We start from the raw sequence: 53,781 nt of genomic DNA, 5'->3' as shown, positions 1-53,781 counted from the left end.
ACGATCCTCCGGGAGCGGTTGCTCCTCATCAAAGAGGAGTCGGACAAGCTCACGAATTATTGTCGCCATTTGAAGATGGAACTTGCCAAGTGCAAAGAAGAGAACAAACAGCTTCGAAAGCAGCTTGAAGCCCAGGCGGTTACCGAGCAATTTGTTGAGTACCGAGGGGCATTTTTTAAACGCCGGTCTTCGGGTGCATATGATCCAACGGTTTATTGTCCGATGTGTCATGTGCCTCTGGGGTCCATGGAAGGCTTTTTTCCGTATGCGTGTGATCGATGCAATATCGAGCTTGATTTTAATGGCAATCAACTGCCGCAAATTTTGAAAGAATTGTCTGAAATAGAGTGACGGTTTCTTTCGCCCCTCCACCCGTTTCTCATTGATTCGCATCACCCTGTCCTTCCTCAATCTCTCACGCACATGGGGTCCCGGAGCAGTTCCTCCAGGGCCTCGTTCATCGCTTTCTTTGTTTTATGCTTGCTCACCAGCTTCCAGCCGCCGGTGTGGCTGAGTTCCTTAATCGCCTTGTCGTAGTCCAGCGTCCGGAAGATCCGAAAGCCAGCATTGAGGAGCTTGACCCGGCAGGAGCCGGTGAGGTTCAGGGGCTCTTCGGATCCGGCCTCCTGGTTCATCATGGACAGCGCCATGTTCGGGATCCTTCAAGCTCCGTTTTCAGGTCCCGAAGGGCCAGGACCAGGGCCGCGGATTCATCCGGCTTGCATTCGGTCAGGTTCACCTTTCGGATTTCGTCCGTCAGCTTCTCCACCCGGGTTGTGGCCCTGGTTGCTTTGGAGATTTTCGCCTTGGGTTGCTTCGGCTCATCCGTTTCGTTGGTTTTGATACCTGTGGCCTGGTTGAATGCCGCCTCCATGGCCTCGGGAGTCTCCATCCGGGAGATGGCGATGAGGGCCCGTTTCGAGATGTCTACGCGTAGACATTTTTCCCGGATCGTCTCCGGCAGCTTGTTCAGGCCCAGGGTTTCGGTGATGTTGTTGCGGGACTTGCCCACAACCCGGGCCAGGTCCTGGTGGGTGTACTTAAACTCCTTCTGCATCCGGGCGTAGGCTTCGGCCTCTTCCATGGGCGTGAGGTCCTGCCGGAACATGTTTTCAATGAGGCCGATCTCCGCCGGGCTGCCCGTGGTGACGTAGCAGGGCACCGTGGCCTTGCCTGCCAGCTTGGACGCCCTCCATCGCCTCTCACCGCCTCCGATAAAGTATTGGTCCTTTTCCACGAAGATGCATAAGGGGGTGATGACGCCCTGGTGCCGGATCGACTCGGCCAGGGCCTCCAGCTCCTCCTGGTTGAACACCTGCCGGGGCTGGTACGGGTTCGGTTTCAGGGCATCCACCGGCACGTTGAGGAAGCTGCCCTGGGGCAGAAGCTCATGGGATGAGGTGCCGGTTTCCCCGCCGAACCCGGCGGCGATCTTCACCTTTTTGTTGGCTCCGAGCTTTTTCATAAGGCCAGGTACTCCTCGGTGAGAGCGGCATAGTCTTCGGCCCCGATCCCCTTGGGCGCGAATTGAAAAATGCTCTGCTCCTCGATGGCCGCCTGGAGCAGGGGCTCTGTTTTACGGATCTTTGTCCGGAGCAAGATCTCCCGGTATTGGGACAATTCGCCTTCCGCCCATTCATTGGTGCGGGTGGTGGTGGTGCGGTACATGGTGACAAACAGGCGCACGGTCTTTCCGGCAAGGCCGATTTCCGCGATCTTGTTATGGATGTTGGCGATCCCGCCGATGGAAAAACTCCCGTAGTCGCAGGGGATCAACACATGGGTGGCCGCCACCAGGGCGTTGATGGTCAGCAGGCCCAGGGAAGGGGAGCAGTCCAGGAGCACGTGGTCATAGTCCAGCCCCTGGAGGCCCTTGGCCAGGCGGGACTCGGAGAACAGCTCCGGGATCAACAGATCTTCAGCACGCTTCAACGTCTCGTCCGCCGGGAGCAGATCCACATGGCCGCCCAGGACATCCTTCACCACCGCCTCGGGGATCCCCGCCTCCTGGTGGAGCACATGGCTTGTTGGTAGGCACAGCCCGAGCAACACCGCGCCGGTGAGGTTCGCCTGGGGATCCAGGTCCACAAGGAGAACCCGTTTTCCCGTCTGTGCGAGCCCGGCGGCCAGGTTGATGGCAGTGGTGGTTTTGCCCACGCCTCCTTTTTGGTTTGCGATGCAGGTGATGTTCATCTTTTCAGCTTTCCTTTCTCCACAAGGCTTAACGCCTCCACGGGCACATATCCGACCTTTCCAATCAGCCACGCCACATGTCGATTGCCGGGCAGGCATCCGATCCCTCGGATGGTGTAGGTCTTGCCATCGTCGGGGCCGCCGATGACGGGGTGGTATCGGACAGGGTCGTTTTTCTTAAAGATGGGGTGAGGCTTACCGAGTAGGGTTGCCGATGTTTTCCGTTTTTTAGAGGCTGTAAGGCCCGATTTTTCGAGCTTCATGGCTCTCCTGATTTTGAGCGCACTTCACCCGTGGCGGGAAACGCCCTTAAATTTACCAGTTCATTGTTTGAATGCTTTTTTGTGTTTCTTAGTTAGTAAAAATGTGATAACTGCATTTTTGTTATGTAAAATTATGAAAGGAGGTGAATACAAATGGTTGTGAAACTTGAAAAGACTCGAAAGCTTAAGATACTTGCTCAAGCTGTTGAAATTACGAAGGCCTTTTCTGGTGGGGGGCATCAAATTAATGCCACTCCAGACTTCGTTCTTAAAGAAACCTATGCCCGGCTCATAGAAATAGTGGAATCAATAGAAAGCGAAGAATAGACTATTGTGGCCCTGTGCAGTAATTTCATGGGGCCATACACCTAAAGTTTTAATAATCCGCGGAGTGTTTCTTTTATGCATCCTTCCTTGGCTTTAGTTAAAAGCTATTCAAGCCTGTGAAATGCCAAACTAATATGAATTAGTTTTATTTTTGAGCCAAATCGAGAACTGCCTTACATTGGGTTCATCTTGCATTTGTTTCTCCTGTACTGGCAGCTTTGTATTCATCACCGTAAAGTAACTTGTAGATCACTGTGATTCGAAAATTTGGTTGCTGGTTGCTGGTTGTGTTTAATAATAGAGCTCATTGCTCTATATGTCAAATATATTAAGCTTATTGTTCGATATCGATTTAAGTTTGGAATTTATTTGTTGCTGTTTTGTTAATGATAACGGGGTGATATGGTTGAGCGTTATTTAAGCGTATATTTATAGAGAAGCGTTGGTTTATTTGATGGGTTCTATTTTAAGGGTGGATGTTCTTTCCGGTGATGAAACGATTTGTTATGCAAACTCCGATTGAGAAGGAGGGAATGTATGACTGGCTTTAAAGTCGGTACCATTCAAAAGCAATATTGTAATAGATGCAAGGGTGAAACCAACCATATTTTGAAATACATCCATCCGCAAATATTCGATGAAGTCAACTACGATAACCCATCGGGACCGATACTAATGTTCCGAGAGGAAACCCAATACCGTCTTTGGGTTTGCTTGGGATGCGATACAGGCGTTTTGGAGAGCGCTTATACAAATAGTAGTATGAATTATTTAAACGATGAAAATATATGGGATTCTACATTTTATCCAAAAAGAAAACATTCTGATTTGTTCGTGAAACATTTTCAGAAATTAAATTCTAAATTATCAGTTATATATAAAGAGATAATTGAATGTTACAATTTAAATTTAAATATTTTATGTGCTGTAGGCCTTAGAGGATTGTTGGAAGGTATCTGTGCTGATAAGGGAATAAATAGAGGGAGTCTAAAAACTAAAATTAACCAGTTAGTTGAGTGTTTGCCATCTAACATTGTTGAAAGCCTGCATAGCTTTAGATTTATAGGCAATGAAGCCGCTCATGAATTGCAGGCACCGGATCGCAATGAGTTGCTATTGGCGATTAACATACTGGAAGACTTATTGAATTTTATGTATGAACTTGATTATAAAACGAAGAAATTGTGTGGTAAACGAAAAGATAACAATACACAAGAATAACGTTGAAATGTATTTGTGGTGTGAGGGCCTATTCTTATGAATTTGCAGGGTTTTTTAGTGTCGGAAGTTGTGGGGTTACCTAAGGAAAGAACGGATGATCAATTTCTTAGATATATCAATACGATTAATAATAGATATCTTGAGCAAATAGACAGGTTAGAATCAAATGGTGTTATAGCTATTCAACTTAAGAAAAATAAAACCAAAGTTAAAATCATTGGGAAAAATATAGAGAGGGCAGTATATCAGTATTTAAACGGGTATCCAGAGAAAGCATATTCCATAGTTAGTAAAACCTTGACGGCTAACTGGAATTATTTAAAGAAGCTTGTCTCTATTGATATTGAACAAGAGTATCTGAAAGATATGTATAGGTTAAGGTCCTCTTCTGAAAATATTGATTATAATGCAGATATGTTTCATGTCCCATTTGAGCTAAGGCATAAAATTGGAACACAACGTTATAGCATACCGGGGTTCCCGTGTTTATATTTAGGCTCTTCAGTCTATATAGCTTGGAAGGAACTAAAGGAACCATCGAAAAACTCTCTGTATGTTGCAAGGGTAGAGGCCGCAAAGAGCATTAAGTTGTTGGATTTTGGTTATAGACCGGACACGGAAGCTGAGTTTATGAATTCGTTGAATCGTGATTCTTTTTTAGTTCAACGAAAAATTCAAGACATACTAATTGCAAGGTTGGTGCTTTGGCCATTAATTGCTTCATGTTCAATACGAGTGTTTAAGCACGAAGGCGTTTTTAAGGAAGAATATATTGTTCCTCAACTACTACTTCAGTATATAAGAAAAAATAATAAAATTGATGGATTGAGATATTTTTCGACAGTTCCTGGTATTCAAAATTCTTCATTGTGGATGTCTTCAAACTTTGTATTTCCAGTTAATACTGTTAAAAATGAAGGACATTGCGAAGAATTATCCAATAAGTTCAAAGTAACAGAACCTATAACTTGGTGCCCGGAATCATATGGAGGGGAAGAACTGGAAAGGGTCAGTACTTATAAAATAAGTATCTCGGACAAAGAAAGCTGTGCCTATGGAGATACTGATTTTGGTAAAGTTCAAGCAATTATCAATTCAAAAGATGCGCGTCCACTTTTTTAATCGTATTTATGAAGGTATTTTATAGAAGGCCCTGTTGGATTTAAGCAATGCATTATAAATTCTCAATCTGGCAGAACAAATTGTTTCAAGATTAACCCCCGCACTATCACCGTAACAATTATTCCGGCAATTGCTGTACACCTCTTCGAGGTTGAGGCACCCATTGGCCTTCATTCGATACAGATCCGGTGTCGGCGCCCAAAATAGAAAGCCAATAATCCCGGCATCTTTTTCTTTTGAGGCATTGTTTAGATAGTCTGCATGGAGGGGGGCTTCATCGGCTTTGACATGGCCAAGGCTAAAATGTCCAAGCTCATGGCCAATGCCTAAGATCAAATCGATGTCAGGTTGGTGGGGGTTGTATAGGATGATGTTATCGGTTTTGTAACGGAGTGCACAGGCATTGAGGACCGAGTGGTCTTCCAATGCCATGATGTTGTGACTGTTGGCCAATTGAATAAGGTCTTTTTTTGAAAACGGTTTCCGGTTGAATCCTTGCCACTTTTTTTCTAAATCAAAAATTGCATTGTAGACCAAGCTCACTAAAAACCCCGTTTTGCTAATTGCGCCTTGATATTCTTTTCCATCTCTTCGAAAAAACCACAAGCTTCGTTATAAAATCCTTCCTCTGTAAGTTCTCCCTTTAAAAATTTTGCTATCAGTTCGGGTTTTTCATTGCTGTCTCGACCTCCGTGGAAAGACATGAAACCCGTGATATTGTGTTTTTCAGCGGCGATTCGTGCAATGGCCCAGGCTCGCTCTTCAAGAGGCAGCATCATCACTTCATTGTACTTGGGAAAAGGCTCATTGGGTTCCTGAGGGGCTCCAAGGTTGAGCATTTTTTCATAGGTGAGTCCGAATATCTTGGCGATCTCTTCCTGGAGATCCAGAGAGGCTTTTCTTCGGCCCTTAACAATATCGTTAATATGCTTGGTCGATTTTCCCGTCACCCGAGCGATCCTGGCTTGGGATCCTCTGCCTTCCTTATTTAGCAGCTCGATAAAGATCTGGAGCCATTTGTCGTAGATTGAAGTTTTCATAAAAAGCAATGTAGCAACATGCTCCATTTTTTCAATCTCCCGAATTGTTCTATGTATGAGTTGACAATATAGAACATATTGCTCTATAAGATTTGTCTATGAAACAATATATCCTCGCACAAAAGATAGGGGTAGTTCCCAAGCATTTGAGCGATATTAAGAATAGTCGCAGAAGGGTAACGCCCTCTCTTGCATTGAAAATCGAGCAAGTAACCGGGATTGATCGGCGCAAATGGTTGTGGCCGGATGAGTTTGGTTGCCCCTGGGAAGAGCTTAAAAAAATATGACGTGTCGTTATGATGCTTCATTTTTTGAGCCCAGCCTGGGGCCGCAGCATGGCCACTTTATAGAACCGAGTGCGCCATGTGGATACAGAAAAGCTAATGGGAGGTTTTGGGAATGGTTTTAGGTGACACGGAGCGTGATGAGATCACCAACGAAGCCAATGCAGCGGTGAAGCACCGGTGTTTGAAGTCGGAGGTGGTCAAGCGGATCGCAGAGCGGATGTCTCTTTCTGAGGCGACCATTTACGACTACCTGGCAGGGCGCATCAAAATGAACCTGCGCCTTTTAAAGGCGGTGGTGGCGGTGACGGAAGATCCCTTTTTGATGAGGTATCTGGAGCCGGAAGGCATGAGCCTGGTCACGAAGGAGGATGTCTTCTGTCCCACGGACAACTGGGACAAGGAGTCCTTTGACGTGGTGTCGGCTATTTCGACGCTTCGGGAGAAGGCCCAGGAGTTGATGACCAACGGAAAGCCCACCAAAAATGCCCAGCTTGAACTGCTGGCAAGCTTTAAGCAGTGCCGCAGGGAGCTGGATGAGCTGGAGGCGTTGATTTTGGGGAGGGTAAGCAAGGAGAAGGCCGCTTGACTGAGAAGCGGTGGATTTCATTTGAACAAGAGGCAAAAGAAAAGGCCCCGACAGCTGGCACTGTCGAGGCCCTAAAAGTGTACTAAAAACGTAAGGAATATTTAACACACGATTCTGCTCTGAACAAGAGAAAAGTTGTGTTGTTGGAAAGGCTTAATTGAAATGGGAATTGCGCTGGAGAAGTTGACCGAAGCCCAAAGGGCCGACATTGCAAAATCGCTGTTCTGTGTGGACGCAAAAGCATCAACTGAGGCGGAACTTCGGGGTCTGTGCCCCATTCATGAGGAGACGAACCCCTCCTTCAGTTACAATGTGAAAAAAGACGTTTACCACTGCCTTGGGTGTCAGGCAAGCGGTGACCTGGTAAAGCTGTACAGCCTGTGCCGTGGCCTGGATGCCAAGGATGGGTTTAAGTCCTTTTTGAATGAGTACGGCATTGAGACCGATCGCAACGCGCCTGCCGGATCCCCGACGCCCCATCAATCCAAACCCCAGCCAAAAGTTGAAATTAGGGCAGAGTCCAAAGCGGACGCCCTTGATTACACCACCATGCGGGAAGCATGGGCCAAGTTTCCGCCCCTGCCCGATTCCTGGGTGGAGCGCCTGGCCCAGACCCGCATGTGGACCCGGGAGGCCATCGAGGCCCTGGGCCTTCGTATGCAGACCCACCGTCAGGACAGCAAGACGGGGGAGCTGGTTTATATCAGGAACCCGGAGTGGCGGAAGATCGCCTTCCCCATCCATGAAGACGGGGAGCTGGTGAATATCATCCTCTACAAGCCCGGGGCATCCGAATACAAGATGGTCTCCTGGGCCAAGGGCTTCGGCCAGACCCGGCTGTTTCCCCCGGCCCCCCTTAAGGAGGGGCCCGTCCTCTACGTGGAGGGCATCACCGACGTGGTGTGCGCGCTCTCCATGGGGTTCAACCCCATTGCCAACACCACCAAGCCGAAGAAGTGGGCGCAAGCTCACCTGAACCAGCTCTTGGACCGGGACATCATCGTGGCCCGGGATTGCGACCAACCGGGCATGACCTACGGGGATGTCTCCTGTCAGAACCTCTACACCGTGAGCCGGACCCTGAAGCTCATCAACTGGCCCGGCTTCATGGGGCGGCGCGATGACGGCCAGTGGCCGGAGAAGCACGGGGAGGATCTCACCGACTTTTTTGCCAAGCACGGCCAGAGCCCGACGACCTCAAAACCTCATCGACCATGCCGAGCCCTACGTCATGAAGGACTCCGGGGAGATCTCCTGCGCCCGGGATTTTTTTTCATATGGGGTAGGGGACCGACTCTCCTTCAAGCCCCGGCTCCTGGCTGAGCGGATCCTCCAGGACTTTTCGCTTATGAGCGACCCGGAGACGGGCCTTCTCTACAGGTGGGAGAAGACCCACTGGGTGGTCTTCAAGGAGGACCACGTGAAGAAGCGCTGCATCAAGTTGCTTGGGGAGGAGTCCAAGACCAACCGGGTCAGTGATGCAACACTTCAGGCGCAGGTGCTCAGCACAATTCCCCACGGCAGGGCGGTGAACGACCAGGACGACTGGGTGTGTCTTGAGAGCAGCATGCTAAATTTAGAAACCCTTCAAACCCGGCCTCATCACATGAGCTATTACAGTACCTGCTGCCTCCCCATCGACTATGACGGCCACAACAAGGCCCAGCCGGAGCGGTGGTTTCAGTTTCTGGAGGAGACGATCCAGAACCCGGCGGTCATCGATCAGCTCCAGGAGTTCTTCGGGTATTGCCTGACGCGGGATTCCCGATACGGCAAAGCGCTTTTTCTTTTCGGGCCGGGGGCGGACGGCAAGTCCACGGTGATCAAGATCCTGCGGCACATGGTGGGGGTGCAGAACTGCTCCTCTGTCGGCTTTGTGGATCTTGAGGACCAGTTCCATCGTTCCAGCCTCTATGGCAAGCTTTTGAACACCAGCACGGAGGTGGGGGCCAAGGCCCTGGACAGCCCCTATTTTAAAGCCATTTCCTCTGGGGATCCCATCCATCCAGTTCACCAGGATACGTTCGAATTTACCCCGTATTGCAAGTTTGTCTTTGCGGCCAACAAGAAGCCCCGCGTCCTGGACAACTCTGACGGCTTCTTCAGGCGGGTGTTGCCCATCCAGTTCAAGCGGCAATTCCTGGGCAAAGATGCCGACACAGAGCTTGAAGAGAAGCTCCTGGGGGAGCTGTCCCAGATTTTCGCATGGTCTCTTGAAGGCCTCCATTGCCTGCGCAAGCAGGGCGGCTTTACCCGATGCCAGGAAACCGACGACCTGCTCATGGAGTACAAGTTCAGCAACAACCCGATCCTGAGCTACGTGGAGGACCGGTGCGATGTGGGCGAGTCGGCGGGATACACGTCAAAAGACAAGCTCTTCGGCAGCTATACCGAGTGGTCACGGGCGCGTAATTTTGCCCCCATGAACTACGACAACTTCTTCCGGGAGCTGTACCAGGCCATTGACTGTCTGGCCCAGTATCGAGCCCGTGACGGCAAAAAGAGGGTGCAATGCGTCAAGAACATCTCCCTGAAGATTATCTCATGATGCGGCCCTCGATCCCCGCACCCCTTGAGTGCAGACAGGGCGCCTTTGAGGCCTCGAAGTGGTCAGCCCCTGGTCAGGGGTTGGTCAACCCTGACGCCCGGACCCCTGACCGGATATCCGATGTAAAGTCGGGCTGATAGGTGGGGTGGTCAACCCGGTCAACCCTCTACGCCACATATTGCGTGTGCAGGCGTTAAGAGGCCCCCTGAAAAGTTTTCTGTTTTCTGAAAAAAAGGGCTGACCACCCTGACCAAATAAAAGAATTCAGGGGCTTAACCCCTGACCGCATCGTTTGACCGGGGTTGACCGGGTTGACCGGTGAGGGAAGGGGGGCCGAAGAGGCCCAAGCGGCTTGGGTCCTTCTCAGGCTTTGCCCCATGCGGGTACAGTTGATCGCGATAGTTCTTCGCACTTAAATTTTAAAACGAGCTGGAAAAATGGAAACCACTGAAAACACAGCAACGGCAATCAACCCCGGCACACCGGCAACCTTCACGGCAGCAGACGCCCTGGCGGCCTTCGGGCCTGAGTTCCTGGATGCCGGGTTTTGCCAGGACTGGGTTCTGCGGCGGCTTCATCCCGCCGGTGTCTTTTGTCCCGGATGCGGGGCGGCAATCGAAGGTGACAATCGGCTGCAACGTTTCTGGAGCGGCCTTCGTCTGACCTGCCCGGCCTGCGGGAAATTCTTTACAGCGCTTACGGGTACGTTTCTGGCCCGGAGTCAACAGAGCTTCACGGAGCTGGTGCTTTTGGCCTTCCTCCTTGAGGCCGGGTTCTCGAACACAGAAACAGCACGGCTCGTCCGGAACCATCCCAACACGGTTCGTATGTGGCGACTGAAGTTTGAAACACTCAAAGAAGTTGAAAGTCTGATTCATGCACATTGAATTTTTAGAAGTCGAGACGCTCGTTCCTTACGTCCGGAACCTAAAGAACCACCCCAAGGGCCAGGTTGAAAAGATCTGCTCTTCCATCGAGGCCTTCGGGTTTCGCATCCCGCTCCTGGTGGATGATGACCTGGTTATCATTTCTGGTCAGGGAAGGCTTTTGGCTGCTCAGCAGCTTGGAATGGCCACCGTCCCCTGCATCCGCGTGGCGGACCTGACCCCGGAGCAGATCCGGGCCTTTCGCATTGCGGACAACAAAGTGGCGGAGTCCGATTTCAATCTGGACGAGATCGCCCTGGAGCTGAAGGAACTGGCGGATCTCGACTTTGACCTTGAAGCCACCGGGTTCGACTGCTCGGAGATTGATCACCTCATCGGGGATCTTCTCCTGGAGTCCGGACAAACAGATCCCGATGCCGTGCCCGAGGTGGACGAGGCCGCAGAATCCCGTTGCCAGGCCGGGGACCTCTGGATTCTGGGGGAGCACCGGCTTCTCTCTGGGGGATGCCGTGGAGCATGAAGATTTCTTAAAGCTCATGGACGGCGAGTCGGCCCACATGGTGTTCACCGATCCACCGTACAACGTGGATTACACAGGCGGCACCGAGAAGAAGTTGAAAATCGAAAACGACAACCTGAACAACCAAAAATTTTATGACCTTCTCTTCGGTGCGTTTACCAACACGTGTGAGCACCCGTCCCTGGTGGCGGCATCTACGTTTGCCACTCGGACGCGGAATGGAAAAATTTCAGGGAGGCCCTGGCCAACACCGGCTGGCTCCAGAAGCAGTGCCTCATCTGGGTTAAGAACGGCTTTGTGCTCGGCAGGCAGGATTATCACAGCAGGCATGAGCCCATTCTTTACGGATGGAAGCCGGGCGCGGCCCATCGGTGGTTCGGGGGAAGAAAACAACAGAGCGTCACTGAGAGTGACTCCCTGATGACAATCGAAAAAGAGGAAGACGGCCAGTCCATTTTAACGTTCACGGATGGAATCCAGCACATCGTGGTTCGGGTTCCTGATTATGAGCTTCTTTTCCAGGGGGATGATGCGCTCACCTCCATATGGAACGTTGCCAAGCCGCTGAAAAGCAGCGACCACCCCACCATGAAGCCGGTTGCCCTCATCGAGCGAGCCATTCGGAACTCATCAAAGCGGGGTGAAATTGTCCTGGATTGCTTCGGCGGCTCCGGTTCAACCCTCATAGCATGTGAACGTACCGGCAGACGATGCCGCACCATGGAACTGGGAACCCATTACTGCCAGGTCATTGTAAATCGTTGGGAAGAATTCACCGGAAAAAAAGCTGAGGTTGTACGGATTTGACGGAACAAAAAGACACGCGAGATATCAACGACATTGCAGGGGAGCTGAGCGACCGGGATTTCAAGGTGCTGCTTAAAGCAAAGCAGCAGGCCCAGCTCCGGGTGGCGCAGGAAGCCACCGCCGAAAATGTCCGTACCTTAAACCAGATCAACAAAGCTTTGCATGACCTCGGCCAACAGAAAAAAGGGCCGGAAGAGATGTCGACTCCAACACTATCAAACCCGTTAGCCGTAACAGAGTATCTAAACGATAAGGGGTGGAAGGTTTCAAAGTCAAGTGTCTACGGGCATTTGAAAGAGGGGAAATTAAAAGCGGTGGACGGGGTGTTCCACATCAAGGACGTGGAAAAATACGCAGCCCTTCACCTGAAGAGACAAGACGGCACCAGCCCGGCGGAAGAGGCGGGCCAGCTCCAGAAAGAAAAGCTGGAAGCTGAAACCAGAAAGGCGAAAGCCCAGGCCAAGCATTGGGAGATGAAGACCCTGGTGGAGTCTGGCCAGTACATCGACCGGGATCTGTTCAACGGGGAGCTGGCCGCCAGGGCGTCCATCTTCCGAAACGACCTGGAAACTTTTTTCAGATCTAAGGCAGGAGAGATGGTCAAGCGGGTGGATGGCTGTACGGACAAAACCTCAGATCTGGTGGATTATTGCCTTGATCAGGCGGAGGCTTTCTTCGGACGGTATTCAGAACCGAAGAAATGGCAGGTCCCACGGGTTGAAATGAAGGAGGATATTCAAGAGATCGAGGAGGGCGAGGCATGACAACGATGAACACAATTACATTTACCGAAGGGGAGCGCCAGATCTTCAAGGCGAAAGAGAAGCTCACCGTTTCTCAGTGGGCAGAAAAATACCGGCGGGTGACCAAGGGGTCGGCACCTGGGCAGTGGACCAATGAGCTTACCCCTTACCTGGTGGAGCCCATGGACGCCTGGAACAGGCCCTGGGTGCAGAAAATCTTTTTGTGCTTCGCCCCTCAGACGGGCAAGACACAGGTGGCCATCAACTGCATGGAGTACGCCGTGGACCAGGATCCCGGCCCGGCCATGTACGTGATGCCCGATGAAAAGTCCGTCAAGAAGATCAACCGGCGGCAAATCATCCCGGCGCTCAAGTCCACACCCAGGACTGCTGACTTGTTGAGCAAACGGGCTGATGATGTATCGACCTACTCCATCAGCTTCACCAACGGCATGGATATTCTTATGGCCTGGGCCACCTCTCCCGCTGTATTGGCTTCGGAATCCATCCGGTATCTCTTCTTTGATGAGCCGGGAAAGTACCCGGAGTTCTCCGGTAAAGAAGCAGATCCGTTCAGCCTGGGCGAGGTGAGGACCAACGTCTACCCCTTTACCAAGAAGATCCTCTACTTTTCCACCCCTGCTGACCATGACGATGGGTTCGACAGGCTCATGAAAGAGGAGGTGGAGCTCTGGTATTTTTACGAGGCCCTTTGCCCTATTTGCGGGACCTTCCAAAAGATGGAATTCGGAAGCATTCACTGGCCCAAGGGCTCCCAAGCGGATCCGCGAACCGTCGTCAGGAAGAAGTCGGCCCGGTACACCTGCACAAAGTGTGGGATGGATTGGGACGACACCGATCGGAACCGGGCTGTCAAAAACGGGCGATGGGTGCCGGAAAAAGAGATATCCCGGGCTGTCTCCGTGGGCTACCACCTCCCCTCCTGGTACTCACCCTTTGTGAGTTTTTCCGAAGTGGCTGCTGCCTTCCTCAAAGGGCTTAAGGAACCGCGTAAAATGATGGCCTTCGACACTCAGCACAAGGCTGTTTCCCATAAGCCGCTTATGTCCACTGCCGATGAAGATGAATTGCTTTCCCACAAGACAGACATCCCACCTGGCCTCGTGCCCAAAGAAGCCATAGCACTCACCTGCGGCATCGATATGCAGAAGAGCAACTTTTATTTTGTGGTCAGGGCCTGGGACAAGGACCTCACCAGCTGGCTCATCCAGTATGGGACCCTCTCTGATTGGGATGCCGTTGAAGATCTTGTCTTTAACACACGGTATCCGGTCCAGGACTCGCAGAACACCATGGGGATCTTTCGGGCTGCCCTCGATACCGGTGGCGGCATAAACAGCGATGATACTTGGTCCCGAACGGAAGAGGCCTACGAATGGCTGAGGGACAACAGTCGGGGCGTGATCTTCGGAATCAAGGGCTCATCAAAAGAGCAACTTCAAAATGTGCATATGAAGGTTATGGACAAGCTGCCTCGAAGCAGCAAGCCCATCCCAGGAGGCTTGGAGCTCAGATTCTTAGATACACAGAACCTAAAGGAGCTGCTACACGTCCGCCTTGGCAATAAAGAAGCCGACCCTAAAACAGGACGAAAAGCCGACAAGCAAAGATTCTACCTGCATTCCGAGACAGACGTAAATTACGCTAAGCAGTTTCTTGCTGAAGAGAAGCGCCGGGACAAGAAGACCAGAAAGGTGAGCTGGCAACAGATCGGCGGACGAGCGAACCATTTACTGGACTGCGAGGTGTATGCGGCAGCTTGCGCCGATTCGTCCTGGATGCCGAGCATCCGGTTCCTATCAAAGGTCGAAGAAAAGAAAAAAGCCGCCCCCAAACCAAAACCGGTCCCCAAGCAAGAGGCCCAGGACGTCCGACAAAGAATCACAGGAAATCGAAACCGGCCCAGCTGGTACAATAAGAGGTAACGAGCGATGATTGAACGAACGGTGAATGTAATGGAAGCGGCAGATATGATCTCTTGTTCACGGGCACATGCGTACAGGCTTCTGGAAGCCGGGGAAATCAAGGGGTATTACACCGGGAATCGGCGGGGGTTGCGGGTGATTGAACGGAGTGTGGAGGAGTTTGTGGAGAGGCGGAAGGAGGAGGCGGGCTAATTGAAGTTTTTAACATTTAATATCATTACCATATGACTGGAGATTTTAGGGTGTAAGTTCTTTATATCAAGTATGTTATGGTACGATGTCTTAGTTAGTGCGGTTGTCGCGTTAATGTGGGAATTCGACAAATCTGTCGCGTATTACATATTAGGCTTGGATTTATTCGAGGCTTAATTTATATATAGATAGATTAATTATTTTTTGAGAGGGGATTATGCTTTTAAAATATGGTGGAAAAAATTGTTTTTCCTTTAAGGAAGGGGTAGAGGTTTCTTTTGAGTTACCGGTCAAGTGCCCGGTAGAAATATCAAAGAATAAACCTGTATCTAATCTGATCTGTATTAAAGGTGCGAATGGTTCAGGGAAAACAAATATGTTGAAAATTATATCATTTTTCAAGCATTTTTGTTCCGATTCATTTAATTTTAAGCCTGATGATAATATACCCATAAGATCTTTTTTTAACAATGATGAACCTGTTGAATTGTTCTGTAATTTTTTGATTGACGGGGTAGAGTATAATTATGAAGTTGTACTCAATGAAAATGAGGTACTATCCGAGATTATTTACCGAAAAGTTAAACGATTAAATCCATTGTTTAAAAGGCTCAATGATAAGTTAGAGTACTGCATAAAAGAATTTTCTGATTTGCGAACAATTAAACTGAGATCTAATGCTTCAATTATTAGCACTGCTAATCAGTATGATTTCGAGTGTATTGATCCAATATATTCTTTTTTCCATAGTATGGTGAGCAATGTAGATTCATATGGTCGGAAGGAAATACCGACGAACCATCGTAAAATATCAGAGTTCTATAAAAAATTTCCGGACTCATTTGATTTTACGTTAAATATAATCAAAGAAGCTGATGTTGGTATAGAAAAGATAACAATACACAAAGGGAAAACTGAAGAAGACGAAGACTTTTATTTTCCATTGTTAGAACGTAGATACGGATGAGCAAAATTCGACATTAGCATATATGAGTCAATCGAGTGGTACTCAAGAACTGTTCATGATTTTGCCCTATTATCAAGTGGTTTTGCAGTATGGTGGTGTGTTGATTCTTGATGAGTTTGACATAAACCTTCATCCTCATATCCTACCTACATTAATAAAATTATTTGATAGCGAAGAGACAAATCCTCATAACGGTCAAATGATTTTTTCTACACATAATACTAGTATTATTGAAGATATGAAAAAATACCGTGTGATGTTGGTTAATAAACGAAATAGTGAAAGTTATGCCTACCGCTTAGATGAAATTCCGGGGGATATTGTCAGAAATGATAGACCACTAACGCCGATATACAATGCTGGTAAAATTGGCGGAGTTCCAAGAGTATGAGCAAAAAATCAAGGTTTCAAAACAGTCGGAAAAACGATGCTCTCAAAAAAATGGATCGAGCAAGTCTTGACTATAAGACTGATAATTTGACAATTAGATCCAAGTATAATTTTTCATATTTTGATCCTGGACAAAAAGTAGGCCAGAACTTCCAAGATTTGACGGAAAAGCAATTGCACGATTTGTTAAATTCTTTAAAAGAATTTAGTAAGCAGCCTTTGTCTTATTGGGAGTCGAAACAAAAACTTGTCATGTATGGTAAGTTTCCATTAAAATCAGATTTCGTCCACCCAAAGCATGTGCCCCACCAAGTTTGCTGGGGTAGATTTAGCCTTGGTAACAAGCCTCGTCTTGTTGGATTTACTGTCCCCGCAAATCTTCACGGAACCCCACACCAAGAAACGAAAGAACTATATGATAAAAATACATTTTATATTACTTTTATAGATATGAATCATTTGTTTTGGAAAACTGAAAAAAAGAATACTTAATTAATCTAAGTAAAATTATTAGGGGAAGGTGAAACACCTTTTCTTGAATATCTTAGGGCGGTGCTGCGGTATAAGAGATCTTCAAGAAATTGATTCCACGCCGCTAAACGGGATCGGAACAGAACCCCATACATAGGTAGCGTGGGAGAATGGAGTGTTTGAGTCTGCTCGGTGCATGTATATGGAAAATTACGCATTGTGATTGTAAAAGATGGCTCGAAATAAAGGACTCATTAGCTGATGACAATGCAAAAAACAATGAAACGGGGTTGTGTAAAGTGTCAAGCCACAACCCCATTCAATTTACCTTAAGGCTTCGATAAAAGCTTCTTTTCAATTGTTTGAATCAATTGGCTTTTGTCGGCATGTGGGTTTAGAGTTAGTTGTAAATCAACAACAGTTCTTTTTAACTTTTCCTCTATTTTTGTATCTCCGTTGGACTTAAATAATGCTAAGTAGATTAATTTTATTATGCTGATATTTTTTAATGATAACATGGAGATATTGTCTTTAATTTTATCGATGATAGTGAGATTGTTTTTTAAATCGATATCCAGAATCATAAAATAAAGAATCATTAACTTGTATTGATTCTCTTCTATATTTTTCTCAGTTTCAATTGTTTGTTTTTCTATAAATCGAGTTAATGTTTTGTGTAATAATGCTTCAGAAATCATCATTTGTGTCGCTATAGGGATGAATGATGTTAATAAATTGACCATTCTTTTCTCAATAGCTTTTTCGCTTTTTTCTGCAAAAAAATCTATTTCATTAAAAAATTCGAAGCCAATATTTATATAGGATGTGATAATGAGTTCAAATGTCTCATTCATTTGTTTAGAATCATCAATTAATGATAGGCCTCGAAATGCACGTGCTAGAATGAATACATGTTTATCTAATTGGGATAAGCTGTATCCTTTCTCAAATGGAACAGGTTCTTTTACTTTTACATCTTCATTAAAATCTTGAACTGGACTTATGTCATCCAAGAGAGCATCTTGTTCGTCTAAAGGGATGGCAACCTGTTGGTTCATATTTATTTCTGAGATTTTCTTCGCTAAATAATTAGAATCTTTTATTTTATCTTTTAGAAAATCGTCTGGGTTTTGTTTGTAATGTCTGTTTAGTTCACTTAAAGCCTCATCAACCTTTCTGTGTATTTTTTTTAGAAGGTCAATATTTTTTCTGTTCAATCCTGCGAGGATTTCAATTTCATTAGCAAAAACCAAGAAATACTCTTCACTTTCAATAATGTCATCTGTGAACTTAGGGTGCTCAGCCATGTAAGTGGCTGTGAAAAACTCCATAACTCCATTAAGTCGAAATTTATATCTGTTAATAGATCTAACTTTTTTAAGGACACCCTTATCAAGTAAATAATCAATAATTTCTTTTTCGTCGGTAATAAATCGAATGTTTCCTTCTTTGAATAGTGTTATGAACTCTAAGAGCTCAATATATGACATTGAGTAGTTTTCGTCTTTATGTCAGTAACTTGTGCGATAGTTCGGCTAAAAGTTTTTTGAATAATTCATAGTCAATGTTTTTATCAAATCTTGCTATCTGTTCGCGTTCAAGTAGTTTATCTATGTACAAAGTGAGCATTTCAACATTGTCACTAATACTAATATTGTTTTCTTTTTTGTGTATCCATATAAAAAGTGATAAGTGCCAATAATTGAAAGGTATATTCATTTGACCAAATAGTGATATAGCTTTTTGAATAATTTCTTGTGTTTTTTCAGAATCGCAACTGTTTCAAAGGCATGACGCATGAGATCTGATTCTTTTTCTTGTCAACTAGGATATTGATAAAACTTCGAAATGTTGACTGGAAAACGCAACATCACCAATATAACTTTCTTGGTTTTCTTCAGATGTTAATGTTAAATGGTAACTTTGAATTGTTGTATGAATGTTGTTCAATACATCAAGATGCAGCTCATTGGTTTCATTGAAGTTGTCTATCAATATGTGAAAGTTGAAGTCTTCAATCAGTTTTAATGCATTGGTTTTACTTAAATGGAATATTTTGATAATTTCTTTGTGTAAATTATAATTGCTAAGTGATTTTAAGTTATTTAAATCAATATAAATTGGGATGGTTTTATTTTTAATGAAACTATCGATCAAGTATAGTTGCATTCTTCTTAATAACGATGTTTTTCCAAATTTATCTTTTCCATAGATAATATAATTTGAATTATTTAGCTCATGCATCTCAATTTTCGAAAGATTACTTTGAGATTCGATTGATTCATAATATGACTCTTTTTTTAGTACAGGCTTGTTGAAAAAATCTAAAAAATTCGTTTCTCCAATTTCATCATAGTTTATGAGTAAGGAATTTGCTTCATGAAGTACCTCATGCCGAAATTCCTTTAGAGTTTTGAGCGTCTTAATCTGCTTAGCCTTATTTTTGTTCATTGGAAGATTGTGATTTATATTTGATTTTTCAGCAAAGATATTGTCATCGCTCATGTATCCATAATTGAATATAGAAATGTCGAATGTGTCGACGTCAATATCAACTATTGAAAATCCTATCGTACTGCCATCATGCCCTGACATTGATGCCATAGAAGAAACGGATAGCATGCCAATATCATGCGTGAATACTATTCCTTGCGTTTTTTTGTGGTAATGACCTGAGAAGTTTATATGAAATTTTTCGTAAATTAAATCTTCTACTTCATACTTATTGAAGAGCTTCAAGTCGCTTAACGAATGGTGCATAAGAGATATATATAAATTACTTTTATTTATCGAAGATGACGCCTCATATACCGTCTTACGAGGGATCAATAAATGTCCAGAATCATCACCAATGAAAGACCTCCAAGCTGTATGAAATGAAACAATTCCAATTTTCTTGTTGTTGATTTTGCGTTTAAATGTCTGAAATAATTTGTTTATATTGTCTTTCGGGTAATAGTCTTTGATGAAATTATAATAGTTATCAGAGTTACTATAACTCAGATCAAATTGTGCGTCATGGCTATCTATAAAATCATCTAAAGCACTATTGTCCGAAAAATTGTTTATATATTCCTTGATTGCAGGTAGTTCATCCTTGCTCGACATGTCATGGTTGCCTGGACAAATAATGAAGTTAGTCTTTTTCATCGATATTTTGTTGAGTATTGGTTTTATAAAAACCTCATTAACAGCACTAAAGTCTTTATTGTGATTGCCGCTCCAAATTAGATCGCCCGTAAAAACAATTAAATCGATTTTAGTGCAGTTATTTATTTGGTCAATTTTATCCAAAAAACTGGGCAGCATCCTTTCAATTTTTTGATGATACCTTTTCCCGTAGTGCAAATCAGATAAATGCAAGATTCTCATTTCATTGTCCTTTATATGTGCATAAGAGTTGTGACTCCAGCCCTGCAAATCTTGAGCGTTTCAAACTATCCATGAAATTTTTAAATATTTCATTTAACGGATGTTACCTATGGAAGTTAAATAACTATCCAAGAACTATTAATAATATATATTTCATAACTATGATTCATGTAAAGGATAGCTCAATTTTTTAATAATGTTATAAGGTGTTGTTTTTTCGAAGATGTTCCTTGTATGGAAACGTTAGTATGATGAGCGAATATTCTTACCCCACTTTACCTCGCTATTTTCTGTAGCTTTCCAAAATAAAGTGTCTCTCACGTCTCCCATCTCACACGTCTCTCTCGTAACAGACACCCACCCCCGCACCATGCCATATTTCCCCCATGGCTATTTTCACTCTACAAGAACTCGACGAACAGATCGCAGCTTTCAAGCAGGCCCTCCTCGCTATAGCTGCGAACCAATCCTATAAGCTTGGCAAGCGAGAGTTTGTTCGGGCTGACATCGATGAGATCCGGAAGACTTTAGTGTTTCTGGACCAGGAGCGTAGCAAGCTGCTTTCCGGTGCCGGGCCGAAGTTTGTCACGGGGAGGATCGTTCGATGACTCCTTTATTATATGGCCCGGATAATCGGCCCCTTTCGTCCTCGTCGTCTGTTGCGGCCAATACCTCCTACGGTGTGCATCGGAAGGCGGGGGGCCATTCCGGGACGTTGGCCAACTGGATGACGTCCCGGATGAACCGGGATTCTGAGCCCTATGAACGCAGCACCATTGCGTCTCGGGCTCAGGACCTGGTGGCCAACGATCCCCATGCGGCGAACATCACGGACAGCATGGGGGTGAGCGTGGTGGGGACGGGGCTTCGGCCCCAGTCCCGGCCCAACTGGAAGCTGCTGGGGTGGAGTGAAGAGCAGGCGGAGGAATTTCAGACCCAGGCGGAGTGGGCGTTTTCCATTTGGGAAGCTGAAGCGGATGCCGGTGGACAGCTTGCTTTCTGGGAGATTCAGTTTCTTTCGGTTCAGTCTTTGGTGGTGAACGGGGAGTTTCTGCGGATCCCGGTGATGATAGATGAGCCGGGCCGGACGTTTTCCTTGGCCTTGCAGTGTGTGAATCCCCTTCGGATGTATACGCCTTCCGATTTGACTCAGGACACCAGCATCCGTGATGGGGTGGCTTTTGGTGAGAACGGGAGACCCTCGTCTTATTGGATTGCCAATCCGGATAACGGCTACACCTCCTACAGCCTTCCTTCGGCCAGCTTTGCCCAGGTTCCTGCCAGGGTGGGACATCGGCCCGGCGTGTTCCACTCCTTTGTAAAAAAGGAGGATGAGCAGGTGAGGGGGATCTCCCTTCTGGCCCCGGGATGAAGTTCTTCCGGGACCTGAACGACTACCTTGATTTTGAGCTGGTGGGCGCCATCGTGGCGGCCAGCTTTCCCGTCTTTATCAAAACCCCAAATGCAGAAGACGCGACTTCGGGCCGTGACATGAACGGAAACGAAGTGGCCGCCGGTGAACTCACACGCCACCAGGATGTGGTTGCGGGGACAATGATCTACGGCAACCCAGGAGAAGAACCCAAGGTTCTGGAGTCCAACCGACCCGGTAACACATTCCCAGAGTTTGTGGAGCGGATCCTTCGGGGGATCGGTGTTTCTGTGGGGATGCCCTATGAGGTTGTGGCCAAGGATTTTTCAAAGACCAATTATTCCAGCGCTCGGGCGGCCCTCATGGAAGCGTGGCGTGTTTTTGAATTTTACCAGAAGTGGCTGGTGGATCGATTTTGTCAGAAGGTCTGGGAGATGGTCCTGGAAGAGGCGTGGCTCCGGGGGATGATTACCCTGCCTGCCGGATCCCCTGATTGGTACGACGCACGTCATGCCTATACACGGGCCACCTGGATTCCCCCGAAACGAGGCGAGATCGACCCCCTTAAAACAGCAAGGGCTCACGACCTGGAGCTTCAAAATAATACCAATACACTTGCTGGCATTCTGGCGGAAAGCGGCCAGGATGTGGACGTTGTGCTTGATCAACGCGCACGAGAGATTCGGAAGGAGAAATCAGCCGGGCTCTTGCCTGAGGAGCCTACCCCAGCTGTGAAGAAAGCTAAGGCAGACGCGGCGGATGCCTTGATTGAAGAGACAGAAAAGGAAGAGGAGGGTGCCAATGCCTGAGCGACTGCATGGACGGCCCTGGGCCATCACCATGGATGCTTATGAGGCCATTTTGGCCCTGGTGGAATCCGGCAAGATCGATGCCTCCATGTTTGCCGATGCGGACGGGGAGGGCGCGGACCTTGAGGTCATTGACTCCGTGGCGGTGATCCGGGTGTCCGGGGCCCTTCAGAAAGAGCGGACCAGGTACTACTTCTGGCTGGATCGGGAGAGCACCTACGCGCAGATTCGCGAGCAGGTGGAGACGGCCCTTGGGGACTCCGGGGTGAAGGCGATCTGCTTTAAGGTGGGCTCCCCCGGCGGGGACGTGGACGGCGTGAAAGAGCTTTCCGACTTTCTCCACCGGGCGGCCCTGGAAAAACCCATCTACGCCTATGCAGACGGCCAGATGTGCAGCGCGGCGTATTGGCTTGCCTCGGCGGCAAAAGAGATTGCCGCACCCTCCACTGCCCAGGTGGGCAGCATCGGGGTTCGGGCCATGCACGTGGATCGGTCCAAGGCCCAGGAGAAGGGCGGGTACAAGGTGACGTACCTCACCGCCGGGAAATACAAGGCCATGGGCAACCCTTCGGAGCCCCTGGACGAGGAGTCCACCGCTTACCTGCTACCCTTTGAATCAGATCTACACCATTTTTATTGATGACGTCGCCCGGAACCGTGGCGTGTCCACAGACAAAGCCCTCGCCATGGCCGATGGAAAAGTGTTCCTGGCGCAGGAGGCCCTGGAGATTGGCCTCATTGATCGCGTGGAGGAGAGCTTTGACACCTTTTTAACCAGAATCAAAGAGAAAGAGGAGGTCTTCGTCATGGAGTACGGAGAGTTTCAGGCAAAACATCCCGATTTGTACACCAAAGCAGTCAGCGAAGGCAGGGAGGCTGCCCAGAAAGACGTGACGGACCAGGTGAAAGCGGAATCCGAGCGGATCATGGGCATCGTCTCTGCCGTCGTGGGGGACGAGCAGGGCACAAAGCTCACCGCCCTGGTGAGCAGTGGGGCCACCGTGGCCCAGATCGAGGCCTTTGGCCAGGTGCTGGGCACGCCCGGGGCATCCGCCGAACAGGAAGAGGCCGACGCGGACGGCAAAGACAAGGCGAGCCGTCAGGCGATCCTGGACGGGCTTCAGTCGGCGCACTCCGATGGGGTGAGGCCCGAGGCCGGAGCCGACAACCTGACCACCGTGGATGTGGACAAGCAGGCTTCCGCCCTGGCTGCCCTGGTGTAGCCGGAAAACCCCTTTTAAACGTGAGGAGAGAAGATCGATGCAGCAGATGATTAAGCACGGGGATGTGATCAAGGATCGTGCCTTTCTGGGTGACCATCCCGTTATCACGATGTCCGGCACCTTGAAGCAGGGCAGGGTGTATGTGGCCGGTGAGGTCCTGGGGCAGGTGACGGCGGACAAGAAGCTGACCGGGCTGGCCCCGGCGGCATCCGACGGCACCCAGGCAGCCATGGCCATCCTGGCCGGAGACGTGGACGCCACGGCAAGCGATGAGCCGTGCGTCATCGTGGCCCATGCGGAGGCCGTGGCAGAGGGCCTGGTCTGGCCCGAGGGCATCACGGCGGTGCAGAAGGCGGCGGCGGTGGCCCAGCTTCAGGCCGTGGGCATTTACGTAAAATAGGCCCCCTTGGGGGCATTGATCATAAGGGATAGAGGAACATATGGAAATTGCATGGAGAGTACTGACACGGGCGGTGGAGCAGCTGAAGACCCCGCCCCGGATGCTTCAGGACCTGATCTTTAAAGAGAGGAACACCAACGAAGCGGACACCATTGACGTGGACATCACCGTGGGAGGCCGGAAGCTGGCCCCCTTTGTGACGGACGTGGAGGGCGGCAAGATCGTGTCCGGGTCTACCCGGTCCCAGCGCTCGGTGAAGACCCCGCGTATCCGTTTGAAGGATCCCCTCACCGCCAAGAAGCTTCGCGGCGAGCGCGGCGCAGGGCAGCCTTTTTATGCCTCCGGGCCGAAGTCGGTGGAGGAAGCGGAGCAGTCCAAAATCATGAAGTCCATGAAGGAGCTGAAGGACAAGGTCCTCACCACCCTGGAGTGGATGTGCGCCCAGGCCCTCACCGGCAAGATCATCGTGGAGCAGGACAACGTTGCCTTTGAGGTGGATTACCAGATCCCCGAGGACCACAAGGTGGTGCTTACCGGGGAATCCAAATGGATGGGCGCCGATGCCGACCCCTTGAACGACATTCAGTCCTGGAACGACATGATCGTGGACAAGCTCGGGCGCGGGGCCGCCATCATGATCTGCGGCACCGAGGCGGCCAAGTGGCTCCGGAAGAAGGTGCCCAAGGACGAGTGGATGGACAGGACCAAGCACGTTCAGGTGGGCGAGCTGGTCTGGGATATGTCCTCCAACTACATGGGCAACCTGGGCGGCATTGAGATTTACCGGTACGGACTTCCTTTGACGACGCCTCCGGGGCACCCCAGAAGCTCATCGAGGCGGACAAGATCTACATGGTGGCCACCGATGCCCGGATCAGCATCGAGTTCGGCAACATCCTGGACCTGGACGCCAACGTGGTGGGCGAGTTCTTCGCCAAGAACTGGAAAGAGAAAGACCCTTCCGTGCTGTGGAACCTGGTGGAGTCCCGGCCCCTGCCGGTTCTCTGGGAGCCGGAAGCGGTTGTGGAAGCGGACGTTCTGTAGACCCTTTTATCCCATTTACAGGCCTCCGGCAGCGTTGCCGGGGGCCATCAAAGGAGCATTCTGTGGCGAGTAAAAAAATCAAACTCAAAGAAATATCCCTGCTGAAAACCGTGAAACATGAGGGCGAATACTATCCTCCCGGTGAGGTGCTGACCGTACCTGAAGACATTGCAGATGAGCTGATCGCCCTGAAAGCGGCGGGGCCTGTGATGGCTGAGGTAGCGGTAAAGGAGTGTGAGCTCCTCGACGTGGACGAATAAGGCGGCAAGATGTCTACGCGTAGACATTCCCCCGAAAGGGCTTGAACGAGATGGACGCAACAACCTGGAAGGCCTTTGAGGTCTGCTCGAAGATCATGACCAACCACGGAACCTGGGTGGGGCTTGCCACCCTGGCCCTGGGGCTGTTTGCCGGGAACGGCTGGCAGCTTCGGATCCAGGAGCGGCTGAAGAGCAGCTTCCGGAAAGAGCTGTTCGGCAAGATGGAGACGGGCAAGCAGATCAACGACGCCCTGGACGGCCTCCTCATCGATCTGGATTGCGAGCGTGCCACGGTTTTTCAATATCACAACGGCAACCAGAACGCGGTGGGGGTTCACTTTGACCGGTGCAGCAACACCCATGAGCGCGTCCAGGTGGGGGCCTCGCCCCTCATGACGACCTTGCAGAGCCTGCCCAACTCCTTTTTTGCGAGCTGGAACACCGAGATGATGAAGATGAAGGAGATCCATTGCCCGGACCTTGAGATGGTCCGGGAGCGGGATTTCGGGCTTTACCAGTTCCTGGCGGAGCAGGGCGTCCGCTCCTTTTATCTGGTGGGGATCTTCTCCTTTGACGGGGACCCGGTGGGCTTTGTGGGGATCCACTATTGCAGGCAGACCCGGGACCTGTCCCCGGCGGAGCTGGACCGGCTCCGGGCCACCTCCCTGAAGATCTGCGGCCTGGTGCTGGCCGGGAAGGGGGATGCGTGAGGCTCTCTCTGCTTCGCACGGAAACCAGCGACCAGGGGACCTTCGGGGTGATTATGGCACTGGATGAACCATCTGTACCCTGGAGCTTCCCTGGCGGGAGAACAGGCCGAACCGCTCCTGCATCCCTGCCGGGATCTATGAGGTGCGGTGGGTGTATTCGCCGAAGTTTGGGTGGTGCTACCAGGTGATGGACGTGCCGGGCCGGACCCACATCAAGATGCACTCGGCCAACTACGGCGGGGATGTGACCAAGGGGTTCCGGACACACCTTCTGGGGTGCGTGGCCCTGGGGATGTACACCGGGACCTTGGGGAACCAGAGGGCGGTGCTCTGCTCCCGCATGGCGGTGTCTGCCTTCAACCGGGCCCTTAAGCGAGAGCCTTTTACACTGACGATCAAGGAGCTTTACAGATGATTGAACTTTTAACGGGCTCGGCCTTTGGCCTTATCGGTTCTGTGGTGACAAACCTTTTCGGCCTGTTCAAGCAGCGGCAGGTGGACAAGCATGAGGTGGCCCTCCGGAAGATCGATCTGGAGGCCATGGACAAGGAGTATGAGTTCCGGGACCGATCGGCCACGCGGGAGGCGGACACGGCCCTCACCCTGTCGGCGGACGTTTTGATGAAAGAGAGCTTCGGCCACGACGCGGCCAGCTACTCCAAAGGCGTGAAACCCGGAGCCGTGGGATCCTTCCTCCTGGTGCTGGTGGACTTTATCCGGGGGCTTACCCGGTCCGGCCTCACCATCTACCTGATCTGGCAGGTGCACACCACCCGCACGGAGGTCCAGGGCGTGCTGGACGGTATCGGAGCTGCGGCCCTGGATGCGGGGACGGCCCTGTCCATCTACCAGGAGGTGGTGAAGATGACCCTCTGGTACTTCGGACGGTATTCTCCCTGGTGGTTCGGCACCCGGGCCAAAGGGTCACAGGTGAAGCCATGAATTTTCAGGAGCTGGTGGCACGGGACAACGCGGCCTTTGTGAACCCCGGGGAATTCGGCACAACCGTGCTCTGGAACGGCAAGCCCGTTTACGCGGATGTGGCGGACGGGGAGGTTGCGAGCACGGATCACCACGGGGTGAACATCCGCACCAAGACCGTCACCCTGACTTCCGGTGACGTGGCCGTGCCGGTGCCGGAGGAAATTGTGGAGCTGGATGGAGAGGCCCTTCGGGTGAAGTCCGTGGAGGATGAGTTCGGGCTGTTGGAAGTGACCTTTTACAGGAATGAGTCATGAGTGTTCTTCAGGTTTCCATAAGCGACAAGGACGCGGAACGGGCGGAGATGTTTTTGACCTCCTTCGGGGGCCAGGCCCAGGGCGCCATGCGCAAGAGCCTGAACCGGGCCATCACCGGGGTGAAGATGGACGCGGCCCGGGAGGCTGGCAAGGCCTACAACATCAAGCCCGCCGACGTGAAGAAGACCTTCAGGAAGTCCAATGCATCGGGCGCGCGCCTGAAGGCCACGGCCACCTTCTCCGGCCAGCGGATACCCCTTTACCGGTTCGGCGCGCAACCGGCACGCCCCACAAAGAGGCGGCCCAAGGCAGGTGTCACCGTTCAAGTGAAGGCCACCCGCAAGGTGGTGCGCGGTGGGTTTGTGCAAAAGATGAAGTCCGGCCACGTGAGCCTTTATAAACGGTCTGCCGCGCACCGGCTTCCTATTCGGCAACTGGACGGCCCGGCGGTGCCCCAGGTCAGAACTGGGCGTTTGCAAGAACTCCAGGGAGCTGCGGCGGCCCGGTTCTCCAAGAACCTGGACCACGAAATGAACTACCTGATCCAGAAAGGGGGCAAGTGATGCCCTTTGGACTGCTCAAAGGAGTGGAGGCCATTCTGGCAGATGGCCTGAAGGAGATTCGGTTCCGGGTTCCCGGTGCCGGGGCGTCCTACGCTCCGGCCCAGATCTTTCTTGGTGAGCTTCCCCCCAAAAAACAGGGGCAGATTGATTTCCCTTACGTGATCCTTCAGGCCGTCTCCGGAACCGACCAGGACGAAAGCTCGGAGGTGGCGGTGAAGATCCTCTGCGGAATGACCCGCTTCGAAGGGGTAGAGGCCGGGGTGAACGACATCCTGAACCTTCTCACCCGGTGCCGGAAGATCGTGCTCTCAAAGCGGCGCACCGAAGACGGACTGTACACCTTGAAACTTCCGGTGACCTGGGAGTGCGGAGACCCGGACGCAAAGTATTTTCAACCCCAGCCCCATGCGGAGGGTGAGATCACCACCCACTGGGAGACCTCGGGGATCCGGCAAACATTAACGGAAGACGTGGAGGCATGTCTCTAATGGCAGCAAAGAAAACAACATCAACGGCGGCAAAGGGCAAAAACGGAACAGGTGGCCTATGTGGGGCCGGAGGTTCGGCATCCGGTGCACATCAGCCGGTATCAGGTCTTTCGAAACGGCCTGCCCAAAGAGGTGGCGGCCTTTTTCAAGGAGCGGACTGAGCTGAAGCGCTTCCTGGTTCCGGTGGAGGCCCTTGCCCCGGCCATGGCCGACCTCAACAACCCTGAATCCCTTCTGGCCCGGAAATACGCCGAAGCGAAAGGAGCCAAGTAATCATGACATACAGACACGGTGTTTAAACGACGCATCGGCAGATGCCCACGTCCATCACGCCGCCCCGGAGGGTTTCAGCGTCGTTGCCGGTGGTGGTGGGCACGGCCCGTGCACCTGGCCAAGGGCGGGGCAGGGCCGGTGAACAAGGTGACCATGGTCTATACCTACGCAGAGGCCGTGGAGCTGCTGGGCTATTCCGATGCCTGGGAGAAGTACACGCTTTGTGAGTTCATCTATTCCCACTTTGTCCTGTTCGCCCTGGCCCCCATTGTCTTCATCAACGTCTTTGACCCGGCGGTTCACAAGGCCGATGTGGCCGAAGGCGCGGCCACCTTTGCCGATGACGAGATCAAGCTGGACCACGGGGACCTCCTGGGACCGGTGGTGGTGACCTCTTCGGACAAGTCCACCACCTACGTGGAGAACACCGACTATGAGGTGGACCGGGTTGCCGGGACCATCAAGCGCATCCCTACCGGCTCAATCAAGGCAGGGGCCACCGTCAATCGAACTTACACCTATGCGGATCCGTCCAAGGTGACGGCGGCGGATATCGTGGGCGGGGTGGACGCAGAGACCGGTGCCCTCACCGGCCTGGAGCTGGTGAACGAGGTGTTCCCCAAGTATCGCCTGGTGCCCGGGCTCATCGTGGCCCCGGGCTGGTCTTCGGCCTCCACGGTGTCGGCGGTGATGACGGCCAAGGCCAAAACCATCAACGGGCTGTTCTCCTGCAAGGCGATTATCGACATCGATGACGCCACCGTGACCCGGTACAGCGACGCCCCGGAATACAAGAACCAGAACAACCTCACCGACCCGGCCCAGGTGGTCTGCTGGCCCAGGGTGAAGCTGGGAGGGAAGACCTTTCACATGTCTACCCAGCTTGCCGGGCTCATGGCCAAGGTGGACGCGGACAACGAGGATATCCCCTACGCTTCGCCTTCGAACCACAACTTTCAGATGGACGCCATGGTGGCAAACGGGAAGGAGGTGTGGCTTCAGCCGGAGCAGGCGAATTATTTGAACGGTAACGGCATCGTGACGGCCCTGAACTTTATTCGGCGGGTGGAAGTGCTGGGGCAACCGGACGGCCTGCTACCCGGCCAACACCGACCCCAAGGATTCCTGGATCTCGGTGAGCCGGATGTTCACCTGGGTGGGCAACACCCTGATCCTGAGCCACTGGTCCAGGGTGGACGCCCCTGCAAAACGGCGGCTCATCGAGACCATCCGGGATTCTGCCCAGATGTGGCTGGACGGGCTGGTGTCCCGGCAGTTTCTCCTGGGCGCGCGGGTGGAGTTTCAGGCCGATGAAAACGCGGTGACGGACATGATGGATGGGATCTCCCGTTTCCATGTCTACATGACGCCGCCTTCACCCGCCCGGGAGATCGACTTCATCCAGGAGTACGACCCGGCCTACTTTTCAACCCTTTTCGCTTAATTTTCGCTTAACAGGTTTTCGGATGTCTACGCGTAGACATCCTTAAAACCATACAGGAGTGCGCGCATGAATACCCCTGAAGTATTGACCAACTTTCGCCTCTATTACGGCGGCGCCAAGGACATGATGGGCGTGGTGGACGTCACCGTGCCGGACATCGAGCCCCTGAACGCCTCCCTCAAAGGGGCAGGCATCCTGGGTGAGATCTCGGTTCCCATCCTCGGGCACATTGGGGCCATGGCCATGACCATCAACTTTCGGACCATCAGCCAGGACGTGAACCTCTTCAACATGCCCGTTCCCCACGTGGTGGACCTGCGCGGGGCCATGCAGGTCCAGGACACGGCAAGCGGCGTGCGGAAGGTGATGCCCGTACGGATCTCCGGCCAGGGATCCACCAAAAAGACCAGCTTCGGCAAGTTTGCCGTGGGGGAGGGTAACGACTCCAGCGTGGAGCTGGAACTCACCCGCTTTAACCTCATGATCGACGGGATGGAAAGCATCCTCATCGACAAGCTCAACAACCTTTACACGGTGAACGGTGTGGACTGCCTGTCCGACGTGAACAAGGCCCTGGGGCTGTAACGATCAAACCGATGTCTACGCGTAGACATTTTTCAAAAAGGAAAAACCAAGATGGAAATCAAGCTGAAAAAAGCCATCACCTTTGAAGGCAAAGAGATCAACAACGACCCTGACCTGGAGGGGCTCACGGGGGAGGACATGGCGCAGGCGGAGCGGGAGTACCTTGCCATGGGGGGCCAGATGACGAGCCTTACCTTGAGCCATGCCTACTGCCATTGCCTTGCGGCCCGTGCGGCGGATCTTTCCGTTGAAACCATCCGGTCCATGTCCGCCAGGGACAGCACGAATATTGCCATGGAGGTGCAGCTTTTTTTGCACGGTATGGAAGACCAAGTGCCCGGCAGATCCGCTTAGCGTGCCTGGACATGGGCAAGGTAACCCGGACGGGAGTGGCATTCTTTTACCAGATGCCCTTCCCGGAGCTTTTTGAATGGATCACGGATTTCAATGAGAAGGCGTAGGCGATGGGATCACGGGTATATGACATAGCGTTCAAGCTGAACGGTTCGGTGGCTCCAACGTTCAAGGGCTCGATGCTCAGTGCGTCCCAGACGGTGGGCGCACTGGGGCAGAAGATCAGCCAGCTTGAAAAATCCAAGGCCAAGGTGGATCGGTTTGGCACGTTGAAAAAGGAGATCCAGGAGACGGAGCGAGGCTTTGAAGCCCAGAACGAGAGCAAGGCCCTTGCCGCTCAGCTGGCCGCCACGGCAAAGCCCACCAAGAAGCTTCAGAGCCAGTTTGATGCGGCGAACCGAAAAGCAAAAAAACTGAAAACGTCACTGGGGGAGCAGAGGACCTCCCTTTCCGAGCTTCGGCGGGAGATGGCCTCTACCGGAATCAAGACGGGGCAGCTGGTGATGCACAACCAGAAGCTGGCCCAGTCCATCGACCTTGCCCGGCGCAAGCAGGACAAGCTTCAGAAGCTCATGATGAAACAGAAGGCCGTGAAGGACAAACGCGCCAACATGCAGGGCCAGCTGTTTGACGCTGTGGCCCTGGGAGCAACGGTGGCGGCTCCTGTCATGATTGCGGCCAATTTTGAACAAAGCATGGCTAAGGTGAAATCCCTTACCGGAGCCACCGGCAAAGACTTCCAGGCCTTGACGGCAAAAGCGAGGGAACTTGGATCAACGACCTCCTTCTCAGCCAGTGAAGCAGCTCAGGGCATGTCATATCTGGGCATGGCTGGTTTTGATAGTCAGCAAATCATCTCTGCTATGCCGGGCGTGCTTAACATGGCCAAGGCCGGTGCCGTAGAGCTTGGCGTCGCATCAGATATTGCGTCAGATATCATGTCCGGTTTTGGCTTAGAGGCCTCTGAGATGGACCGTGTTTCCAACGTCCTCACCCGGACCTTCACCAGTTCCAACACCTCCCTGGAGATGCTGGGCGAGACTATGAAGTATGTAGCGCCTGTTGCGGCGAAAGCTGGCATGTCCCTTGAAGAGACCTCCGCTATGGCCGGACTCCTTGCCAACGTTGGGATCAAAGGAAGCATGGGGGGCACCACCTTAAAAAGTATGGTTTTGGGGCTTTCCGCGCCGTCAACCGCAGCACTAAGTACACTCCAGGAGTTGGGTGTCCAGGCCACAAACATGGAAGGTAATCTTCGGAAGCCTGCACAAATTTTAGCTGATCTATCCGAATCACTAAACGGTATGGGTAATGCCGAGAAGTTGGATGTAATCAGTACCATATTTGGCAAGGAACCGGCGTCTGGTTTAACGGAACTGCTCTCTCAGGCAGGGAAAAAGGGCATCACCGAATACACAAAAAAAGTGAAAGACGGAGAAGTTACCGCCCAGTCCATTGCCGATATCATGGACAACACAACCGTCGGAGCTCTTAAAAACTTTGGTTCTGCATCAGAAAGCCTCGCCATAACTTTTGGAAACACCCTGACACCTGCCATCTCAGGTGCGGCTCAATCCCTTGCCTTTATTGCACGCAAGCTTACTGCCGCATCAGAAAAGTACCCAACAGTCACGAAAGTAGCGGGGATGCTGACAGGCGGTACCATTGCCTTGACTGCTGCAACAGTTGCCGCAGGGTATGCTTGGACTTTTGTGTCTGGAGGGCTGTTAAGGGCAAAGACGGCCTATCAGCTCATCAACAAACATCTCACACTATCAAAAATGAAAACCATAGCCCTGGCGGGAGTTCAAAAGGCAGCGGCCATCGGCACCTATGCCATGACAGCAGCACAATGGGCCTTGAACGTGGCCCTGAATGCCAACCCCATCGGGTTGATTGTCGGCGGTGTGGCCGTTCTGGTGGGGCTTGGTGCTGTTCTTTACAAGAAGTTCGAACCCTTCCAGAAGCTGGTGGACTCCATATGGGGAAAGATCAAGAAATTCATGAAAATTGGAGGTCGTTTCTTTGGCTTCGGGAGTGACGAAGAGACTGAAACGGCAGAAAAGGCCGCCAAGGTGGGCAATGTCGCCGGGAACATTCCCACGCCTCCGGACAATGTGGTGCCTTTCCCTGAAAGACAGAGCCAGGGCGTGACGCCTGTGAAGTTCCCAGAGGTTTCCCCGGCGGCCATGAACAGTTCCAGCACCGCTATTGAGTACAAACCCCAAATTCATATCACGGCCACCGGCTCCAACGTTGCCGAATTCAAGGCGGCGGCGGATCAGAGCATGATGGAGAGCGAAGAGCGTGTCCGGAAGGTTATGACGGATATTCACCACGACGACAGGAGGCGCGCTTTTGCCTGATTCATACACCACACGGCAGGGCGACATGTGGGATGCCATCGCCCTGACCCGCATGGGAAGCGAGATGCATATGGCCCGACTGATTGCGGCCAACCCGGAGCATCGGAGTACGTGGTTTCAGCGCCGGATTGAGCTGATCGGACACGGGAAGAGAACCGAAACCGTTTTACCCCCCTGGAAATCATGATGAGAAAAGCACGATTGAACCTGAATTTTGAAGGCAAAGACATCTCGAAAGAGATCTCACCTTATTTAAAGAGCATGACCTATTCCGATTTTGCATCGGGCAAGGCCGATGATCTTCAGATCACCCTGGAGGACACCGCCGGGCTTTGGGCCGGAGACTGGTTTCCGGAGAAGGGCTCCCGGGTAAAGGCGGAGATTGAGTGCTCGGCATGGGGTGACCTGGGGGATCTTTCACTCTCCTGCGGATCCTTTCAGGTGGATGACATCACATCAAGCGGGCCTCCTGCAATCGTCACCATGAAGGCCATCAGCTCCATGACCTCCACGGCCATCAAGAACGAGCTGAAGGAACGGGTCTGGGAAGCCATCACCCTGGAGCAGCTGGCCGGGGGCATCGCGGCAGAGCACGGGCTCTCCCTTTTTTTCAGCGCCGACCAGGACGCACCGTACGAGCGGGTGACCCAGAGCAAGGAGAGTGATCTTGCTCTTCTGGCAAGGCTCTGCCGGGCGCGGGGCCTCAACCTGAAGATGGCCGAAGAGAAGCTGGTTCTCTACCAGGGGAAAATCTTTGAAGCCAAGGCCCCGGTGTTCACCTTGAGAAAGGGGGCCTCCGAGATTCTGACCTGGTCGTTCAATACCAAGTCCCACAACATCTATCGGGCATGCACGGTGCAGTTTTTTGACCCGACAAAAAAGAGGTTGGTGGAGCACACCTTTACCCCGGAGAACAGTCCGAAGACCGGTCAGGTCCTTGTGGTAAACAGCCGGGTGGAGTCCATCGCCGAAGCCCAGACCCAGGCCGTGGCTGAACTCCGGAGCGCGAACAAGGAGGAGGTGAAGGCAAGCTTCTCCCTGGTGGGCAATCCCCGGGCCCTGGCCGGGCTAAATGTGAAGGTAGAGGGATTCGGTATCTTTGACGGCATCTATTTCATCGACGAGGCCAAGCACTCCCTGGGCTCCGGCTACAAGACAAACGCAACCCTGAGAAAGGTGCTGGGGTACTGATGATCGAGATCGAAAAACGCATGAAGGCCTTGGAGGAGAAGGTGAACAGCATGGTCCAGGTGGGCACGGTGACCGAAGTGGTGGGCGGATCCGTGAAGGTGGAGGTCCATGGCCATCCCACCCACAAGCTGCCGGTTCTCTTCCCCCGGACCCAGACGGACAAGTTCTTTGCCATGCCCGACGTTGGAGAAGAGGTGGCTTGTATCTTTCTGCCCATTGGCCTGGAACAGGGCTTTGTCCTGGGGGCGATCTACTCCGACGTGGACGCGCCACCTGCAGACGGATCCCACCTGACCCATGTGACCTTTGGGGATGGCTCCGTCATGGCCTACGACAGGAAAACGCACAGCCTGGACATCACGGTGAAGGGCGGGGAGGTAACGGTAAAAGCCGATAAAGTGACCCTGGATTGCGGAGGGGAGCTGGGCGGGGTGATCACGGACAAGTCCATTTGTAAGTTCGACGGCAAACCCCATGTGGACGCATCAACAACAGTTATTGCGAGCAAATAATCATGGCAACAAGCGCAGCAGCCCTCGTGGCAGACATTATCAAGGAACTCAAAGTGGAAGGGTTCGCAACGGGCAACGAGTTTGCCCAGACAGAAAAAATGGCAGCGGCCCTGGGCCGGGCCGTCTACAAACACATGACCCTTCTGGACGATGCCTCCGGAAGCCCAGCATCCAAAGGACACAGATAAATGGAGGTGGGGGCTTTCGGAGAGATTGTTTTTGAAACCAGCCGCACGCGGATCCGCACCTTCGATGAGTTCAAGCGTTCATCCAAGGTGCGGTTTGCCGAGCATGCCGTCACCGGGAAAAAGCCTGTCCTGGAGTTTCTTGGCCCGGGCCTGGACGAGGTGTCGCTTCAAATGATGTTCGCCGAAAGTCTGGGCGTTTCACCTTCAGGTGAGATCGATGCCGTGCGCAAGGTGCTTGCCTCCGGAGAGGCAAAGAACCTGGTTGTGGGCGGGTACAATTTCGGACGGTTTGCCCTCCTTTCCATGGAAGAGGACTGGCAGAAATTCGACGGCAAAGGGCGGCTCCTGGTTGCGGCGGTCTCCATCAAGTTAAAGGAGTTTGCGTAAATGGAATTGAATGTGACGGGGCAGCTGGACCGTGTGGTGATCGGGGCAACGGGCATCGATGCCATTGTGCAGCAGGTGCAGATTGTTTGCGCCACCCGGGTGGGGACTCTTCCCCTGGACAGGGCCTTCGGTGCCCAGGCGGATTATCTGGACACGCCGCTTCCGGTGGCCAAGGCCAAAGCATCGGCAGCCGTGATCCAGGGAATTGAGACCTATGTCCCCGGGGTGGATGTTCTCTCCGTGTCCTGGGTGGCCGACACCGAAAAGGCCCGGGCCGGGACACTGATCCCTGTGGTGAGGATTAAAATCAATGAGCCTTAAGAATCTTCCGGACATCCAATTTGTGGAAGCCGATGCCGAGAAAACCATCAGCAATATTTTGACCGTGCACGAGGGCATCACGGGCAAATCCCTGGCCCCTGCGGATCCGGAGCGCCTCTTCCTCATGGGCCTGGCCTCTATCATCGTGCAGCAGCGTGAGTTGATCAACCACGCGGGGAAAATGAATCTTCTGGCCTACAGCGAAGGCGACCACCTGGATCACCTGGGGGCCTTTACGGAGACGGAGCGGCTGGATTCTTCTGCAGCCGGAACCCTGTGCCGGTTTTCCATTGCCGAGGCCCTGGAGTTTGTGGTGGCCATCAACAAAGGGACCCGCGTCTCTCCGGACGGCACGCTCTTTTTCAAGACGGAAAGCTATGCCGAGGTGGCCGCCGGGGACACCTTCGTTGACGTGCCCGTGACCTGCATGGCCACGGGCACCGTGGGCAACGGGTACGTGGCCGGGCAGATCAACCAGATGGTGGATCCCGTCCCCTATGTGGTGAGCGTTTCCAACACCATCACAACCACGGGCGGAGCCGACAAAGAAGGCAACGAGCCTTACAGGGAACGGATCCACAACGCCCCGGACAAGTACTCGGTTGCCGGTCCGGAAGGGGCCTACATCTACTGGGCCAAGTCGGCCCATCAAGAGATCGCCGACGTGGCCGTGGTCTCTCCTGCAGACGCCACCGTCCAGGTGGTGGTCCTTCTTTCCGGAGGCAGGCTTCCGGATGAAACCATTTTGCAAACCGTGGCCGATGCCGTGACCCCGAAGAACCGAAGGCCCTTGACGGATAGGGTGTCCGTCATTGCCCCGGTGCCGGTGGGCTTCGACATCGATGCCGACTATTTTATTTCCGGAGAGAACCAGGAGGCCATTTCTGAAATTCAAAGCCGGGTGAGTAAGGCCATTGCCGACTACACAGCCTGGCAATGCGAAAAGCTGGGGCGTGACATCAACCCCGATGAACTGGTTTTTCGCTTAAAGAGTGCCGGCGCAAAACGCGTGGTGCTGCGGTCTCCCTCTTTTCAAAAGCTGGCCACCACCCAGGTGGCCCAGGCTGGCACCCAAACCCTGAACTATGCGGGGGGAAGATGAGTAAAGCCTTGCCCGACATCTCCTTTGCAGACATCCTCCCCGCGTCTATCTCCGGAGACGAAAGCATCCGGGCAGCCGCCCGCGCCATTGATGACGACTTGAAGCAGATCAACCGGGCCATCGACACCTTATATATGTACAGCCGGTGGGACGAGCTGGAGGAGCCCCTCCTCACCCACCTGGCCTGGCAGTTCAAGGTGGACTTCTGGGACGACAGCCTGACCCTTGAAAAGAAGAGGGCCCTTGTCCGGAACTCCGTGGCCCGTCATCGACAAAAAGGAACCCCGTCCGCCATCGAGGGCGCCATCGCCGACGTGCTCGGCGGCGGCACCGTGGAAGAGTGGTGGACCTACGACGGCCAGCCCTACCACTTCCGGGTACGCGTGGAAGTCACCGACCAGGGCGTCACCGATCAGGCCTACGCCTGGGCGGATCAGCTCATCGAAGCCTACAAGAACGTCCGCTCCAAGCTCGATGCCGTGATCACATACCTGACAGGGCAGGGCACAATCCACATGGCCATGGCCGGACAATACGCCGAAACCGTCTCCGTTTTCCCCTGGCAACTCGAAAATCTGGAAGAGTCCGGGCCCGTCTACTTTGGCCTGGGAACCCAGATGATCGAAACCACCTGCATCTATCCCTAAAATAAGGAAACACCAATGGCAGAATCCTATTTCACAACCTTAACCAACACCGGCAAGGCGATGTTCGCCAACTCGCCGGTCTTAGGTAAATCGGTCTCGTTTTCAACCCTGGCCGTGGGCGACGGCAACGGATCCTACGCGAGCCTGGACCTGGCAGGCATGCTTCAGCGGACATCTTTGATTAATGAGGTGTGGCGAGGCAGCATCAACCACATTTCCATCCATGAAGCCAACAGCAACTGGCTGGTGGTGGAGGCCTTTATCCCATCGGACGTGGGGGACTTCGACATCCGGGAGGTGGGTATCTTCGACCCGGACGGCAACCTGATTGCCATCGGCAAGTATCCCCACACCTACAAACCCAAGATTACCCAGGGGGCATCCAAGGATCTTTACGTGAAGATGATCCTGGAGGTTTCGGACACGGCTGCTGTGGAGCTGAAGGTAGACCCGGCGGTGGTACTGGCGACCAGGCAGCATGTTGCGGATGAGTTGAAGGCGTATCTGGAGATGGTGAGGAAGGATGGGCAGGGTAATGTGTCGATTTCGGGAGACTTGAGTGTCAAAGGAAAGAGAGTCTCGTTTTACGAGCCGGGAGATGACATTAACCTGTCATATATGCCTTCAGATGAAGAGATGAGAAGGCGTCGTATGCTTGAACGGGACGGATCGAGTCTCTTACGCTCTGATTATCCGAACCTCTTTGCGAAAATTGGAACCATGTATGGAGCCCTCGACGAAATGCATTTTAGCCTGCCTGATGACCGAGGCCTTTTTCCCAGATATTGGGACCATGGGGCGGGGATTGATCCTGATGCCTCATCTCGTTCAGATAGAGGCGATGGAACAACGGGTGACCATGTTGGTACGGGGCAGGCGTCTAAAAACAAGGAGCAGACACCGTGGACTAATAAACGTTGAGAAACTGACCTGGATCAGGCGCAGCGTATGGATCAACAACAAATAGCTCAAGTATTAGTACGTTATCATCTGGTGGGGCTGAGGCCAGGCCAAAAAACGTAACTAAATGGGGGGGGATATTTTACTAATGACAACATTGTATAATGCACACCCCGAAACGGGTGAATACTTGAAGGGACGAGACTCCAAGCCACGGCAAAATCCAATGTGGGACGAAGAAACTGGTAGCCCAAGTGATCGCTGGCTATACAACCCCAAATCCTCATCCCTGCAGCCACCTCCTGAAACAAACGAATATGAGGTCGCGGTTTTGGAGCAAGGTGTGTGGATCGTAAAACCTGATTACCGGGGAAAGGTTTATTTTGATACCATTTCACAGAAACGACATGAAATATCAGAAATTAGAGTTGAGCCGTATTCAAGCTGGACTGAGAAGGAGCCAATTCCCAACAGCAAGTGGGATGGCAACGATTGGAAAGTAGAATTTCGCCTATGGTTGAATAATGTGGTTCGCCCGGAACGAAATCGGCGGTTGGCCAATTGTGATTATATCATGATGCCGGATTATCCGTTGGAACCCTTTATACGAATCGAATGGGAAAACTACAGGAGCCAGCTGAGAGATTTGCCGCAATCATTGATAGCGGTTACCGATTCAGTACCGTGGCCCTTCATGCCTAATCAAAAAAAACGATAATAACAAAAGGTCGGATATGGCTGCCCAAAGCAATGAATTACCTACTCATAGTTAATGTATTGATAAAATATACAGATAAAGGTACCATTGTCATATTATGTTTGCTGTACATTTGAGTTGCTATTACCGGCCTTCTAAAGAATGTGCATGCCAGATTAACTAAATGCACTATAGATATTATTAATAAGGTGCTTGGGTCATATTAACATAGCATTAGATGCACGCGCCCCCATAATTTTAAAAAGATAGAAGTCTACAAGAAGCCACTCTGGATTTATAGCGTATTTATCGTTCATACTTACATGTCTTGTTGACAGATTGAGAACAAAGTTATATGTTCATTTCGTTTGGTTAATCGATGGGCGAAGTATAACCTATTGTTACTAAACAATTTACTTGTAGATTTGTGCTGAGGCTCTATATCTTTCATTTCAAGAAAGAAGGAACCATTCAGTACGTAGCAATTCAATTAATACACATCAAATTGCAATTTATACTTACAAATATGCATGAATTTTACATGTATTAGCACTTGACTCTGAATTTAGGTAAATATCGATGGCAAAAAAAAGTGTCGTTCCATATACTGATGGCCAGTCAACATGGTTCAAAAGTATATCAAGTGTGCATCTCAGAAAGCGAACGCTTATACCTCAATTTTTTCTATCAATTTTATTTCCGATTTTGCTACTAACGAACAAGCCAATTGCAATAGATTACCTTAGCCACTTTCAAGGTACATCCATCCAGGTTGAAACAATAATTACCACATTATTTTGCCTCGCACTCGTATCTCTCCCGTTTATATTCGCATATTATCGTAAGCGCATAATCCATTCATTGAATATAAAATATAAACTTCATAACTTCGCCCACGATATTCGTGACTCTCACTCATCTATATTTAGAAGGCTGGCAGAGAAAAATTCAAACCAAGTTAGTTCTGAGTATATGAATCACTTAGTTGTAGTGATTAATCATGTTCGCACCTACTTTAGAGAGGTCACTGGCGATTCAAAAATTGAAGTTGCTTTACGATTAGCAAAACCACACCCAACAGAAATGGGAAATATTATCTACGAGACGGTTGCACGGACAAACGGCTTCGAGCGGAACAGAACTAACACAACCGAACCAATTGCGGCAAACGAAGGTCTACCACACTACTTGATCAATAATCATGATAAACGAAAAATTCTTATTTATAACGATATAGGAAAAGCTATTAAAGAACAGCTTTTGGAGAAACCAAAAGGATATTCCAATGAAGTCCAGACAATGATGGTTGCCCCATTAAATGCTTGGGATGGAGAAAAGGTTAGCATGATTGGGATATTGTATGTAACCTCGCGCAGCAAATACACTTTTACAGCAAAGTATGTTGATGCAATGCGTTTTATGGCCGACACTATCAGTGACACAATATCTATACATACACAACTTGTAGACACAATACTAAAAATTGGAAAATAAAAATGTTCAAAGCGAAGTCCGATGAAGATTTGACAAATTTACGTGAGTTAATGCTAACAAAAGAAGACTATTGTTCTATGAACTTACCCACGAGTTTTGCCCGATCTGTAGCGCATATCTTAGATGGTTGTTCAGCAAATAGTGCTATAGAATGTATTTATCCTGACAATCCGCAAAAAAAGCACAAACCCACCTTTTTTTCAAATATTCACTCGATAATTTTACAGATTGCTAAAAGTAACTTCATGCAACAGACCAATGGAATTTAAAAACTATTGTAACTCAGGACCTATAAACCATAGAGTTTCTGTGGGGCTGGTGATAACCAGTTATTAATATGGTGTATGAGGTAGTATTTAAAACCTTTCGGTCCTAAGACAGTACGAGTTCGATTTTTAATCCATGTGCGTGATCCGCATGTTAAACGCATTCAAAATTGTGGAAGTTTTTGTGGAAGTCTCGCAAAATGGGGCACGTATTTTTAGTGTATTATAGGGCTTCAAGGTGATACAGATGAAAGGCGATGTCTTAAGTATATAGTTGATATTATGCGTGGATTACGTATAAATAGGACCTGGGTTCGAATCCAACACGCCTCTCCAGATTATCTGCCGAACAATGCACTAAAGTGGGACCGGCTACTGCAGCCGGTTTTCTCAAACTATTCAATAATTCAAACTTTTTGGGGTAACGACCTGTGTCGTTAAACGCCGCCGGCCCCTTAGCACTACGTTGAGCCTGTAGAGTAAGTAAAATTTTAAGATATCAAGCTGTATTTACAGCTTAATATTTGCTATGCTCTCTTCAAATAAATCAGCGAGGTGAGTATGGCTCGATACAAAAGTTATTCTCAAGCCCAGTCGATGTTTATTCCAGTCCGGTTCGACGAGCAAATCATTCCCGGCACGTTCGTTCATGCCATTGACCATTTGGTGGATAACGAACTTGACCTTTCGATCTTTGACAAGCATTACAGCAACGACAAAACGGGAGCTCCCGCCTATAACCCTGCCGTCCTTTTAAAAGTCATTTTGTATGCTTATTCCCTGGGCATTATCTCCAGCCGCAAGATTGCATCTTGTTGTGAGTGTCATGTGACTTTTATCGCCCTGGCCGGTGATACCCGGCCCCATTTCACAACCATTGCAAAATTCATTTCTTCATATGGGCAAGAGATTTCGGTGCTTTTGACCCGAGTGATTGCCATCTGTTCCATGGAAGGGCTAATCGGCAAAAAGATGTTTGCAATTGACGGCTGTAAGCTCAGCTCGAACGCTTCAAAAGAGTGGAGCGGAAACCGTGAGGATTTCGACCGCAAAAAGGCAAAGATCGAAAAATTTATTCAGTTGATCCTTAAAAAGCACCAGGCACAGGATAAAGGTGGTGACGAAGGGTCTGATATGACGGCAAAAGAGAAAAAAGCCGTCAAAAGCCTTAAAAAGAAAGCGGACAAGATTCAGGCTTGGTTGGACGAGGGAAAGGAAAAAATCGGAGTCCAAGGTAAGCCCATTCAAAGCAACCTGACTGATAACGAAAGCGCAAAGATGTCCACGTCACATGGTGTGATTCAGGGCTATACTGGCATTGCTGTTGCGGATGACTTACATCAGGTTATTACCCATGCCGAAGCCCATGGTTCATCAACTGAGCACCTTTATTTAAAGGATATGATTGATGGTGCGCGTAAGACGATGAACCAGGCTGAAGGGGATAACGATTCTCTCAAGGATACCATTGTAACGGCGGATACCGGCTTTCATTCATCCGATGGCCTCAAGTGGATCGAAGATGAAAAAATCGAAGCGTATATCCCGGACAAACTGTTTCGAAAGCGAGATCCTAATTTTGCCACGGCCGACAGGCATAAAAGGCCCACGGATAAACGGAAAACCGTCAAAAAGGCAAAATATTTTAAAGCCAGTGAGTTTGTGTACGACCCGGAAAAGAAGAAGCTTATCTGCCCGGCCGGAAATGAACTCTATGTCGAAAACAGCAACTTTAAAGACCAGAAAGGTCTTAAAGGAATCACATACGCGGCAAAGAATACGGATTGCAGGGCCTGTGAGCTTCGAGCCAAGTGCATTCGCGGGAAAAAAGTCGAACACAGGCATGTGACCGTTTTTACAAATACCATGCGCCAGACGGATACGCCTGTCAGTCGCATGATTAAACACTTTGATACACCAAAGGGAAGGTTCTGGTACAGCAGGCGTATGGGCACCATAGAACCGGTCTTCGCCAACATTAGGAGTACCCTCGGGTTGAATCGGTTTACCCTGAGGGGGCGGGTCAAGGTCGATACGCAATGGAAACTCTTTGCCATGGTTCACAACATAGGGAAGCTGGCTCGATATGCCTGGTGCTGAGCAGGAGCCGGGCGGCCGAGAAGCTCGCGGCGGTCCCATTAATGGCAGCAAAGAATGGTATTTTCCTGTCCTGCAGCGGTTACATAAAGTTCAGATATGGCATGAGTATTTTCGTTGACTGAATTGTGGTAGAAACTGAAAAGTTCACTTTAAAATCAGCCTGGAGAGGCATTCCTGAAAATGGGGTTATTCTACAGGCTCGTTAGGCATAAACCCCTTGATAATAAGATAATTTTTTTAAAGGATTAATTTTGTCACAAAGAAATAAGTTACACGAAAGATTGTCAAATTTAGAATTCGGTGTTGAACATGCCCTTAGTATGTATGCATCAAGCTTTGCTACAGTTCCAGCAAAAGGTATTTATGATGACGATTTTATATCTGAAAACTCAGAAGTCTTAAGCAACTGCCACATATACATTATTGGATTTTTGCCTTCTGTAATCTACAATTCATTCTGCCAAATTGGTCAAAAATTAATAATTGATTTTGAGATACTTAATGAAGAACATAGAATTGAAATACAATTATCAAACGATCAAACTTTAAAATATGAAGATGATGAACCATTAATTGAAGATGAAGCTGGAAAGAAATATTGGCCGAATAGCCAGTATTTAATACATTTAATCAATCAAAAATGTGGTACTCAAAAATTTCATGTAAAATATATCGGTCAAGCTTATGGCAAAGATGGTTCCAGAAGCGCTATTGATCGTTTACGCAAGCATGAAACGCTACAAAAAATAGCTCTAAGCGGTGTCCCTGAGGGATATGAAATAAATATTCTTATGCTTGAGGTCCAAACAAACACCCAACTCATAACATCATTCAATCCTCGTGCTCAAAATATATGTGATGACTCGAGCAGAATATCTGATGGTTTAGATGCACTTTTCAATACAACTGAAAAACAACGAATTGCATTATATGAAGCAGCTCTTATCAAGTATTTCTATCCAGAGTTTAATGAAAAGTTTAAAAACAGTTTCCCTTCAACAAACTTAACAATTTTACAGGATTGTTACGAAAAAGATCTTTCGGCAGTTATTGCGGAAATATGTATTGATGAAATACCCTATCTGCTGTTTTCTAAAACAGTAAACCCAAGTCAATACCATATAGCAAATCACAATTTGCATGATGATGATTCAAGAAAAGCCTTTTTCTTTGGAGATAGTTAACTTTTAAATACTTAAAGTTATAGTAAACAAATTGTGACGGACCGCCTTCCGTAGCACGCCATTATAGCGCTACGATCGGCTGCACCACATCTATGGCGTTAAACAATAAAAATACTACGAAACGAGATGATGATATCATGAAAATATTAAAAGTGGTGATTGAAAACTTTAGATCTTATAAAAAGCAAGATATTAACTTCTCTAATTACAACTGTTTTATTGGAGCCAATAGTTCTGGAAAATCAACAGTAATAAATGCATTAAATTTATTCTTTCGAGAAAACAAAAATAATCAAACTGACTTAGTTAAATTAACCGAAAATGATTTTCACCACAAAAACACAAAAATACCCATTATAATTACAGTTACATTTGGTGACTTATCAGATAAGGCAAAGTCCGACCTATCAGCTTATGTCCGACAAAATGGATCATTCTAAGCTGAAGCTAAATATGATGAAATTAGGGTTATGCCAGGTACAACAATATGGCCAAAGGAAAGTTATTGCAGAATTTTCTTCGTGGTTTTCAGCGTCAAAATCCGGCGCTAAAGTACCAGACCTAAAAAGCATTTATAGCTCAATAAGGGCTGAAGATAAATTCAGTGATTTAAAAGATATTAAAACAAAAGGTGGTATGGAAGCGTCTCTTAGAGAGTATGAAGAGGCACACCCTGATTTGTGTTCTTATGTTGCCAGTGAGGATCAATTATGGTACATATAAAGGAACCAGAACTTATTGGCTTCCCACATGCAATGGGTTTTTATTCCTGCAACGAAAGACATATCTAAAGAAGCTGAAGAGACGAAAAATTCAGCGCTTGGGATTTTATTAGAGCGAACAGTTAGATCTAAGGTAAAATTTGATTCCGAACTTTCAAAAATTTACGATGATGCAAAAAATGCTTATTCTAACATGTTAGATGCTCAACAAAGTGTTTTATCATCTGTTTCATCTTCAATTGAAAAAAGACTCCAAGTTTGGTCAAAACCAGATATCAAGGCACAGGTAAAATGGAATTATGAAGATCAAAAGACCATTAAAATAGAAGACCCAGTGGCGGGATTTATTATGGAAATAATGACTTTGAGGGCGAGTTATCACGGTTTGGTCATGGAATGCAGCGATCATATATTTTCGCGTTATTACAAGAGTTGGTTAATATAGATGATGCTAACAGCCCAAAATTGTTAATGGCTATTGAAGAACCAGAGCTTTATCAACACCCACCTCAAATAAAATACTTAGCAGAGACAATGTTCAAATTGGCTGAGGAGAAAGCCCAAATATTGCTTTGTTCTCACAGTCCATACTTTGTTCCTTCCGACGACATATCTACTCTTAGAATAGTTCGAGAAAATGGTTTTCCCAGCGAATCTACTTCGTAAGTCGGATTCATTATGATGATATAGCTGAGGAACTCGGATTGAATTGAGAATCTAAGCCAACAAATCCATCTGCATTGGTTGCAAAAGTTTCACCGACTTTAAGCCCAGAGCTTAATGAAATGTTTTTCTCTCAGAAAGTTCTCATTGAGAAGTCGAAGACATATGAGATTATCACAACCTATTTGCACCTGATGAGTGTTTACGATGATTTCAGGCGTCAAGGTTGCCATATTGTTCCTGTACATGGAAAAAGTGAAATTTTAAGGCCACTATGCATTGCACGATTGCTCGAAATTCCAGTTTTTGTACTGATTGATGGTGATACAAATAAACAAATCGAATATGACGAAGCCCAAAGATGAAGCCCATGTGAAGAAAAAAAAAGCCAGCTTTCTGGAGGTTAAGCATAAAAAAAGATAATGCTTCGATATTAAGGTTTTGTGGTCAATCCGATACATTTCATTGGCCTACAGAAGAGCATGTATTTTTGCCTAATATTACGGTTTGGAAGACCAATATTACAGATATGCTAAAAACAGAGCTTGGGCCAGAATGGAAAGCACATCAGGATTCATCAGCTACAAAATACGGAAAGGCGAAAGGTTTACTTAAAAATCCTTTAGCTGTATCACATTCTTTAGAACTATCTTGGAATAGTGGTAGTAAGTCTCAATCATTAATAAAAATGATTAATACAATGCTTGGGACAACTGATACAACTGTTTCGAGTAAATTAAACCAGGCGACTTCTTCAGAAGAAGTAGTTGCCTAACAATCGCTTCCACGCCGACCGGGCGCAAGTGCGGTTTTTTATGCAGTTTTTGCTTTTTAGAGGTTGGCAGTATTCATAAAGTTTAAAAGCTTCTGCGCCCGTCGGGTGAAGCGTAGCGTTATATGATTCTCAACCAATAAGGTATAAATGAAAAGTTTATTCAATCAAGGTCGAAGTAAGGTAATTTTAAATCGATTTAGTTCAAAAATTGAAGCTATCGTAACGGAAGACTCTTTTGAACTATCGCGTAACTCATCTATTTTAACAGTGATAAATTCTATGGTTAATAGTCCTGAAGATTGGGACTTACAATGCCAAATAAATATTGAATGGATTGGTGACCATTTTATAAATGCTCTTTCTGATGAAAAAGAAAAATTATCAAAAGAAAAGTTAGACGATATTTGTTCTATGTGTTTTCGGTTTCTTTTTGAACTATTCTTAAGCACAAAAGGTAGGCTTACGAGAGAATTTGAACAAGTACGTAAATTCGTTGTTTCAAACCTCGATTCATTCGACAATAACGCAAAGGATCAAATTAATTTTGCTATTGTTGATATGCCGATCAATATCTTGAAAGAATTATTCAATAATGAGTCTTTCCAAAGTTTTCGTGATTTCAAAGAATTTTCAGAAAAATCGGATAAATTGAAACAAGAATGGGAATCTGAGTTAAATCAAAAAGAAAAAAAAGTAAACGCACTTAAACAAGCTTTAGATGAGTATAAAACAGCCTTTAATTTTGTCGGTTTACATGATGGCTTTAATGATTTTTCAACCGAAAAAAGAAATGAGCTATTCAAAATTAAAATTGGTATGTATTTTTTAGCAGTTTTGATCGTATGCCCAATTTTGATTGAACTATACGTGATTTACACTCACTTAGCCGACATATCATCAATACAAAAAGGACTTATTGTATCTGTATTTCCGACATTATCTTTTATCGTTATATCAATATATTATTTCCGGGTTCTTTTGTATAATTATAGGTCGACCAAATCACAAATATTACAAATCGACCTAAGAAAGACTTTGTGTCGATTTATTCAGCACTACGCTGATTATTCTTTAGAAATAAAAAATAAAGACAAAGAATCATTATCAAAGTTTGAAAACATTATCTTTTCCGGAATTGTTTCGGATGAAGGCAGACTTCCTTCAACATACGATGGAATTGAACAACTTGGTAATCTCATCAAATCTGTAAAGACCTAAAAGCATATAACAAATCGCTGGTAATGAAACATGGGACAGGCTCTTGATGCTGATAATCAGAGATCAGGAATTTGACCAAGTGCCCCCCTGTGTCAGGATAGCGCTAAGAGTAGCACAGCTGTATCACGGGGCCATGCTCCGCTCTGTAATGTTTTCTGCGCGGGCCGTGTCGCAGACGTACACGTATCTTGAGTTGTCTTGCGTCGTTCTTACCAGCGTTGTTGAGCCTATGGTCGGGCTGTAACGTAATTCCAGAGTTTCCCCATTTTTCCTGTCGAGCCACGTTGCGGTGATGACGATGGAGCCCAGCTTTTTTTCACAGCACTCCTTGGACCTGTTTTCTGAGACGCCGCATCCCCATTTGTTCTCGGGATCGCTTAAACAGGTGTGCAGGGCCTTTGGGATATGCACCTGGACGTTGGGGGCGGGTAGTCGGTATACCTCGCTGAATGAACCGTCTATGGCCACCAGTGTGAGTAACTTGAAATCATCCATGACGGTTGAGACCAGCTTGGCGTGGTCTTTCTGGGCCCGTATTTTTATTTTCAATGGGGCGGCCAGGAGGGGCGGGGTGATGAGGTAGCCCCTGGCAGGGGTTCCCTGGAAAAAATAATCTTTGACATGGTTCCCAAATGCCATGTTGGTGTTCCCGCAGATCATGACCCCGTGGTCCAGGCATTCGGCGCATTCCGTTTTTAGTTTCTCAAACGCATCTACGGGGAGGGGCAGAGGCCCGGCCCAACTGATGTGGGTGGTGAAAAGGATTATCAAAAGACAGGAGAGGGCTGTTGGGGCGGTGTGCTTCACGTTCCTCCATGTATCCCGAGCGGTGGTGCAACGGATCCGGTTCATTTTCCTTGGGCCTTTTTTTATGCCTGGGCTGTGACCACATAGCTCTCCATGGGTGCTGCCAGTCCCTGATCATCCACATAATCCCATATCGATTCACGGATCCATCGGATCATTTCTTCCCGTTTGGCCTTTTCCAATGCGAGAATTTCCCCTGCAAAGGGGGATGCCGCAAAGCCTCCCATGAGAAACTCGTCCAGTGGCGAATAGCGCATCTGTTTGATGACCAGAGAGATGCCCACATGCCGGAATTCGGTGGCGGTAAAGAGCTTTTTCAGGTCGTCGGCATTGCCCGGAGGGGATAGGAGGCAGAGAGGTTGCGGCAGCTTAGCTGACATACCTACGAAGGGCCCGGTGAACTGCCAATAAAAGGCAAACTGGAAAGAGGGCGCCCACGCACTTGAATACAATCCGCTCCTGGAACAAGAACAGCTTTGACCTGCAAGCACAGCAGGATCACTGAAATATTGCAGGCCTTGCTGGCACAGCACAACGTTGAATGAGGCATCGGAATAGGGCAGAGACTCTGCATGGCCGTGGTTCCATTCGATGGGAACGGTGCGCTCCGGGCTCAGGGCACGTGCTTTTTGCAGGACGGCCTCGTTTGCATCCATGCCGCTGGTGCAGACCGATTCGCCCATGGCTTTCCATACATGCCTGGAAACAATGCCCGTGCCGCATCCAAGGTCCAGGACCCTGTCTCCGCCCTGCAGCCGGGCCCTGTTCACCATATCCTGTGCCCAGGCCCCGCTGAACGCAGGCACGATATACCTTTCATACGCTTCCGGGCCATCTCCGCTTAATGTCCAGCCACCTTTGTTATCCACGGTGCTCTCCATCCTGGTACCTCGGTTTCATAGCCTTTCAGCTCAAACAGGCCTCCGGCAGGATTGCCGGAGGCGACGTTCATGTGGGTTGTTCCTTTCAATGCTTACTCACCGTAAACTTCCACTTCAGCCAGGGAGAGGATACCCGTGCCGTCGAGCTGTATTTTCACGTAACGGCCCCGGGCGGAGGCGGGAAGCGTCAGGGTGGTTTCCGACAGGGATTCCTGGTAGTGGCGCGTCACCGAGTCGTCCACCAGCAGGTCGGCAAGGGGGCGGTTGTCCATGGGGGCGTCGGAGATGAAGAGGTAGAAGTGGCTGAGGCGGTCGGCGCAGCAGTCGGTGCGGTTGGCAAGCTCAATGCTGGATATGTCGGTCTGAGCACCCAGGTCCACCTGCCACCAGGCGTTGGGATCGTTGTTCGTGTGGGTGACGGAGCCTGCGGCCCAGTTGCCGTTGGGGTTTCCGTCCACGGCGCGGGAGGCGTGGGCGGTGCCGTTGTAGGTGGAAGACTGGACGGTGGGCTTGCCCAGGGCGCGGTTGTCGTAAGGGTTGGCGACCCACTGGCCTTCGTTGAGGCGGTCGGAGTAGTTGATCCAGACGGCGTCGATGCCGAGGCCGGTTTTGAGGTCACGAAGCAGGGCGTTTTCGTAGCCGTTGACCGGGACACCGAAGACAAGGCCTTCCCCGGGAAATTCGGTGTCGCAGGCGGTACGGGCCTCAGCCCAGGTGTAGGCACCGTCGGTGATGAACCAGTCTCCGTTTGACGGGTCCATGCAGGCCACGCAGCGCATGGTCGAGCAGGGCAGGTCGTTGAACCTTCCGTCGCTGCGCTGCTCGGCGCAGTCTTCGCCCCCGGCGTTGTTGGGCTCGTTTTCTCCCCAGCTCCAAATCTGGGCCTTGAGGCGCGAATCAAAGGGAACCACCTGGTCCAGGCCGATGGCGCCGATGCCGCATTCGGCCATCTGGGCGGCGTCGTCAGCGGTAATGGGCGGGCCCGGGTCCCCGAAGAGGGCCGAGAGGGTGGTGGAATCCTCATAGATGCGGACAAGGTGGCTCTGGATATAGGCGACGTCTTTGTTGCCTGCGGTGCAGGTGGGGCAGGGCACGAAGTTCTCCAGTGATTCCGTGGAGGAAAAATGCCCGTTGAAGACGTAGTTGGCCCAGTTGGTGGTGGCGCAGTTGCCGCCGATTAGAAGGATCTGCTTGCCTGCGGCCAGGACATCGGCCTTGGATAGGTCCATGGGAAGGCGCTTGCATCCGCCGGGCTTGTAAACCAGATCGCCGATGATGCCGTTCATTTCGCCGATGGCTTTGTCGTAGTGGCCTTCCATGTGGTCTTCCAGGTAAATGATGAGGACCTCGTCGGGGTTTACGTTGAGCCAGTTTCTGATCTCCTGGAGCCCCTGGGTGAAGAAGCGGTCGTTGGGGTGGGTGCCGGTGTCCCCGTTGGCGTGGCTCAACTTCAGCTCCTGGGAGAACTTCCATTCCCAGGGCCAGAACCCGCTTGACGAGAAAGTGTGGTGCACATCAAGCTCCAGGGCGCGGATGCCGATCTGGAGCTGGTCGGTGAGGCTGATTTTGTGGTTGGGATCGATGTAGCTTCCGTTTTGGGAGTAGACCCCGGCGTTGTACGAGTTGTGGGTGGTGAGAAAGCTTGCCTTGCCAAAGGGGGCATTGCGATCGATTTCACCCTGGTGAGACAGGGCGCGATACTCCCAGCTTCCTTTGTAGTCGGAAACATCGGATGCATACACCGCAGGCGCAAAAAGAAACAGTGCCCCTGCAACCAGACCTTTCATTCGTCGTGTCAGCATGGCTACCTCTGTGTTGGTGAACGTGAGGTGGCGGTAAGATATTCCGCCGGGTGAGCGGGCTGTGGGTGCCCGGACGCATCAGCCCAAGGCGTGGGCTGGGTAACATAAAGACGTGATACGATGGTTTTTACTGCACGGCATCCATTCCTGAATTGAATGGATGTAAACAAAGTGTTCTTCCGTAAACCTTCCTGAATTTCTAACGGGGATGAGGGAATATGTCAATTGTTTTAGTTTTGTTGTAGCAATTCAGCTCAAAAGGCCCTGGGGCGGTCCTGGAAAGGGCCCGCAGACCCTCTGCGAAACCCATGGGATATAGTGGTTGATTTTTGATTGACGATACGTTAATCTGCACCAAAATACCAATCGCAAATGCCTAAAATTTAAACGCATAGATTGAATTTTCGCCTTCCTGAGCCCATGGGCCCCACGGCCCAAATTCGCTTCCAGAGTCCTTGCCTTTCGCACCCTTGCGACGCGCGCTCACAGCGCCTATACATCCTTAGCCTTTAGCCTCTTTCCATATATCTGTCTTTCAAGGACAAACCCATGAGGATTACGCTGATAGCACCTCCCCTGATGGATTACCATGGGGGGACACTCACCCCCATTGCCATGGACGCGGTCAGGTCCTGTCCGCCCTACGGCATCTACCTGCTCGCCACGATTCTTCGCAACCATGGCCACGAGGTCATCATCATTGATCTCATCGCCCAGGGGTCCAATGAGCTTTCCCATCACGCCGGGCTGATCATGTCCAGCCATCTTGTGGGCATCGGAACCACCTCCCTTGCCTGGCCCACGGCCAGGACGTGCATTGATCAGGTCCGAAGGTATCACCCCCGTGTCCCCATTGTGCTGGGGGGCATCCATGCCACCATGTTCGACACCTACCTGCTTGCCTCCACATCGGCTGATTACTGCATTCGCGGGGAGGGGGATAAGGCCCTGCCCATGCTCTGCGAGACGCTGGAGAGCGGCGGAGACTTGGCCCAGGTCCCCAACCTGACCGTCATGGGAGGAGACGGCAGGATTCGCAGGACGCCAACCGCGCCGCTGATGTCGGAAACCGAGATGGCGGCACTTCCCATACCAGATTACGGCTGCCTCCATCCCGGCATTTACCCCAGCCTGGGCATCGAGTCCTCCAGGGGCTGCCCCTTTGACTGCGTCTTCTGCTCCACGGCTTACAGGAAGACATGGCGGGGGCTTTCTCCGGCCGAGTTTGTCCGCCGGGTGGAGCGGTTGACGGGGTACCTCTCCCTTACGACCCAGGGCATCATCCAGATCATCGACGATGAGTTCAGCGTGAAACAGGAGCGGGCCGTGGAGATCTTCCGGGGGTTCCGTGAAAAAAGACTCCCCGTGCAGGCGATTTTCAGCTCCCGGGCCAATGACATGCTCAACGGTGCCTTTGTGGAGTCGGCATTGCCCTATGCCCACCAATTTTTGGTGGGGGCGGAGTGCGGCTACGACGAGGGGTTGAAAAAGGCAGGCAAGGGGACCACCACGGAGAACATCACCAAAGCGGCGGCCCTGCTGAAGGAGTACGGCATTGCGGGCCGGGCCGATTTTTCGTTTATCATCGGCCTGCCCTGGGAGACCCGCGCAGAGGTGATGCAGACCGTGGACTTTGCCGCAGGCCTTTATGAAACATATAGGGTCCGGGTGTTGATCCAGTGGTATTGCCAGATTCCCGGCTCCAGGCTCTGGGAGGAACAACGCCGAAAGGAGGTCCTCCATGAGGCCCTTTACGACGATTTTGGTTTTTTTGGCAGCAACTATCTTTTTCGAAGCGGGATTCCCCTGGTCCCGTCCGAGGTCCACGAGGTGACCCGACATATCCTTGATCTTCAGGCTCAGGCCCCGCCGGACATGATCCAGAGCTGCACCCCCGAACCTATCCTGAAGTATTACCCGGACATTGCCCATTCGTCTGAGGTATCCGCCCTTGAGAACCTACGCGACGCCTCGGGCATTCCATAACCCAATGAACCAAAGGAGAACTGTCATGTCGCAAGAAAAATGCGTAACGGCTATTGTGGGGCAACCGCTCCAGATTGTCCTGCAGTCCAATGTGGGGTCCACCGGGTACGGGTGGTATCTCTCCTTTCTGGACGGCGGAATCGCACTTTTTGGCTCCTGCGTTACACCAGCCTCCTCTGCCTACGGTGGTCCCTCCAACCATGCCTTTGACTTTGTGGCACTGAAGGAGGGAACTTATAAGGTTGAGTTTATCCTCATTGCCCCGTGGCGAATGGAAGAGCCCGCACAGACCGAGACCTATACCATAGAGATCAAAGCGCCCTCCAAGACCGCGGCCGACGACATCGAAGAGGCCATGAAGTCCCAGCGGTTCACCAGCGCCGATGCCGTGAGCCCGGAGTCCGGCCCCTCCATGGTGCTGAAGTATGCCACCCCCATGGCTTCCCCTGTCCTGAAATACGCCGCCCCCATGGGTGGAATGGATGCCTCGGCCACCATGCTTGCCTACGCGGCGCCCATGGCAAGCGCCGGACAGGCCACCTGCGCATCCTGCGGACCGGTCATTCTCTATGCCGCGCCCATGGCCCAGGCAAACATGGCGACGGTGACAAACCTCTACGCCGCCCCCATGGCACAGGCCAATGCCATGGCTCAGCCCATGCCCATGTACGCAGCGCCCCTCGGCGCGTGCACAACAGATCCGTGCACGGCCGCCACTTCCGTGAACATGCTCTACCAGGCGCCCATGATGCAGGCCAACGCCATGGCCCAGCCGGTCTATGCGGCGCCCATGACCCAGCCCATGCCCATGTACGCTGCGCCCGTGGGTGCCTGCGCCACGGACCCGTGCACGGCCGCCGCCTCCGTGAGCATGCTCTATCAGGCCCCCATGATGCAGGCCAATGCCATGGCTCAGCCGGTCTATGC

At 50.2% G+C, this 53,781-nt stretch carries 68 protein-coding genes and 1 pseudogene (2 of these 69 only partly in view); 58 read left to right on the top strand and 11 right to left on the bottom strand.

Annotation, left to right across the window (positions count from 1 at the left end):
* Positions 1-351: the 3' portion of a hypothetical protein gene (locus ACOYW2_RS15905; RefSeq protein WP_482767120.1), read on the top strand. 51 nt of this gene lie to the left of the window's left edge; 351 of the gene's 402 nt are visible here — the last part of the coding sequence; the start codon falls outside the window, past its left edge; the stop codon is at positions 349-351.
* 56 nt (positions 352-407) lie between these two features.
* Here the strand turns inward: ACOYW2_RS15905 and ACOYW2_RS15900 are convergent, their stop codons facing one another.
* Genes ACOYW2_RS15900 through ACOYW2_RS15885 form a run of 4 tightly spaced genes read right to left on the bottom strand, consistent with a single transcriptional unit; the run spans position 408 to position 2,456 of the window.
* Complete coding sequence (locus ACOYW2_RS15900; RefSeq protein ID WP_482767119.1) at positions 408-650, bottom strand: hypothetical protein; 243 nt, start codon at positions 648-650, stop codon at positions 408-410.
* A complete protein-coding gene (locus tag ACOYW2_RS15895) occupies positions 635-1,465 on the bottom strand; it encodes a ParB/RepB/Spo0J family partition protein (RefSeq protein ID WP_482767118.1) in 831 nt (276 codons plus the stop codon). The genes ACOYW2_RS15900 and ACOYW2_RS15895 overlap by 16 nt, the downstream gene beginning before the upstream one ends.
* Positions 1,462-2,193: a ParA family protein gene (locus ACOYW2_RS15890; protein WP_482767117.1), complete on the bottom strand. Its 732-nt coding sequence runs from the start codon at positions 2,191-2,193 to the stop codon at positions 1,462-1,464. The genes ACOYW2_RS15895 and ACOYW2_RS15890 overlap by 4 nt, the downstream gene beginning before the upstream one ends.
* Complete coding sequence (locus tag ACOYW2_RS15885; RefSeq protein WP_482767116.1) at positions 2,190-2,456, bottom strand: hypothetical protein; 267 nt, start codon at positions 2,454-2,456, stop codon at positions 2,190-2,192. The genes ACOYW2_RS15890 and ACOYW2_RS15885 overlap by 4 nt, the downstream gene beginning before the upstream one ends.
* Before the next feature lie 153 nt (positions 2,457-2,609).
* Here ACOYW2_RS15885 and ACOYW2_RS15880 point away from each other — a divergent pair, with 153 nt between their 5' ends.
* The 3 genes from ACOYW2_RS15880 to ACOYW2_RS15870 all read left to right on the top strand — a co-directional run bounded on the left by ACOYW2_RS15880 (position 2,610) and on the right by ACOYW2_RS15870 (position 5,126).
* Positions 2,610-2,783 (top strand): hypothetical protein, encoded by a 174-nt coding sequence (locus ACOYW2_RS15880; RefSeq protein WP_482767115.1) that lies wholly within the window; start codon positions 2,610-2,612, stop codon positions 2,781-2,783.
* A gap of 537 nt (positions 2,784-3,320) precedes the next feature.
* The gene (locus ACOYW2_RS15875) at positions 3,321-4,004 is read left to right on the top strand and encodes a DUF4145 domain-containing protein (protein ID WP_482767114.1); all 684 of its coding nucleotides are present in this window, start codon (positions 3,321-3,323) and stop codon (positions 4,002-4,004) included.
* Positions 4,005-4,040: 36 nt separating this feature from the next.
* On the top strand, positions 4,041-5,126 hold the full coding sequence (locus ACOYW2_RS15870; protein ID WP_482767113.1) for a hypothetical protein: 1,086 nt from the start codon (positions 4,041-4,043) through the stop codon (positions 5,124-5,126).
* Positions 5,127-5,132: 6 nt separating this feature from the next.
* Here ACOYW2_RS15870 and ACOYW2_RS15865 read toward each other — a convergent pair whose 3' ends face one another.
* Entirely contained in the window at positions 5,133-5,669 is a 537-nt protein-coding gene (locus ACOYW2_RS15865; protein WP_482767112.1) for a hypothetical protein, read from the bottom strand.
* Positions 5,669-6,193 carry a helix-turn-helix transcriptional regulator gene (locus ACOYW2_RS15860; RefSeq protein ID WP_482767111.1) on the bottom strand — a complete coding sequence of 175 codons (525 nt, stop codon included), beginning with the start codon at positions 6,191-6,193 and terminating at the stop codon, positions 5,669-5,671. The genes ACOYW2_RS15865 and ACOYW2_RS15860 overlap by 1 nt, the downstream gene beginning before the upstream one ends.
* Positions 6,194-6,264: 71 nt before the next feature.
* On the opposite strand from ACOYW2_RS15860, the gene ACOYW2_RS15855 reads away from it, so the two are divergent.
* From ACOYW2_RS15855 to ACOYW2_RS15795, 13 genes are all read left to right on the top strand, one after another.
* The gene (locus ACOYW2_RS15855) at positions 6,265-6,453 is read left to right on the top strand and encodes a helix-turn-helix transcriptional regulator (RefSeq protein ID WP_482767110.1); all 189 of its coding nucleotides are present in this window, start codon (positions 6,265-6,267) and stop codon (positions 6,451-6,453) included.
* Between the two features lie 112 nt (positions 6,454-6,565).
* A complete protein-coding gene (locus ACOYW2_RS15850; protein ID WP_092209066.1) occupies positions 6,566-7,039 on the top strand; it encodes a hypothetical protein in 474 nt (157 codons plus the stop codon).
* Between the two features lie 162 nt (positions 7,040-7,201).
* Positions 7,202-8,362: a CHC2 zinc finger domain-containing protein gene (locus tag ACOYW2_RS15845; RefSeq protein WP_482767109.1), complete on the top strand. Its 1,161-nt coding sequence runs from the start codon at positions 7,202-7,204 to the stop codon at positions 8,360-8,362.
* The gene (locus tag ACOYW2_RS15840; protein WP_482767108.1) at positions 8,271-9,587 is read left to right on the top strand and encodes a DNA primase family protein; all 1,317 of its coding nucleotides are present in this window, start codon (positions 8,271-8,273) and stop codon (positions 9,585-9,587) included. The genes ACOYW2_RS15845 and ACOYW2_RS15840 overlap by 92 nt, the downstream gene beginning before the upstream one ends.
* Before the next feature lie 437 nt (positions 9,588-10,024).
* Positions 10,025-10,474, top strand: a complete 450-nt coding sequence (locus ACOYW2_RS15835; protein ID WP_482767107.1) for a transposase — start codon at positions 10,025-10,027, stop codon at positions 10,472-10,474.
* The gene (locus ACOYW2_RS15830) at positions 10,464-10,994 is read left to right on the top strand and encodes a ParB/Srx family N-terminal domain-containing protein (protein WP_482767106.1); all 531 of its coding nucleotides are present in this window, start codon (positions 10,464-10,466) and stop codon (positions 10,992-10,994) included. Before ACOYW2_RS15835 ends, ACOYW2_RS15830 begins: the two co-directional genes overlap by 11 nt.
* Positions 10,995-11,186: 192 nt before the next feature.
* Entirely contained in the window at positions 11,187-11,801 is a 615-nt protein-coding gene (locus ACOYW2_RS15825) for a DNA-methyltransferase (RefSeq protein ID WP_482771041.1), read from the top strand.
* Positions 11,798-12,565 carry a hypothetical protein gene (locus ACOYW2_RS15820; protein WP_482767105.1) on the top strand — a complete coding sequence of 256 codons (768 nt, stop codon included), beginning with the start codon at positions 11,798-11,800 and terminating at the stop codon, positions 12,563-12,565. Before ACOYW2_RS15825 ends, ACOYW2_RS15820 begins: the two co-directional genes overlap by 4 nt.
* Positions 12,562-14,490 carry a terminase gpA endonuclease subunit gene (locus tag ACOYW2_RS15815; RefSeq protein ID WP_482767104.1) on the top strand — a complete coding sequence of 643 codons (1,929 nt, stop codon included), beginning with the start codon at positions 12,562-12,564 and terminating at the stop codon, positions 14,488-14,490. The genes ACOYW2_RS15820 and ACOYW2_RS15815 overlap by 4 nt, the downstream gene beginning before the upstream one ends.
* Before the next feature lie 6 nt (positions 14,491-14,496).
* Complete coding sequence (locus tag ACOYW2_RS15810) at positions 14,497-14,682, top strand: helix-turn-helix domain-containing protein (protein WP_482767103.1); 186 nt, start codon at positions 14,497-14,499, stop codon at positions 14,680-14,682.
* A 217-nt stretch (positions 14,683-14,899) separates the two neighbouring features.
* Entirely contained in the window at positions 14,900-15,649 is a 750-nt protein-coding gene (locus ACOYW2_RS15805) for an AAA family ATPase (RefSeq protein ID WP_482767102.1), read from the top strand.
* A 22-nt stretch (positions 15,650-15,671) separates the two neighbouring features.
* Positions 15,672-16,040, top strand: a complete 369-nt coding sequence (locus tag ACOYW2_RS15800) for an AAA family ATPase (protein ID WP_482767101.1) — start codon at positions 15,672-15,674, stop codon at positions 16,038-16,040.
* The gene (locus ACOYW2_RS15795) at positions 16,037-16,531 is read left to right on the top strand and encodes a hypothetical protein (protein ID WP_482767100.1); all 495 of its coding nucleotides are present in this window, start codon (positions 16,037-16,039) and stop codon (positions 16,529-16,531) included. Before ACOYW2_RS15800 ends, ACOYW2_RS15795 begins: the two co-directional genes overlap by 4 nt.
* Before the next feature lie 308 nt (positions 16,532-16,839).
* Here the strand turns inward: ACOYW2_RS15795 and ACOYW2_RS15790 are convergent, their stop codons facing one another.
* On the bottom strand, positions 16,840-18,000 hold the full coding sequence (locus tag ACOYW2_RS15790; RefSeq protein WP_482767099.1) for an STAND family AAA ATPase: 1,161 nt from the start codon (positions 17,998-18,000) through the stop codon (positions 16,840-16,842).
* 334 nt (positions 18,001-18,334) lie between these two features.
* Complete coding sequence (locus ACOYW2_RS15785) at positions 18,335-19,882, bottom strand: metallophosphoesterase family protein (RefSeq protein WP_482767098.1); 1,548 nt, start codon at positions 19,880-19,882, stop codon at positions 18,335-18,337.
* Between the two features lie 386 nt (positions 19,883-20,268).
* Here ACOYW2_RS15785 and ACOYW2_RS15780 point away from each other — a divergent pair, with 386 nt between their 5' ends.
* The 39 genes and pseudogenes from ACOYW2_RS15780 to ACOYW2_RS15590 all read left to right on the top strand — a co-directional run bounded on the left by ACOYW2_RS15780 (position 20,269) and on the right by ACOYW2_RS15590 (position 47,378).
* Positions 20,269-20,490 (top strand): DUF6148 family protein, encoded by a 222-nt coding sequence (locus tag ACOYW2_RS15780; protein ID WP_092216030.1) that lies wholly within the window; start codon positions 20,269-20,271, stop codon positions 20,488-20,490.
* Positions 20,487-22,063: pseudogene (locus ACOYW2_RS15775) on the top strand (phage portal protein). The gene ACOYW2_RS15780 and the pseudogene ACOYW2_RS15775 overlap by 4 nt, the downstream one beginning before the upstream one ends.
* Entirely contained in the window at positions 22,056-22,703 is a 648-nt protein-coding gene (locus ACOYW2_RS15770) for a S49 family peptidase (RefSeq protein WP_482767097.1), read from the top strand. The pseudogene ACOYW2_RS15775 and the gene ACOYW2_RS15770 overlap by 8 nt, the downstream one beginning before the upstream one ends.
* Before the next feature lie 22 nt (positions 22,704-22,725).
* Positions 22,726-23,286, top strand: a complete 561-nt coding sequence (locus ACOYW2_RS15765; RefSeq protein WP_482767096.1) for a hypothetical protein — start codon at positions 22,726-22,728, stop codon at positions 23,284-23,286.
* A gap of 37 nt (positions 23,287-23,323) precedes the next feature.
* The gene (locus tag ACOYW2_RS15760) at positions 23,324-23,686 is read left to right on the top strand and encodes a head decoration protein (RefSeq protein WP_482767095.1); all 363 of its coding nucleotides are present in this window, start codon (positions 23,324-23,326) and stop codon (positions 23,684-23,686) included.
* 40 nt (positions 23,687-23,726) lie between these two features.
* Positions 23,727-24,803: a major capsid protein gene (locus tag ACOYW2_RS15755; protein WP_482767094.1), complete on the top strand. Its 1,077-nt coding sequence runs from the start codon at positions 23,727-23,729 to the stop codon at positions 24,801-24,803.
* Positions 24,793-24,990, top strand: a complete 198-nt coding sequence (locus tag ACOYW2_RS15750) for a DUF7210 family protein (RefSeq protein ID WP_482418977.1) — start codon at positions 24,793-24,795, stop codon at positions 24,988-24,990. The genes ACOYW2_RS15755 and ACOYW2_RS15750 overlap by 11 nt, the downstream gene beginning before the upstream one ends.
* A 50-nt stretch (positions 24,991-25,040) precedes the next feature.
* A complete protein-coding gene (locus ACOYW2_RS15745; protein WP_482767093.1) occupies positions 25,041-25,700 on the top strand; it encodes a hypothetical protein in 660 nt (219 codons plus the stop codon).
* Positions 25,701-25,770: 70 nt separating this feature from the next.
* Positions 25,771-26,115: a DUF5675 family protein gene (locus ACOYW2_RS15740; protein WP_482771040.1), complete on the top strand. Its 345-nt coding sequence runs from the start codon at positions 25,771-25,773 to the stop codon at positions 26,113-26,115.
* Positions 26,112-26,642, top strand: a complete 531-nt coding sequence (locus ACOYW2_RS15735; protein ID WP_482767092.1) for a hypothetical protein — start codon at positions 26,112-26,114, stop codon at positions 26,640-26,642. The genes ACOYW2_RS15740 and ACOYW2_RS15735 overlap by 4 nt, the downstream gene beginning before the upstream one ends.
* Positions 26,639-26,938 carry a hypothetical protein gene (locus ACOYW2_RS15730; RefSeq protein ID WP_482767091.1) on the top strand — a complete coding sequence of 100 codons (300 nt, stop codon included), beginning with the start codon at positions 26,639-26,641 and terminating at the stop codon, positions 26,936-26,938. The genes ACOYW2_RS15735 and ACOYW2_RS15730 overlap by 4 nt, the downstream gene beginning before the upstream one ends.
* Positions 26,935-27,501 (top strand): phage tail protein, encoded by a 567-nt coding sequence (locus ACOYW2_RS15725; RefSeq protein ID WP_482767090.1) that lies wholly within the window; start codon positions 26,935-26,937, stop codon positions 27,499-27,501. Before ACOYW2_RS15730 ends, ACOYW2_RS15725 begins: the two co-directional genes overlap by 4 nt.
* Positions 27,501-27,989: a hypothetical protein gene (locus tag ACOYW2_RS15720; RefSeq protein WP_482767089.1), complete on the top strand. Its 489-nt coding sequence runs from the start codon at positions 27,501-27,503 to the stop codon at positions 27,987-27,989. The genes ACOYW2_RS15725 and ACOYW2_RS15720 overlap by 1 nt, the downstream gene beginning before the upstream one ends.
* 60 nt (positions 27,990-28,049) lie before the next feature.
* Positions 28,050-28,262, top strand: a complete 213-nt coding sequence (locus ACOYW2_RS15715) for a hypothetical protein (RefSeq protein WP_482767088.1) — start codon at positions 28,050-28,052, stop codon at positions 28,260-28,262.
* A 108-nt stretch (positions 28,263-28,370) separates the two neighbouring features.
* Positions 28,371-29,576, top strand: a complete 1,206-nt coding sequence (locus ACOYW2_RS15710) for a hypothetical protein (protein ID WP_482767087.1) — start codon at positions 28,371-28,373, stop codon at positions 29,574-29,576.
* Positions 29,527-29,706 carry a hypothetical protein gene (locus tag ACOYW2_RS15705; RefSeq protein WP_482767086.1) on the top strand — a complete coding sequence of 60 codons (180 nt, stop codon included), beginning with the start codon at positions 29,527-29,529 and terminating at the stop codon, positions 29,704-29,706. Before ACOYW2_RS15710 ends, ACOYW2_RS15705 begins: the two co-directional genes overlap by 50 nt.
* A gap of 66 nt (positions 29,707-29,772) precedes the next feature.
* Positions 29,773-30,291 (top strand): phage major tail tube protein, encoded by a 519-nt coding sequence (locus ACOYW2_RS15700; RefSeq protein WP_092208087.1) that lies wholly within the window; start codon positions 29,773-29,775, stop codon positions 30,289-30,291.
* 51 nt (positions 30,292-30,342) lie between these two features.
* Positions 30,343-30,645 (top strand): hypothetical protein, encoded by a 303-nt coding sequence (locus ACOYW2_RS15695; protein ID WP_482767085.1) that lies wholly within the window; start codon positions 30,343-30,345, stop codon positions 30,643-30,645.
* 110 nt (positions 30,646-30,755) lie between these two features.
* Positions 30,756-33,011, top strand: a complete 2,256-nt coding sequence (locus ACOYW2_RS15690) for a phage tail tape measure protein (protein WP_482767084.1) — start codon at positions 30,756-30,758, stop codon at positions 33,009-33,011.
* Positions 33,004-33,198 carry a tail protein X gene (locus ACOYW2_RS15685; protein WP_482767083.1) on the top strand — a complete coding sequence of 65 codons (195 nt, stop codon included), beginning with the start codon at positions 33,004-33,006 and terminating at the stop codon, positions 33,196-33,198. The genes ACOYW2_RS15690 and ACOYW2_RS15685 overlap by 8 nt, the downstream gene beginning before the upstream one ends.
* On the top strand, positions 33,195-34,202 hold the full coding sequence (locus ACOYW2_RS15680; RefSeq protein ID WP_482767082.1) for a phage late control D family protein: 1,008 nt from the start codon (positions 33,195-33,197) through the stop codon (positions 34,200-34,202). The genes ACOYW2_RS15685 and ACOYW2_RS15680 overlap by 4 nt, the downstream gene beginning before the upstream one ends.
* Entirely contained in the window at positions 34,202-34,714 is a 513-nt protein-coding gene (locus ACOYW2_RS15675; protein WP_482767081.1) for a phage baseplate assembly protein V, read from the top strand. Before ACOYW2_RS15680 ends, ACOYW2_RS15675 begins: the two co-directional genes overlap by 1 nt.
* A 2-nt stretch (positions 34,715-34,716) precedes the next feature.
* Positions 34,717-34,902 (top strand): hypothetical protein, encoded by a 186-nt coding sequence (locus ACOYW2_RS15670; protein ID WP_482767080.1) that lies wholly within the window; start codon positions 34,717-34,719, stop codon positions 34,900-34,902.
* Complete coding sequence (locus ACOYW2_RS15665; protein WP_482767079.1) at positions 34,903-35,289, top strand: phage tail protein; 387 nt, start codon at positions 34,903-34,905, stop codon at positions 35,287-35,289. It abuts the gene before it with no gap.
* On the top strand, positions 35,290-35,610 hold the full coding sequence (locus ACOYW2_RS15660; protein ID WP_482767078.1) for a hypothetical protein: 321 nt from the start codon (positions 35,290-35,292) through the stop codon (positions 35,608-35,610).
* On the top strand, positions 35,600-36,712 hold the full coding sequence (locus ACOYW2_RS15655; protein WP_482767077.1) for a baseplate assembly protein: 1,113 nt from the start codon (positions 35,600-35,602) through the stop codon (positions 36,710-36,712). The genes ACOYW2_RS15660 and ACOYW2_RS15655 overlap by 11 nt, the downstream gene beginning before the upstream one ends.
* On the top strand, positions 36,709-37,359 hold the full coding sequence (locus tag ACOYW2_RS15650; protein WP_482767076.1) for a phage tail protein I: 651 nt from the start codon (positions 36,709-36,711) through the stop codon (positions 37,357-37,359). Before ACOYW2_RS15655 ends, ACOYW2_RS15650 begins: the two co-directional genes overlap by 4 nt.
* A gap of 15 nt (positions 37,360-37,374) precedes the next feature.
* Positions 37,375-38,280 carry a phage tail-collar fiber domain-containing protein gene (locus ACOYW2_RS15645; RefSeq protein ID WP_482767075.1) on the top strand — a complete coding sequence of 302 codons (906 nt, stop codon included), beginning with the start codon at positions 37,375-37,377 and terminating at the stop codon, positions 38,278-38,280.
* A gap of 127 nt (positions 38,281-38,407) precedes the next feature.
* A complete protein-coding gene (locus tag ACOYW2_RS15640; RefSeq protein WP_482767074.1) occupies positions 38,408-38,977 on the top strand; it encodes a phage tail assembly chaperone in 570 nt (189 codons plus the stop codon).
* A gap of 558 nt (positions 38,978-39,535) precedes the next feature.
* Positions 39,536-40,450 (top strand): hypothetical protein, encoded by a 915-nt coding sequence (locus ACOYW2_RS15635; RefSeq protein WP_482767073.1) that lies wholly within the window; start codon positions 39,536-39,538, stop codon positions 40,448-40,450.
* 827 nt (positions 40,451-41,277) lie between these two features.
* Positions 41,278-42,816 (top strand): IS1182 family transposase, encoded by a 1,539-nt coding sequence (locus tag ACOYW2_RS15630; protein ID WP_482767072.1) that lies wholly within the window; start codon positions 41,278-41,280, stop codon positions 42,814-42,816.
* A 251-nt stretch (positions 42,817-43,067) separates the two neighbouring features.
* Entirely contained in the window at positions 43,068-44,000 is a 933-nt protein-coding gene (locus ACOYW2_RS15625; protein ID WP_482767071.1) for a hypothetical protein, read from the top strand.
* Between the two features lie 137 nt (positions 44,001-44,137).
* Positions 44,138-44,440 carry an ATP-dependent nuclease gene (locus ACOYW2_RS15620; protein WP_482767070.1) on the top strand — a complete coding sequence of 101 codons (303 nt, stop codon included), beginning with the start codon at positions 44,138-44,140 and terminating at the stop codon, positions 44,438-44,440.
* 13 nt (positions 44,441-44,453) lie between these two features.
* Entirely contained in the window at positions 44,454-44,723 is a 270-nt protein-coding gene (locus ACOYW2_RS15615) for a hypothetical protein (protein WP_482767069.1), read from the top strand.
* A gap of 15 nt (positions 44,724-44,738) precedes the next feature.
* Positions 44,739-45,167 carry a hypothetical protein gene (locus ACOYW2_RS15610; RefSeq protein WP_482767068.1) on the top strand — a complete coding sequence of 143 codons (429 nt, stop codon included), beginning with the start codon at positions 44,739-44,741 and terminating at the stop codon, positions 45,165-45,167.
* Positions 45,119-45,388: an AAA family ATPase gene (locus ACOYW2_RS15605; RefSeq protein WP_482767067.1), complete on the top strand. Its 270-nt coding sequence runs from the start codon at positions 45,119-45,121 to the stop codon at positions 45,386-45,388. Before ACOYW2_RS15610 ends, ACOYW2_RS15605 begins: the two co-directional genes overlap by 49 nt.
* A gap of 119 nt (positions 45,389-45,507) precedes the next feature.
* Complete coding sequence (locus tag ACOYW2_RS15600) at positions 45,508-45,750, top strand: TOPRIM nucleotidyl transferase/hydrolase domain-containing protein (RefSeq protein WP_482771039.1); 243 nt, start codon at positions 45,508-45,510, stop codon at positions 45,748-45,750.
* Positions 45,751-45,875: 125 nt separating this feature from the next.
* The gene (locus ACOYW2_RS15595; protein ID WP_482767066.1) at positions 45,876-46,160 is read left to right on the top strand and encodes a hypothetical protein; all 285 of its coding nucleotides are present in this window, start codon (positions 45,876-45,878) and stop codon (positions 46,158-46,160) included.
* Between the two features lie 147 nt (positions 46,161-46,307).
* Positions 46,308-47,378: a hypothetical protein gene (locus tag ACOYW2_RS15590; protein WP_482767065.1), complete on the top strand. Its 1,071-nt coding sequence runs from the start codon at positions 46,308-46,310 to the stop codon at positions 47,376-47,378.
* A 123-nt stretch (positions 47,379-47,501) separates the two neighbouring features.
* Here ACOYW2_RS15590 and ACOYW2_RS15585 read toward each other — a convergent pair whose 3' ends face one another.
* The 3 genes from ACOYW2_RS15585 to ACOYW2_RS15575 all read right to left on the bottom strand — a co-directional run bounded on the left by ACOYW2_RS15585 (position 47,502) and on the right by ACOYW2_RS15575 (position 50,868).
* The gene (locus ACOYW2_RS15585; protein ID WP_482767064.1) at positions 47,502-48,017 is read right to left on the bottom strand and encodes a hypothetical protein; all 516 of its coding nucleotides are present in this window, start codon (positions 48,015-48,017) and stop codon (positions 47,502-47,504) included.
* Between the two features lie 230 nt (positions 48,018-48,247).
* Positions 48,248-48,958: a class I SAM-dependent methyltransferase gene (locus ACOYW2_RS15580; protein WP_482771038.1), complete on the bottom strand. Its 711-nt coding sequence runs from the start codon at positions 48,956-48,958 to the stop codon at positions 48,248-48,250.
* Positions 48,959-49,158: 200 nt separating this feature from the next.
* Positions 49,159-50,868, bottom strand: coding sequence for a galactose-binding domain-containing protein (locus tag ACOYW2_RS15575; protein ID WP_482767063.1), 1,710 nt, complete (start codon positions 50,866-50,868; stop codon positions 49,159-49,161).
* A gap of 549 nt (positions 50,869-51,417) precedes the next feature.
* Here ACOYW2_RS15575 and ACOYW2_RS15570 point away from each other — a divergent pair.
* Positions 51,418-52,854 carry a B12-binding domain-containing radical SAM protein gene (locus tag ACOYW2_RS15570; protein ID WP_482767062.1) on the top strand — a complete coding sequence of 479 codons (1,437 nt, stop codon included), beginning with the start codon at positions 51,418-51,420 and terminating at the stop codon, positions 52,852-52,854.
* Positions 52,855-52,879: 25 nt separating this feature from the next.
* Positions 52,880-53,781: the 5' portion of a protease inhibitor I42 family protein gene (locus ACOYW2_RS15565; RefSeq protein WP_482767061.1), read on the top strand. 259 nt of this gene lie beyond the right edge of the window; only the first 902 of its 1,161 coding nucleotides appear in the window; it begins with the start codon at positions 52,880-52,882; its stop codon lies beyond the right edge, outside the window.

It is taken from the genome of Desulfoluna sp. CLI2B (assembly GCF_056847375.1).
Note: the sequence above shows the minus strand (reverse complement) of the source record. Positions and strands in the feature narration are given on the sequence as shown.

What these genes read in the sequence shown, in the direction of transcription:
- ACOYW2_RS15635 (WP_482767073.1), top strand. Translation starts at nt 39,536, where the DNA reads ATGGCAAAAAAAAGTGTCGTTCCATATACTGATGGCCAGTCAACATGG.
- ACOYW2_RS15590 (WP_482767065.1), top strand. Translation starts at nt 46,308, where the DNA reads ATGAAAAGTTTATTCAATCAAGGTCGAAGTAAGGTAATTTTAAATCGA.
- ACOYW2_RS15650 (WP_482767076.1), top strand. Translation starts at nt 36,709, where the DNA reads ATGAGTAAAGCCTTGCCCGACATCTCCTTTGCAGACATCCTCCCCGCG.
- ACOYW2_RS15770 (WP_482767097.1), top strand. Translation starts at nt 22,056, where the DNA reads ATGCCTGAGCGACTGCATGGACGGCCCTGGGCCATCACCATGGATGCT.
- ACOYW2_RS15880 (WP_482767115.1), top strand. Translation starts at nt 2,610, where the DNA reads ATGGTTGTGAAACTTGAAAAGACTCGAAAGCTTAAGATACTTGCTCAA.
- ACOYW2_RS15570 (WP_482767062.1), top strand. Translation starts at nt 51,418, where the DNA reads ATGAGGATTACGCTGATAGCACCTCCCCTGATGGATTACCATGGGGGG.
- ACOYW2_RS15870 (WP_482767113.1), top strand. Translation starts at nt 4,041, where the DNA reads ATGAATTTGCAGGGTTTTTTAGTGTCGGAAGTTGTGGGGTTACCTAAG.
- ACOYW2_RS15580 (WP_482771038.1), bottom strand. Translation starts at nt 48,958, where the DNA reads ATGGTGAACAGGGCCCGGCTGCAGGGCGGAGACAGGGTCCTGGACCTT.
- ACOYW2_RS15665 (WP_482767079.1), top strand. Translation starts at nt 34,903, where the DNA reads ATGGAGGTGGGGGCTTTCGGAGAGATTGTTTTTGAAACCAGCCGCACG.
- ACOYW2_RS15695 (WP_482767085.1), top strand. Translation starts at nt 30,343, where the DNA reads ATGGAAATCAAGCTGAAAAAAGCCATCACCTTTGAAGGCAAAGAGATC.
- ACOYW2_RS15815 (WP_482767104.1), top strand. Translation starts at nt 12,562, where the DNA reads ATGACAACGATGAACACAATTACATTTACCGAAGGGGAGCGCCAGATC.
- ACOYW2_RS15755 (WP_482767094.1), top strand. Translation starts at nt 23,727, where the DNA reads ATGGAAATTGCATGGAGAGTACTGACACGGGCGGTGGAGCAGCTGAAG.
- ACOYW2_RS15855 (WP_482767110.1), top strand. Translation starts at nt 6,265, where the DNA reads ATGAAACAATATATCCTCGCACAAAAGATAGGGGTAGTTCCCAAGCAT.
- ACOYW2_RS15760 (WP_482767095.1), top strand. Translation starts at nt 23,324, where the DNA reads ATGCAGCAGATGATTAAGCACGGGGATGTGATCAAGGATCGTGCCTTT.
- ACOYW2_RS15680 (WP_482767082.1), top strand. Translation starts at nt 33,195, where the DNA reads ATGATGAGAAAAGCACGATTGAACCTGAATTTTGAAGGCAAAGACATC.
- ACOYW2_RS15900 (WP_482767119.1), bottom strand. Translation starts at nt 650, where the DNA reads ATGGCGCTGTCCATGATGAACCAGGAGGCCGGATCCGAAGAGCCCCTG.
- ACOYW2_RS15790 (WP_482767099.1), bottom strand. Translation starts at nt 18,000, where the DNA reads ATGTCATATATTGAGCTCTTAGAGTTCATAACACTATTCAAAGAAGGA.
- ACOYW2_RS15605 (WP_482767067.1), top strand. Translation starts at nt 45,119, where the DNA reads ATGCAGCGATCATATATTTTCGCGTTATTACAAGAGTTGGTTAATATA.
- ACOYW2_RS15845 (WP_482767109.1), top strand. Translation starts at nt 7,202, where the DNA reads ATGGGAATTGCGCTGGAGAAGTTGACCGAAGCCCAAAGGGCCGACATT.
- ACOYW2_RS15795 (WP_482767100.1), top strand. Translation starts at nt 16,037, where the DNA reads ATGAGCAAAAAATCAAGGTTTCAAAACAGTCGGAAAAACGATGCTCTC.
- ACOYW2_RS15805 (WP_482767102.1), top strand. Translation starts at nt 14,900, where the DNA reads ATGCTTTTAAAATATGGTGGAAAAAATTGTTTTTCCTTTAAGGAAGGG.
- ACOYW2_RS15600 (WP_482771039.1), top strand. Translation starts at nt 45,508, where the DNA reads ATGTTTTTCTCTCAGAAAGTTCTCATTGAGAAGTCGAAGACATATGAG.
- ACOYW2_RS15810 (WP_482767103.1), top strand. Translation starts at nt 14,497, where the DNA reads ATGATTGAACGAACGGTGAATGTAATGGAAGCGGCAGATATGATCTCT.
- ACOYW2_RS15800 (WP_482767101.1), top strand. Translation starts at nt 15,672, where the DNA reads ATGAGTCAATCGAGTGGTACTCAAGAACTGTTCATGATTTTGCCCTAT.
- ACOYW2_RS15700 (WP_092208087.1), top strand. Translation starts at nt 29,773, where the DNA reads ATGAATACCCCTGAAGTATTGACCAACTTTCGCCTCTATTACGGCGGC.
- ACOYW2_RS15730 (WP_482767091.1), top strand. Translation starts at nt 26,639, where the DNA reads ATGAATTTTCAGGAGCTGGTGGCACGGGACAACGCGGCCTTTGTGAAC.
- ACOYW2_RS15720 (WP_482767089.1), top strand. Translation starts at nt 27,501, where the DNA reads ATGCCCTTTGGACTGCTCAAAGGAGTGGAGGCCATTCTGGCAGATGGC.
- ACOYW2_RS15585 (WP_482767064.1), bottom strand. Translation starts at nt 48,017, where the DNA reads ATGGCATTTGGGAACCATGTCAAAGATTATTTTTTCCAGGGAACCCCT.
- ACOYW2_RS15675 (WP_482767081.1), top strand. Translation starts at nt 34,202, where the DNA reads ATGATCGAGATCGAAAAACGCATGAAGGCCTTGGAGGAGAAGGTGAAC.
- ACOYW2_RS15860 (WP_482767111.1), bottom strand. Translation starts at nt 6,193, where the DNA reads ATGGAGCATGTTGCTACATTGCTTTTTATGAAAACTTCAATCTACGAC.
- ACOYW2_RS15630 (WP_482767072.1), top strand. Translation starts at nt 41,278, where the DNA reads ATGGCTCGATACAAAAGTTATTCTCAAGCCCAGTCGATGTTTATTCCA.
- ACOYW2_RS15620 (WP_482767070.1), top strand. Translation starts at nt 44,138, where the DNA reads ATGAAAATATTAAAAGTGGTGATTGAAAACTTTAGATCTTATAAAAAG.
- ACOYW2_RS15690 (WP_482767084.1), top strand. Translation starts at nt 30,756, where the DNA reads ATGGGATCACGGGTATATGACATAGCGTTCAAGCTGAACGGTTCGGTG.
- ACOYW2_RS15895 (WP_482767118.1), bottom strand. Translation starts at nt 1,465, where the DNA reads ATGAAAAAGCTCGGAGCCAACAAAAAGGTGAAGATCGCCGCCGGGTTC.
- ACOYW2_RS15645 (WP_482767075.1), top strand. Translation starts at nt 37,375, where the DNA reads ATGGCAGAATCCTATTTCACAACCTTAACCAACACCGGCAAGGCGATG.
- ACOYW2_RS15840 (WP_482767108.1), top strand. Translation starts at nt 8,271, where the DNA reads ATGAAGGACTCCGGGGAGATCTCCTGCGCCCGGGATTTTTTTTCATAT.
- ACOYW2_RS15785 (WP_482767098.1), bottom strand. Translation starts at nt 19,882, where the DNA reads ATGAGAATCTTGCATTTATCTGATTTGCACTACGGGAAAAGGTATCAT.
- ACOYW2_RS15670 (WP_482767080.1), top strand. Translation starts at nt 34,717, where the DNA reads ATGGCAACAAGCGCAGCAGCCCTCGTGGCAGACATTATCAAGGAACTC.
- ACOYW2_RS15655 (WP_482767077.1), top strand. Translation starts at nt 35,600, where the DNA reads ATGAGCCTTAAGAATCTTCCGGACATCCAATTTGTGGAAGCCGATGCC.
- ACOYW2_RS15660 (WP_482767078.1), top strand. Translation starts at nt 35,290, where the DNA reads ATGGAATTGAATGTGACGGGGCAGCTGGACCGTGTGGTGATCGGGGCA.
- ACOYW2_RS15615 (WP_482767069.1), top strand. Translation starts at nt 44,454, where the DNA reads ATGATGAAATTAGGGTTATGCCAGGTACAACAATATGGCCAAAGGAAA.
- ACOYW2_RS15735 (WP_482767092.1), top strand. Translation starts at nt 26,112, where the DNA reads ATGATTGAACTTTTAACGGGCTCGGCCTTTGGCCTTATCGGTTCTGTG.
- ACOYW2_RS15850 (WP_092209066.1), top strand. Translation starts at nt 6,566, where the DNA reads ATGGTTTTAGGTGACACGGAGCGTGATGAGATCACCAACGAAGCCAAT.
- ACOYW2_RS15780 (WP_092216030.1), top strand. Translation starts at nt 20,269, where the DNA reads ATGGCTATTTTCACTCTACAAGAACTCGACGAACAGATCGCAGCTTTC.
- ACOYW2_RS15830 (WP_482767106.1), top strand. Translation starts at nt 10,464, where the DNA reads ATGCACATTGAATTTTTAGAAGTCGAGACGCTCGTTCCTTACGTCCGG.
- ACOYW2_RS15745 (WP_482767093.1), top strand. Translation starts at nt 25,041, where the DNA reads ATGGACGCAACAACCTGGAAGGCCTTTGAGGTCTGCTCGAAGATCATG.
- ACOYW2_RS15885 (WP_482767116.1), bottom strand. Translation starts at nt 2,456, where the DNA reads ATGAAGCTCGAAAAATCGGGCCTTACAGCCTCTAAAAAACGGAAAACA.
- ACOYW2_RS15890 (WP_482767117.1), bottom strand. Translation starts at nt 2,193, where the DNA reads ATGAACATCACCTGCATCGCAAACCAAAAAGGAGGCGTGGGCAAAACC.
- ACOYW2_RS15640 (WP_482767074.1), top strand. Translation starts at nt 38,408, where the DNA reads ATGACAACATTGTATAATGCACACCCCGAAACGGGTGAATACTTGAAG.
- ACOYW2_RS15875 (WP_482767114.1), top strand. Translation starts at nt 3,321, where the DNA reads ATGACTGGCTTTAAAGTCGGTACCATTCAAAAGCAATATTGTAATAGA.
- ACOYW2_RS15575 (WP_482767063.1), bottom strand. Translation starts at nt 50,868, where the DNA reads ATGCTGACACGACGAATGAAAGGTCTGGTTGCAGGGGCACTGTTTCTT.
- ACOYW2_RS15835 (WP_482767107.1), top strand. Translation starts at nt 10,025, where the DNA reads ATGGAAACCACTGAAAACACAGCAACGGCAATCAACCCCGGCACACCG.
- ACOYW2_RS15725 (WP_482767090.1), top strand. Translation starts at nt 26,935, where the DNA reads ATGAGTGTTCTTCAGGTTTCCATAAGCGACAAGGACGCGGAACGGGCG.